Annotated in this window: 52 protein-coding genes, 2 tRNA genes and 2 pseudogenes; 38 read left to right on the top strand and 18 right to left on the bottom strand. The window is 30.4% G+C overall.

Annotated features, from left to right (window positions below; translation table 11 throughout):
* Positions 1-215 precede the first annotated feature (215 nt).
* Together AJN69_RS00300 and AJN69_RS00295 are read right to left on the bottom strand one after the other, a co-directional pair.
* Positions 216-291, bottom strand: a tRNA-Met gene (locus tag AJN69_RS00300).
* Positions 292-324: 33 nt separating this feature from the next.
* A tRNA-Gln gene (locus tag AJN69_RS00295) sits at positions 325-399 on the bottom strand.
* Between the two features lie 93 nt (positions 400-492).
* Here AJN69_RS00295 and AJN69_RS00290 point away from each other — a divergent pair.
* From AJN69_RS00290 to lpxD, 5 genes are read left to right on the top strand one after another with little or no spacing between them, the layout of a single operon-like run.
* The gene (locus tag AJN69_RS00290) at positions 493-1,512 is read left to right on the top strand and encodes a bifunctional 3,4-dihydroxy-2-butanone 4-phosphate synthase/GTP cyclohydrolase II (protein WP_070248256.1); all 1,020 of its coding nucleotides are present in this window, start codon (positions 493-495) and stop codon (positions 1,510-1,512) included.
* A gap of 11 nt (positions 1,513-1,523) precedes the next feature.
* Positions 1,524-1,967, top strand: a complete 444-nt coding sequence (locus AJN69_RS00285) for a GatB/YqeY domain-containing protein (RefSeq protein ID WP_002852081.1) — start codon at positions 1,524-1,526, stop codon at positions 1,965-1,967.
* A gap of 17 nt (positions 1,968-1,984) precedes the next feature.
* Positions 1,985-3,685, top strand: coding sequence for an acetolactate synthase large subunit (locus tag AJN69_RS00280; protein ID WP_070248254.1), 1,701 nt, complete (start codon positions 1,985-1,987; stop codon positions 3,683-3,685).
* Positions 3,682-4,146 (top strand): acetolactate synthase small subunit, encoded by a 465-nt coding sequence (ilvN, locus tag AJN69_RS00275; protein ID WP_002852211.1) that lies wholly within the window; start codon positions 3,682-3,684, stop codon positions 4,144-4,146. The genes AJN69_RS00280 and ilvN overlap by 4 nt, the downstream gene beginning before the upstream one ends.
* Complete coding sequence (lpxD, locus tag AJN69_RS00270; protein ID WP_053872440.1) at positions 4,143-5,108, top strand: UDP-3-O-(3-hydroxymyristoyl)glucosamine N-acyltransferase; 966 nt, start codon at positions 4,143-4,145, stop codon at positions 5,106-5,108. The genes ilvN and lpxD overlap by 4 nt, the downstream gene beginning before the upstream one ends.
* Here lpxD and queA read toward each other — a convergent pair.
* The 4 genes and pseudogenes from queA to hemW all read right to left on the bottom strand — a co-directional run bounded on the left by queA (position 5,097) and on the right by hemW (position 8,389).
* Positions 5,097-6,125 (bottom strand): tRNA preQ1(34) S-adenosylmethionine ribosyltransferase-isomerase QueA, encoded by a 1,029-nt coding sequence (gene queA / locus AJN69_RS00265; protein ID WP_070248252.1) that lies wholly within the window; start codon positions 6,123-6,125, stop codon positions 5,097-5,099. The genes lpxD and queA overlap by 12 nt on opposite strands.
* Positions 6,118-6,855, bottom strand: coding sequence for a twin-arginine translocase subunit TatC (tatC, locus tag AJN69_RS00260; protein WP_070248250.1), 738 nt, complete (start codon positions 6,853-6,855; stop codon positions 6,118-6,120). The genes queA and tatC overlap by 8 nt, the downstream gene beginning before the upstream one ends.
* Positions 6,848-7,263 (bottom strand): annotated as a pseudogene (gene tatB / locus AJN69_RS00255) (Sec-independent protein translocase protein TatB). Before tatB ends, tatC begins: the two are co-directional and overlap by 8 nt.
* 58 nt (positions 7,264-7,321) lie before the next feature.
* Positions 7,322-8,389, bottom strand: coding sequence for a radical SAM family heme chaperone HemW (gene hemW / locus AJN69_RS00250; protein WP_070248248.1), 1,068 nt, complete (start codon positions 8,387-8,389; stop codon positions 7,322-7,324).
* 101 nt (positions 8,390-8,490) lie between these two features.
* Between hemW and AJN69_RS00245 the strand changes: the two genes are divergently transcribed.
* The 10 genes from AJN69_RS00245 to cmoA are packed head-to-tail and all read left to right on the top strand — an operon-like array spanning position 8,491 to position 17,655.
* The gene (locus AJN69_RS00245; protein ID WP_044794063.1) at positions 8,491-8,961 is read left to right on the top strand and encodes an RNA pyrophosphohydrolase; all 471 of its coding nucleotides are present in this window, start codon (positions 8,491-8,493) and stop codon (positions 8,959-8,961) included.
* 1 nt (position 8,962) lies between these two features.
* Positions 8,963-10,165, top strand: coding sequence for an aspartate kinase (locus AJN69_RS00240; protein ID WP_002854935.1), 1,203 nt, complete (start codon positions 8,963-8,965; stop codon positions 10,163-10,165).
* Positions 10,166-10,702 (top strand): HobA family DNA replication regulator, encoded by a 537-nt coding sequence (locus AJN69_RS00235; RefSeq protein WP_002861289.1) that lies wholly within the window; start codon positions 10,166-10,168, stop codon positions 10,700-10,702.
* 5 nt (positions 10,703-10,707) lie between these two features.
* Entirely contained in the window at positions 10,708-11,307 is a 600-nt protein-coding gene (locus AJN69_RS00230) for a DNA polymerase III subunit delta' (protein WP_070252506.1), read from the top strand.
* A gap of 1 nt (position 11,308) precedes the next feature.
* Entirely contained in the window at positions 11,309-12,451 is a 1,143-nt protein-coding gene (gene folP, locus AJN69_RS00225) for a dihydropteroate synthase (RefSeq protein WP_070243473.1), read from the top strand.
* Entirely contained in the window at positions 12,452-14,395 is a 1,944-nt protein-coding gene (gene ligA / locus AJN69_RS00220) for an NAD-dependent DNA ligase LigA (RefSeq protein WP_070287736.1), read from the top strand. It begins immediately after the preceding gene.
* A complete protein-coding gene (locus tag AJN69_RS00215; protein ID WP_079264392.1) occupies positions 14,376-15,380 on the top strand; it encodes a hypothetical protein in 1,005 nt (334 codons plus the stop codon). The genes ligA and AJN69_RS00215 overlap by 20 nt, the downstream gene beginning before the upstream one ends.
* Positions 15,377-16,138 carry a TlyA family RNA methyltransferase gene (locus AJN69_RS00210; protein ID WP_002880301.1) on the top strand — a complete coding sequence of 254 codons (762 nt, stop codon included), beginning with the start codon at positions 15,377-15,379 and terminating at the stop codon, positions 16,136-16,138. The genes AJN69_RS00215 and AJN69_RS00210 overlap by 4 nt, the downstream gene beginning before the upstream one ends.
* Entirely contained in the window at positions 16,104-16,958 is an 855-nt protein-coding gene (locus tag AJN69_RS00205) for a bifunctional riboflavin kinase/FAD synthetase (protein WP_070233256.1), read from the top strand. The genes AJN69_RS00210 and AJN69_RS00205 overlap by 35 nt, the downstream gene beginning before the upstream one ends.
* A complete protein-coding gene (gene cmoA, locus AJN69_RS00200) occupies positions 16,945-17,655 on the top strand; it encodes a carboxy-S-adenosyl-L-methionine synthase CmoA (RefSeq protein WP_072225838.1) in 711 nt (236 codons plus the stop codon). Before AJN69_RS00205 ends, cmoA begins: the two co-directional genes overlap by 14 nt.
* Here the strand turns inward: cmoA and AJN69_RS00195 are convergent.
* The 5 genes from AJN69_RS00195 to nth are packed head-to-tail and all read right to left on the bottom strand — an operon-like array spanning position 17,645 to position 20,272.
* Positions 17,645-17,866, bottom strand: coding sequence for an EexN family lipoprotein (locus tag AJN69_RS00195; RefSeq protein WP_072225837.1), 222 nt, complete (start codon positions 17,864-17,866; stop codon positions 17,645-17,647). The two genes, cmoA and AJN69_RS00195, sit on opposite strands and share 11 nt — an antisense overlap.
* Positions 17,857-18,297: an EexN family lipoprotein gene (locus AJN69_RS00190; RefSeq protein WP_070248223.1), complete on the bottom strand. Its 441-nt coding sequence runs from the start codon at positions 18,295-18,297 to the stop codon at positions 17,857-17,859. Before AJN69_RS00190 ends, AJN69_RS00195 begins: the two co-directional genes overlap by 10 nt.
* 58 nt (positions 18,298-18,355) lie before the next feature.
* Positions 18,356-18,988: a trimeric intracellular cation channel family protein gene (locus tag AJN69_RS00185; protein ID WP_002861298.1), complete on the bottom strand. Its 633-nt coding sequence runs from the start codon at positions 18,986-18,988 to the stop codon at positions 18,356-18,358.
* Between the two features lie 10 nt (positions 18,989-18,998).
* The gene (locus AJN69_RS00180; RefSeq protein ID WP_044780003.1) at positions 18,999-19,649 is read right to left on the bottom strand and encodes a DNA/RNA non-specific endonuclease; all 651 of its coding nucleotides are present in this window, start codon (positions 19,647-19,649) and stop codon (positions 18,999-19,001) included.
* Positions 19,646-20,272: an endonuclease III gene (gene nth, locus AJN69_RS00175; protein WP_044779333.1), complete on the bottom strand. Its 627-nt coding sequence runs from the start codon at positions 20,270-20,272 to the stop codon at positions 19,646-19,648. Before nth ends, AJN69_RS00180 begins: the two co-directional genes overlap by 4 nt.
* Positions 20,273-20,352: 80 nt before the next feature.
* Here nth and peb4 point away from each other — a divergent pair, with 80 nt between their 5' ends.
* From peb4 to AJN69_RS00150, 5 genes are all read left to right on the top strand, one after another.
* Positions 20,353-21,174, top strand: coding sequence for a peptidylprolyl isomerase PEB4 (gene peb4, locus AJN69_RS00170; RefSeq protein ID WP_002931939.1), 822 nt, complete (start codon positions 20,353-20,355; stop codon positions 21,172-21,174).
* Positions 21,174-22,238 (top strand): class II fructose-bisphosphate aldolase, encoded by a 1,065-nt coding sequence (gene fbaA, locus AJN69_RS00165; RefSeq protein ID WP_002931943.1) that lies wholly within the window; start codon positions 21,174-21,176, stop codon positions 22,236-22,238. The genes peb4 and fbaA overlap by 1 nt, the downstream gene beginning before the upstream one ends.
* Positions 22,239-22,332: 94 nt before the next feature.
* Complete coding sequence (locus tag AJN69_RS00160) at positions 22,333-23,775, top strand: MotA/TolQ/ExbB proton channel family protein (protein ID WP_070209851.1); 1,443 nt, start codon at positions 22,333-22,335, stop codon at positions 23,773-23,775.
* Complete coding sequence (locus AJN69_RS00155) at positions 23,772-24,725, top strand: OmpA family protein (RefSeq protein WP_070274087.1); 954 nt, start codon at positions 23,772-23,774, stop codon at positions 24,723-24,725. Before AJN69_RS00160 ends, AJN69_RS00155 begins: the two co-directional genes overlap by 4 nt.
* Complete coding sequence (locus tag AJN69_RS00150; protein WP_070282680.1) at positions 24,712-25,587, top strand: 1-aminocyclopropane-1-carboxylate deaminase/D-cysteine desulfhydrase; 876 nt, start codon at positions 24,712-24,714, stop codon at positions 25,585-25,587. Before AJN69_RS00155 ends, AJN69_RS00150 begins: the two co-directional genes overlap by 14 nt.
* On the opposite strand, the gene AJN69_RS00145 is transcribed toward AJN69_RS00150, so the two are convergent.
* From AJN69_RS00145 to AJN69_RS00135, 3 genes and pseudogenes are all read right to left on the bottom strand, one after another.
* Positions 25,579-26,922 carry a sodium-dependent transporter gene (locus AJN69_RS00145; RefSeq protein WP_070287739.1) on the bottom strand — a complete coding sequence of 448 codons (1,344 nt, stop codon included), beginning with the start codon at positions 26,920-26,922 and terminating at the stop codon, positions 25,579-25,581. The genes AJN69_RS00150 and AJN69_RS00145 overlap by 9 nt on opposite strands.
* Positions 26,923-26,971: 49 nt before the next feature.
* A pseudogene (locus AJN69_RS00140) lies at positions 26,972-27,624 on the bottom strand (MOSC domain-containing protein).
* Positions 27,621-29,324, bottom strand: a complete 1,704-nt coding sequence (locus AJN69_RS00135) for a protein-disulfide reductase DsbD (protein WP_070209854.1) — start codon at positions 29,322-29,324, stop codon at positions 27,621-27,623. The pseudogene AJN69_RS00140 and the gene AJN69_RS00135 overlap by 4 nt, the downstream one beginning before the upstream one ends.
* A 93-nt stretch (positions 29,325-29,417) precedes the next feature.
* Here AJN69_RS00135 and ppk2 point away from each other — a divergent pair, with 93 nt between their 5' ends.
* From ppk2 to AJN69_RS00110, 5 genes are all read left to right on the top strand, one after another.
* Complete coding sequence (gene ppk2 / locus AJN69_RS00130; RefSeq protein ID WP_053872584.1) at positions 29,418-30,299, top strand: polyphosphate kinase 2; 882 nt, start codon at positions 29,418-29,420, stop codon at positions 30,297-30,299.
* Positions 30,300-30,307: 8 nt separating this feature from the next.
* Entirely contained in the window at positions 30,308-31,498 is a 1,191-nt protein-coding gene (locus tag AJN69_RS00125; protein WP_070287741.1) for a M20 family metallopeptidase, read from the top strand.
* Between the two features lie 78 nt (positions 31,499-31,576).
* Positions 31,577-32,749, top strand: a complete 1,173-nt coding sequence (locus tag AJN69_RS00120; RefSeq protein ID WP_070287744.1) for an efflux RND transporter periplasmic adaptor subunit — start codon at positions 31,577-31,579, stop codon at positions 32,747-32,749.
* Entirely contained in the window at positions 32,749-34,674 is a 1,926-nt protein-coding gene (locus tag AJN69_RS00115; protein WP_002859966.1) for an ABC transporter permease, read from the top strand. Before AJN69_RS00120 ends, AJN69_RS00115 begins: the two co-directional genes overlap by 1 nt.
* A gap of 1 nt (position 34,675) precedes the next feature.
* Positions 34,676-36,046 carry a TolC family protein gene (locus tag AJN69_RS00110; RefSeq protein WP_070209857.1) on the top strand — a complete coding sequence of 457 codons (1,371 nt, stop codon included), beginning with the start codon at positions 34,676-34,678 and terminating at the stop codon, positions 36,044-36,046.
* A 2-nt stretch (positions 36,047-36,048) separates the two neighbouring features.
* On the opposite strand, the gene AJN69_RS00105 is transcribed toward AJN69_RS00110, so the two are convergent.
* Genes AJN69_RS00105 through ctf form a run of 4 tightly spaced genes read right to left on the bottom strand, consistent with a single transcriptional unit; the run spans position 36,049 to position 40,147 of the window.
* A complete protein-coding gene (locus AJN69_RS00105; RefSeq protein WP_070209858.1) occupies positions 36,049-37,227 on the bottom strand; it encodes an SGNH/GDSL hydrolase family protein in 1,179 nt (392 codons plus the stop codon).
* On the bottom strand, positions 37,214-38,224 hold the full coding sequence (locus AJN69_RS00100; RefSeq protein ID WP_044780017.1) for a DUF459 domain-containing protein: 1,011 nt from the start codon (positions 38,222-38,224) through the stop codon (positions 37,214-37,216). Before AJN69_RS00100 ends, AJN69_RS00105 begins: the two co-directional genes overlap by 14 nt.
* Complete coding sequence (locus AJN69_RS00095) at positions 38,225-39,601, bottom strand: MBOAT family protein (protein ID WP_044780018.1); 1,377 nt, start codon at positions 39,599-39,601, stop codon at positions 38,225-38,227.
* A gap of 42 nt (positions 39,602-39,643) precedes the next feature.
* On the bottom strand, positions 39,644-40,147 hold the full coding sequence (ctf, locus tag AJN69_RS00090) for a non-heme ferritin (protein WP_002852256.1): 504 nt from the start codon (positions 40,145-40,147) through the stop codon (positions 39,644-39,646).
* 180 nt (positions 40,148-40,327) lie between these two features.
* Between ctf and AJN69_RS00085 the strand changes: the two genes are divergently transcribed.
* The 13 genes from AJN69_RS00085 to hypA all read left to right on the top strand — a co-directional run bounded on the left by AJN69_RS00085 (position 40,328) and on the right by hypA (position 53,311).
* Positions 40,328-41,323: a substrate-binding domain-containing protein gene (locus AJN69_RS00085; protein ID WP_070274095.1), complete on the top strand. Its 996-nt coding sequence runs from the start codon at positions 40,328-40,330 to the stop codon at positions 41,321-41,323.
* Positions 41,324-41,332: 9 nt separating this feature from the next.
* Positions 41,333-42,247, top strand: coding sequence for a phosphate ABC transporter permease subunit PstC (gene pstC / locus AJN69_RS00080; RefSeq protein ID WP_053872560.1), 915 nt, complete (start codon positions 41,333-41,335; stop codon positions 42,245-42,247).
* Positions 42,244-43,332, top strand: coding sequence for a phosphate ABC transporter permease PstA (gene pstA / locus AJN69_RS00075; RefSeq protein WP_070209861.1), 1,089 nt, complete (start codon positions 42,244-42,246; stop codon positions 43,330-43,332). The genes pstC and pstA overlap by 4 nt, the downstream gene beginning before the upstream one ends.
* Positions 43,329-44,069, top strand: coding sequence for a phosphate ABC transporter ATP-binding protein PstB (pstB, locus tag AJN69_RS00070; protein ID WP_002776307.1), 741 nt, complete (start codon positions 43,329-43,331; stop codon positions 44,067-44,069). The genes pstA and pstB overlap by 4 nt, the downstream gene beginning before the upstream one ends.
* Positions 44,070-44,147: 78 nt before the next feature.
* Complete coding sequence (locus tag AJN69_RS00065) at positions 44,148-45,464, top strand: MATE family efflux transporter (RefSeq protein WP_070287747.1); 1,317 nt, start codon at positions 44,148-44,150, stop codon at positions 45,462-45,464.
* Positions 45,440-46,087: a M48 family metallopeptidase gene (locus AJN69_RS00060; RefSeq protein ID WP_044779311.1), complete on the top strand. Its 648-nt coding sequence runs from the start codon at positions 45,440-45,442 to the stop codon at positions 46,085-46,087. The genes AJN69_RS00065 and AJN69_RS00060 overlap by 25 nt, the downstream gene beginning before the upstream one ends.
* A 41-nt stretch (positions 46,088-46,128) precedes the next feature.
* Positions 46,129-47,649: a hypothetical protein gene (locus tag AJN69_RS00055; RefSeq protein ID WP_070287749.1), complete on the top strand. Its 1,521-nt coding sequence runs from the start codon at positions 46,129-46,131 to the stop codon at positions 47,647-47,649.
* Positions 47,630-49,819, top strand: coding sequence for a carbamoyltransferase HypF (hypF, locus tag AJN69_RS00050; protein ID WP_070287751.1), 2,190 nt, complete (start codon positions 47,630-47,632; stop codon positions 49,817-49,819). The genes AJN69_RS00055 and hypF overlap by 20 nt, the downstream gene beginning before the upstream one ends.
* Before the next feature lie 77 nt (positions 49,820-49,896).
* Positions 49,897-50,640 carry a hydrogenase nickel incorporation protein HypB gene (gene hypB, locus AJN69_RS00045; RefSeq protein ID WP_070274098.1) on the top strand — a complete coding sequence of 248 codons (744 nt, stop codon included), beginning with the start codon at positions 49,897-49,899 and terminating at the stop codon, positions 50,638-50,640.
* A complete protein-coding gene (locus AJN69_RS00040) occupies positions 50,640-50,921 on the top strand; it encodes a HypC/HybG/HupF family hydrogenase formation chaperone (protein WP_002776342.1) in 282 nt (93 codons plus the stop codon). Before hypB ends, AJN69_RS00040 begins: the two co-directional genes overlap by 1 nt.
* Complete coding sequence (gene hypD / locus AJN69_RS00035) at positions 50,905-51,996, top strand: hydrogenase formation protein HypD (RefSeq protein ID WP_070280567.1); 1,092 nt, start codon at positions 50,905-50,907, stop codon at positions 51,994-51,996. The genes AJN69_RS00040 and hypD overlap by 17 nt, the downstream gene beginning before the upstream one ends.
* Positions 51,993-52,967, top strand: coding sequence for a hydrogenase expression/formation protein HypE (gene hypE, locus AJN69_RS00030; RefSeq protein WP_044779306.1), 975 nt, complete (start codon positions 51,993-51,995; stop codon positions 52,965-52,967). The genes hypD and hypE overlap by 4 nt, the downstream gene beginning before the upstream one ends.
* Positions 52,967-53,311, top strand: a complete 345-nt coding sequence (hypA, locus tag AJN69_RS00025) for a hydrogenase maturation nickel metallochaperone HypA (protein ID WP_070239688.1) — start codon at positions 52,967-52,969, stop codon at positions 53,309-53,311. Before hypE ends, hypA begins: the two co-directional genes overlap by 1 nt.
* The last annotated feature ends 380 nt before the right edge of the window (positions 53,312-53,691 follow it).

Genomic DNA, 53,691 nt, shown 5'->3' with positions numbered 1-53,691 from the left:
AGTTTAATTAGTTTTTACTCTCCTACTTGTTAAAAATTTCATCCTAATAATTTTAAAATTATTGGGATGGATGTTTTTAAGGTTGTTAAACTCTTTTTAGATTGCAATCATTCTTTTAAAGTATTTTAAAAACTCAGCTAAGATTAACAATAAATCATTTTAAATCATTTTAAGACGATTAAAAAGAAGTGAAGAGGATTGAAGATTAATACATTTGGTTGCGAAGGGGAGATTTGAACTCCCGACCTTCGGGTTATGAGCCCGACGAGCTAACCACTGCTCTACTTCGCGGCATATAAGATATTTGAAATATAAAATAAGAAGTGGATGGGGTAAAGGGATTCGAACCCCTGAATGACAGGACCAAAACCTGTTGCCTTACCGCTTGGCGATACCCCAATAAATATTTTTTTAAAAATGTGATTATAATGAATTTTAATTTATTTGTCAAGCAATTTAAGTTATAATTTTAAAAATTTTAAGGAAATAAAGATGAAATTTGTTAGCATAGAACAAGCGATTAAGGATTTGCAAGCAGGAAAAATGCTTGTTATGGTAGATGCAGAAGATAGAGAAAATGAAGGTGATTTAATCTTTCCTGCGCAATTTAGCACCCAAGAAAAAGTAAATTTCATGATAAAAGAAGCTCGTGGTGTGGTTTGTGTAGCCTTAGATGAAGCTTTAGCAAAAAAATTTGAACTTCCTTTAATGGTTCCTAAAAATACTTCAAACCACGAAACTGCTTTTACTATAACCGTAGATGCAAAAGATGCTACAACGGGAGTTAGCGCCTATGAAAGAAATATGACTATACAAATTTTTGCCGATGATAATGCTAAAGCGAGTGATTTTGTAAGACCAGGGCATATCAATCCTTTAATCGCAAAAAAAGGTGGGGTTTTAGAACGCACAGGTCATACAGAAGGCACGGTTGATCTTTGTAAATTAGCAGGATTAAAAGGTGCTTGTGTGATTTGTGAAATTGTAAAAGATAATGGAGATATGGCAAGAAGAGAAGATCTAGAAATTTTTTGCCAAAAACATGATTTAAATATGATAGCCGTAAGCGATCTTATAGAATATCGCCTAAAACATGAAAGCCTTATTAAGCTTGAAGAAAAAAGTCAAAGTGTTTTAGCAGGTTTTAAAGCAGAAAAATTTATCTTTAGCGATCATAATCAAACCCAACACATAGCTTTTTGCTTTAAAGATATCAAAAAATGCGAAAATGTTAAATTTCATATCAGTGGTAGTGATTTTGAGCTTTTAACTTCAGATAAATTTTCAAAACTTTTAGAGCAAATCAAATTTCTTAGTGAAAATGGTGGCGTTATAGTTTTCATGCAAGGAGAAAAATCCAGTACTACTCAATACAAAAACTATGGTATAGGAGCACAGATTTTAAGATATTTTGGTATAGAAGAAATTAAACTTTTATCTCAAAGTTGTGATAAAGACTATATAGGCTTAGAAGGTTTTGGTTTAAATCTTAAAGCTTGTAATTTTAACTAAAAAGGAAAAAAATGACTTTAAAAGAACAAATTTTAAACGATATCAAAGAGGCAATGAAACAAAAAGATGATTTTAAAAGAGATAGTTTAAGAACTCTAAATGCAGCTTTTAAGCAAATAGAAGTGGATGAAAGAATAGAATTAGATAATGAAAGAATTTATAAAATCATTGCAAGTGAAATCAAAAAACGCAAAGACGCAATCGAACTTTATCTTAAGGCAAATCGTGAAGATTTAGCACAAAAAGAACAAAATGAAATAAGTCTTTTTGAAATTTATCTGCCTAAACAACTAAGTGATGAGGAGTTAACTTTAGCCTTAAAACAACTTATAGAAGAATTGGGCGTAAGTTCACTAAAAGAACAAGGTTTGGTGATGAAAGAAGCTAAAATAAAATTAGGTGCGAGTGTTGATGGTAAAAGACTTAATTTAGCACTTAAAGAGCTTTTACAATAATTTTTTGGAGTGTTATTATGAAAGAGTTAAGCGGTTCAGCAATGATTTGCGAGGCTTTAAAAGAAGAAAATGTTAAAATTGTTTTTGGCTATCCTGGAGGCGCTGCGCTTAATATTTATGATGAAATTTACAATCAAAAGTATTTTAAACATATTTTAGTGCGTCATGAACAAGCGGCTTTGCATGCTGCTGATGCTTACGCAAGAATGAGCGGAGAAGTTGGCGTGGCTATAGTTACAAGCGGACCAGGTTTTACAAATACTATTACAGGCCTAGCTACGGCTTATAGTGATTCTATCCCTTTAATATTGATTTCAGGGCAGGTGGCAAATTCTCTTATTGGCACAGATGCTTTTCAAGAAATTGATGCAGTAGGTATTTCAAGACCTTGTGTGAAGCATAATTATTTAGTTACTTGTATAGAAGAATTTCCACGCATTTTAAAAGAGGCTTTTTATATAGCAAGGAGTGGTAGACCTGGGCCTGTGCATATAGATGTGCCAAAAGATGTAAGTGCAACTTTGGGACTTTGGGAATATCCTAAAGAAATTTCTATGAAAACTTATAAGCCTGTTTATAAGGGTAACTCAAAGCAAATTAAAAAATTTGCAGAGCTTTTAAAAGAAGCAAAAAGACCTTTATTTTACTTGGGTGGAGGTTGTATCAGTTCTAATGCAAGTGAGCAAATCAGAGAGCTTGTAAAATTTACAAAAATTCCAGCAGTTGAAACCTTGATGGCGCTTGGAACTTTAAGAAGTGATGATGTTTTTAATCTCAAAATGGCAGGCATGCATGGAAGCTATGCTGCTAATATGGCTTTAAGTGAGTGTGATTTGCTTGTGAGTGTAGGAGCGAGATTTGATGATAGGATTACAGGAAAAACAAGTGAATTTGCCAAACATGCGACTATAGTTCATGTTGATATTGATCCTAGTTCTATTTCAAAGATTATCAATGCGCATTATCCTATAGTAGGAGATATTAAAGAAGTTCTTAAAGAGCTTTTAGAAGAGCTTAAAAAGGAAAATTTCAACACAACTTTTAAAGAATGGCACGAAACTTTAAAGCGTTATAATGAACTTTATCCGCTTTCTTATGAAGATAGCAATGAGATTTTAAAACCGCAATGGGTGATTGAAGAATGTGCGAAAATGGCTCCAGATGCAAGGATTATTACCGATGTGGGTCAGCATCAAATGTGGGTAGCGCAGTTTTATCCTTTTAATTATCCAAGACAGCTTGCAACAAGTGGAGGACAAGGAACTATGGGATATTCTTTACCTGCTGCTTTGGGTGCAAAGCTTGCTGTGGATGAAGAAGTGGTGATTAATTTCGTAGGTGATGGATCGGTTTTAATGAATATCCAAGAGCTTATGACTGCTCATGAGTATGGTATAAAAACTATAAATATTATTTTAAATAATGCCTTTTTAGGTATGGTAAGACAATGGCAAAGTATGTTTTATAAAGAGCATTTTTCACAAACAGATTTAAGCACTCAGCCTGATTTTATCAAAATTGCTCAAGGTTTTGGTTGCGAAGGTTATGAAATTTCAAACAAAGAAGAATTCATTCAAGCTTTTAGCCAAGCTTTAAAAAGCGATAAAACCTCTCTTTTAAATGTAAAAATTGATCGCTTTGAAGATGTTTTACCTATGGTGCCTGCAGGAGGTGCGATTTATAATATGATTTTACCAAAGGCAAAGGATAGACAATGAGAAGGGTTTTATCGGTAATTGTTTTAAATGAGCATGGGGTTTTATCTCGTATAGTAGGACTTTTTTCAGGAAGAGGTTATAATATTGACTCGCTTACAGTAGCACCTTTGGAAAATAAAGAATTTTCGCGTATTAATATAGTTACTTCAGGAAATGAAAGAACTTTTGAGCAGATAGTCAAACAACTTCATAAGCTTATTCCTACTTATAAAGTGATAGAAAGTGAAGAATTTATTGACAAAGAAATGGCTTTGGTGAAAATTCCTTTAAATGAAAATTTAGGTGGACTTGATGCCGTTTTGAAAGCTTATAATGGTACTATTGCAAATAGTAATGAGAATTTTTTGTTTTTAATGGTTGCTGATGATGCAAATCGCATTGATAATTTTTTAAAAACAATTAAAAAATACAATCCTAGTGATATAGTTCGCAGTGGATCTGTTTTGATGGAGATTAAATGAAATTAAGTGAAATAGCAGAATTTTTAAGCTTAGAGTATAAAGGTGAGGATATAGAAATCAGTGCTTTAAATTCTTTATTGAAAGCAAATTTTACAGAGCTTACTTATTGTGATGGTGAGAAAAATACTAAAGATATACCTCACACAGGAGCTGCTGCTATTTTAGTATCTAAAGAATATGAAAATTTAGTACCTAAGGACACTAAAGCTTTGATTACTCAAAATCCACATTTGAATTTTGCTTTTTTAAGCAAGCTTTTTGCTAAGCCTTTGATAAGCACAGCTAAAGAAAAAGTGCAAAATATCGCAAAAAGCGCAAGAATTATGCCTAATGTCTATATAGGTGATAATGTAAATATAGGTGAAAATGTAATCATTATGGCAGGAGCTTATATAGGCGATAATGTCAGCATTGGCGATGAGAGTATTATCCATCCTAATGTAGTGATTTATAATGACACTAAAATTGGTAAAAAATGTCATTTGCTTGCTAATTGTGTAATAGGAAGCGATGGTTTTGGTTATGCGCACAATAAAAACGGCGAACATTATAAAATTTATCATAATGGCAATGTGATTTTAGAAGATTTTGTAGAAGTGGGGGCTTGTACAACTATAGATAGAGCAGTTTTTGATAGTACTATTATCAAAGCAGGTACTAAGGTAGACAATCTAGTTCAAATCGGACATAATTGCAATATAGGTCAAAATTGTATCATTGTAGCACAAACTGGAATTTCAGGTTCAAGTGAGTTAGGACGCAATGTTATTATGGGTGGTCAAAGCGCAACGAGTGGACATTTAAAAATAGGCGATTTTAGTACTATAGCTGCAAGAGGCGGTGTGAGTAAAAATTTAGAAGGTGGGCGCGTTTATGGTGGTTTTCCTATCATGCTTCAAAAAGATTGGCTAAAACTTCAAGCTAAAATAGCAATAAATTTTAAAGAAAAATCACAAGATTAACATCGCATCGCCATAAGAGTAAAAGCGATATTTTTCTTTTATGGCAAGTTCATAAAGTTTTAAACACTGTTCTCTACCGATAAAAGCTGAAACTAGCATGATAAGAGTAGATTTTGGTAAATGAAAATTGGTCAAAAGATGATTTTGTCTTATAGGTGGATTTTGCGGGTGTAAAAAAAGATCGCAAAAACCATTTTTTGTTTTAGTTCTTGCATAATATTCTATAGTTCTTGTTACCGTTGTTCCTACGCCTAAAATAGCTTGTTTTGAATCTATAATTTCACATGCTTGCTGCGGAATATTAAAAAATTCGCTATGCATTTTATGCTCTTGTATATTTTCACATTCCACGCTTTTAAAGGTTCCAGCTCCTACATGTAAAGTTAAATGATAAATTTCGTGTTTTTTTCTTAAATTTTCAAGCATAGTCTCACTAAAATGTAAACTTGCAGTTGGAGCAGCTACCGCGCCTAAATTTTTTGCAAAGATACTTTGATAATCTTTCAAATCACTTTTTTCATCCTCCCTTTTAATATAAGGAGGCAAGGGTATATGTCCTATCTTGTCAAGCAGGTTGTAAAGATTTGAGGTGTCTAAGGTTTTATCATTTTGAAAAAATTGAACTTTTCGAAGACCATCATCTAAAAGTTTTACAACGCGCGCTTTTAAATCCTCTTTAAAATATAAGATTTCATCTTTTTTAACACGCCCTTTAATTTGAGCTAGAAAAAGTGGATTGTGAGAATTTAAAAAAGGTTGATGTAAGAAAAGCTCTATTTTTCCTCCGCTTGCTTTATTGCCATAAATTCTTGCTTTAATAACTTTAGTATCATTGAAAAAAATCGCGCAGTTGGGTAAAAAGTCTTGTAAATTTTTAAAAGTAGTGTGAAAAATTTCTTTGTTTTTGCGATCAAAAACCAAAAGCCTAGCATCTTCTTTCGGATTTGCAGGATAGTTAGCTATGAGTTCATTAGCTAGAGTGTAATCATAGCTTGAAAGAAGTAAGTCTTTATTCATCACTTTCTTTATCTTTTGGGGCAGGATTTACCTTTTGAACAATTAAAATAGAAAGTCCATAAAGTCCACAAAGTGGTCCTGCCATTAAAAATTGAGATAAAACATCAGGTGGAGTCATAAAGGCTGAAAAAACAAAAATAACTAAAACAGCTATGCGAAAATGGCGTTTTAAAAAACTATCATCTATAAGCCCGATTTTAGCAAAGAAAAAGGCAATTACAGGCATTTCAAAAGCTAAGCCAAAAGCCACAACAACTTTTGTAAAAAAATCTACATAAGTTCCTATGGTAATCACAGGATTAAAATCTTCATTTAAACCAAAATTAATCAAAAATTTAAAAGCCAAAGGCACTACAACAAAATAACAAAAACAAGCCCCTAAGGCGAACATAATGCTTGCAAAACTAACAAAAGGCACCACAAGGCGTTTTTCATTATCGTAAAGTCCCGGAGCTACAAATTTCCAAAATTGCCAAAAAATTACAGGTAAAGAAAAGATAAAGGCTGCAAAAAAACTAACTTTCATTGCAGTAAATAAGGCTTCTTGTACTTCAATTACATTCACATGTTTGGCTACTTCGGGCAAAACAGCTATAAGTGGAGCTTTTAGAATATCTAAGATATAGCTTCGTAGAGCAAAACATACAATAAACATAACTACAATGCAAGCAACGCTTATAAAAAGGCGTTTTCTAAGTTCTACTAAATGAGGTCTTAATTCTTCAAACATTTATTTTTCCGTTTTATCTTGTGTTTCTAATTTGCTAAGATTTGGTTTTTCTTCTGTATTTAAATTTTGTCCGCTAAGGTTATTTTTTGTGTTATCATCTCTGCTATCAAAGGTTAAATCCACCTTTGTTTTATCTAAAATATCTCTTTTAAGGTCATCAAATTCTTCAAAACTGAGTTTTTTGCGTATGTTTTCATTAGTGCTTGAAAATTCATCTTTGTATTTCTTAGCTTCTTCTTTTAAGTCATTGATGCGTATTTCTTTTTCTATGCTTGATTTTGCATCATCTATGTTGCGTTTTACAGCTTTTAGAATTTTTGCTATTTGTACTATAGCTTCTGGAAGTTTATCAGGCCCTAAGACTAAAATCGCTACAACTAAAATAACTATAATTTCACCAAAACTCATTAATCATTACTCTTTGATTTGATATTTTAAATAAATATTTTACTTAAAAAACTTAAATTTAAGATGAGAGATATAAAGCAAGTTCGTCGCTAATGAGAAAATTAGGATTAAAATATCTTTTATTTTTGTAAAAAAGTTTTTTTTCTTTTAATAATATATTTATTTTGTCTTTTTGCCATTGATTGAGTTTTGTTTCATCAATCCCTACTATACTTCTAAGTCCTAAAAATAGGTGTTCTAAATTCAAGTCTTTAAAACTTAGCTGCTCTATAGATCTAAAAGTGGGATTTTCTATGTAATTTTTTAAATTTTTTGCTGTATAAAAACGCTTGTTTTCATAAAATCCTACCGCACTTAATCCACAAGCTAGGTAGTTTTTTCCTTGCCAATAAGCAAGATTATGTTTGCAAATTTGGGCTTTGGTTTTTGAAAAATTACTGATTTCATATTGAAAAAAGTCAAGTTCTAGGAGTTGTTTGATGAAAAATTTCATTAAATTAGGAGCATTTTTTTTAAAGTGTTCTTTTTTGGCAAAGGCTGTGTTTGATTCTATGGTTAAATTATAAGCACTAAGGTGTGTGATTAAAGCCTTGATTTGTTTTAAGTATAAGAGTTCAAATTCAAGCATTTTTTTATTGTCTAATTTTGTATCATAAATAAGATCTAAATTGATATTTTTAAAACCTATTTTATTTGCGTTTTCTAATGCTTTGATAATCATTTCTTGATTATGAATTCTTCCAAGAAAGTGAAGTTTTTTAGGATGAAAACTTTGAGCTCCAAAAGAAATGCGATTAACTCCTAGATTTTTCATATTTTTAAGCCAATTTAATGTTGCTGAGTTGGGATTAGCTTCGCATGAAATTTCTACATTTTTATCTAGTAAAGGATATAAAATTTTAAAAATATCTTCATAATTATACGCATCAACACAACTTGGTGTTCCTCCGCCTATGAATAAGGTTTTAATTTGATTTGATTGAATGTTAAATTGTTTTAATTGAAAAATAATATCTTCTTTTAAAGCCTTAAAATAGGCTTTTTCATAATCATTTTTTTTCAAACTTGTAAAAGCACAATAATTACATTTGCTTTCACAAAATGGAATATGGATATAAAAATGCATAAAAACCCTAAAATATTTTATTAAATTTTTTTAATGTATTTTAATAAAAATTTGATTTGATTTAGGTTAAAATTATTTCCTTTAAATTAAGGAAAAATATTGTGGAAAACGAGAAAAATTATAGACCAAATGTTGCAGCTGTTATTTTGTCAAGTTCTTATCCTTTTGAGTGTAAGATTTTTATAGCTAGAAGAAGTGATATGGATAATATTTGGCAATTTCCACAAGGAGGTATTGATAAAGGTGAAAGTGTCAAAAACGCTTTATTTAGAGAACTAAAAGAAGAAATAGGCACCGATGAGGTTGAAATCATTGCTGAGTATCCAGAATGGTTGAGTTATGATTTTCCAAGTAAAATTGTTAAAAAAATGTATCCTTATGATGGACAGATTCAAAAATATTTTTTAGTGCGTTTAAAGCACAGTGCTACAATCAATATCAATACCAAGCATCCTGAATTTGATGATTATCAATTTGTGAGTGTTAAACAAATTTTTGAAATGATTAATCATTTCAAAAAAAATATTTATGTTAAAGTGATCAAATATTTTGAAGAGAAAGGTTATATCTAAAATGCTTATAGTTCAAAAATATGGTGGAACAAGCGTTGGAACACTTGAGCGTATCGAAGCAGTAGCCAATAGGGTTATTCAGAGTGCGCAACAGGGTAATCAACTTGTTGTTGTAGTATCTGCAATGAGTGGGGTGACAAATACTCTTATCGAGCAAGCTGAATATTTTAGTAAAACTCCTAATGGTAAAGATATGGATATGCTTTTAAGTAGCGGAGAGCGTGTAACAAGCGCTTTACTTTCTATTGCTTTAAATGAAAAGGGTTATCCTGCTATATCATTTTCTGGGAGAAAAGCAGGAATTATTACAGATAGTGTTTTTACAAAGGCAAGAATTCATCATATTGATACAAAAGCGATAAAATCAGAACTTCAAAATGGTAAAATAGTCGTTATAGCGGGTTTTCAAGGTGTAGATGAGGAAGGTAATGTAACTACTTTAGGGCGTGGCGGAAGCGATTTAAGTGCTGTGGCAGTAGCAGGTGCCTTAAATGCGGATTTGTGTGAAATTTATACCGATGTTGATGGGGTTTATACAACAGATCCAAGAATTGAACCAAAGGCAAAGAAATTAGATAAAATTTCTTATGAAGAAATGCTTGAACTTGCAAGTTTGGGTGCAAAAGTTTTGCAAAATCGCTCTGTAGAGCTTGCAAAAAAATTAAATGTTAACTTAGTAACTAGAAGTAGTTTTAACAATAACGAAGGAACAATGATAACAAAGGAAGATGGAATGGAACAAGCTTTAGTAAGTGGTATTGCTTTGGATAAAAATCAAGCAAGAGTGACTTTAAGAAATGTAGAAGATAAGCCTGGAATCGCAGCTGAAATTTTTTCTGTTTTAGCAAATGAAAATATTAATGTAGATATGATTATACAAAATGTTGGAGTTGATGGCGCTACAAATTTGGGTTTTACGGTTCCTCAAAATGAACTTGAATTAGCCAAAAATGCTATGCAAAAAATTTTAAGCTCAAAAACAACTATAGAAAGTGATAGTGCTGTAGTAAAAGTTTCTATAGTCGGCGTAGGCATGAAATCACATTCAGGAGTGGCAAGTAAAGCTTTTAAAGCTTTAGCTGATGAGGGGATTAATATCGGTATGATTTCTACTAGCGAAATTAAAATTTCGATGATAGTTCATGAAAAATACGGAGAACTTGCAGTTAGAGCACTACATGAGTGCTATGGACTTGATAAATAAATGAGTGATTTTTTAAGTTTTACTCTTGAAAATATCCGCAATGGCGGAGCTTTTATGGCATGGTTGGAGTCGCGTCGTTTAGAATGGGCTCCTTTGATGGCTGCAAGACTTAAATATCTTTTAGAAGGACGCACTTTTGTCTTAATGTGCGATGAACAAAGATCTTGGTATGAAGAGTATTTTTTAAAAAATATAAATTCAAAAGCCGCTCGTCCTATGCTTCCTTTTGTGTCGTTAAATTCTTTATGCAAGAAGAAAGTACAAAGTTCAGAAGATATAGCTTTACTTAATGACTTGCTTGACATTTCTTTTCCTAATGGTTATGTGTATTTTTATATAGGAAGTGCTTCTGATAATAAATCTTTAATCGCTAAATCAAGAGATGATAGTTTATTGTGGCTTTTTGATGAGCAGTTACAAGATAGTTTTTATTTAAATTCTAAAGATAAAGACTTGGATATCAAGCTTATTAGTTTATATCAACTTTTTGATGTAAGTTTGGATGCAATATTATTTTCCAAGGTGCAATTAGGATAAATATTTTGTTTATTAGTAAGATTATTATCAGTGAAGATTTTTTAGGTATTAAAGAAGAAATGATTAATAATTTTGGTATTAAAAAATTAAGATTTTTTATGCCACAAAATGAATTTTTACTTGATGATGCAAGAGCAGTTGAAAAAGAAAGCTATATCGCAGAAACTGAAGAAAAAATTATTGTTTTAATGGCGGATTCTTATAGGATAGAAGCACAAAATTTTTTACTTAAACTTCTTGAAGAACCTCCAAAAAATATTAAATTTCTTATCGTGGTACCTTCTAAAAATTTACTTTTGCCTACTATAAAATCACGTCTTATTTGTGAAAAAAGAAAAGTTGAAAAGGAAGTTAAAAAACTTGATTTGGATCTTAAAAGAATGGATTTAAGAATGCTTTTTGATTTTTTGCAAAAAAATGAAAATTTGGATAAAAATGAACTTATGGATCAAATTGCATTACTTGCTAAAGAATGTGTGAAATATAAAGATTTTAACGCTGAAGAATTAGAGTTTTTTTATGAAAGCTATGAGCTTGCAAGATTAAATTCTAAAAGTGGGGTGCTTTTGGCTACTCTTTTGCTAAATTACTATACAAAGAAATAAAATGAAATTTTTTAAAATCAATCCAAATACCGATTTTAATTTACTTTGCTCTTTTATAAACCCTCATAAAATGGGGCAAAAGATTATGAGTAAAAAAACAAAAATTCATTTTATTTTTATCAAAGATATTTCTACTCCTGCAGCAAATATTTTAAAACAAGATGCCTTAAGAGTAGGAGCTGAGCTCATTACCCATAAAGAAATAATTACCGCAAAAATCACTCATTCAAATGCACTTTTAATGGCAAGTAAAGAACAAATTCAAAAACTTATTGCTAAAGAAAAACTTCAAGATTTTGGACTTAAAAATTTGGCTCTTTTTTTGCAAAAAGATTTTTTAAAAACAAAAAAAGCTGAGCTTATGGCAGTGATTAATGTTAATGAAGACAGTTTTAATGCAAAAAGTCGTGTGAGTGAAGAAGACTTTGAAAAAAGGCTTAATGACTTTCTTGCTTTAAGGCCTGAGTATATCGATATAGGTGCGGTTAGTTCAAGACCTGGGAGTGAGTATTGTGGCAAGGAAGAGGAATTTAAAAGACTAAAAAAAGTACTTGACTTAATTTATGAGAAAAATTATCACGAAAAAGCGATTTTTAGTTTAGATAGTTTTGATGAATATTGTCTAGAATATGCTTTAAATAAGGGTTTTAAACTTATAAATGATATTACAAGTTTAAGAAATCTTAATCTAGCCAAACTTGCAAGTAAATATGAGGCAAAATATTGCTTAATGCACATGCAAAACAATCCAAATAACATGCAAGATAATCCTTTTTATGAAGATTTACTCGATGAGATGACTTTGTTTTTTAAAGAAAAACTTGAACTTTTAGAAAGTTTTGGAGTAAAAGAAAGTATTTTAGATGTAGGTATTGGTTTTGGAAAGAGTGCGGAGCATAATATGATTTTAATCAAACACTTAGAACATTTTTTGCAATTTAATAAACCTTTACTTATAGGTGCGAGTCGCAAAAGTGTGATTAATGCGTATTTTCAAAGCGAGATTAAAGATCGTTTAGCAGGAACTTTGTATTTGCATTTAAAGGCTTTTGAAAATGGTGCTAGTATTATAAGAGTGCATGATTTATACGAGCACAAACAACTTTTTGCTTTAGCACAGGCAATGGACAATATAGGAGTTTAGATGAAAAAAGAAGAGTATTTAGAAAAAGTTGCTTTAGCAAATTTGTGGATGAGGGCATATTATGAAAAAGATGAACCCTTGGCTAGCGATGAAGAATACGATGCTTTAATCAGAGAATTAAGAGTTTTTGAAGAACAAAATAAAGATGAAATTTCAAAAGACTCTCCAACGCAAAAAATAGCTCCTACTATACAAAGCGAGTTTAAAAAAATAGCTCATTTAAAGCGTATGTGGTCGATGGAAGATGTGTTTGATGAGAGTGAGCTTAGGGCTTGGGCAAAACGCACAAAATGTGAAAAAAACTTTTTTATAGAGCCTAAATTTGACGGAGCGAGTTTAAATTTACTTTATGAAAATGGTAAATTAGTAAGCGGTGCCACTAGAGGTGATGGCGAAGTGGGCGAGGATATAACACTTAATGTTTTTGAGATAGAAAATATACCTAAAAATATAGCCTATAAAGAAAGGATAGAAATTCGTGGAGAAGTGGTGATTTTAAAAGATGATTTTGAGAAAATCAACGAAAAAAGAGCTCTTTTAAATCAAAGTTTATTTGCTAATCCACGCAATGCTGCAAGCGGGAGTTTAAGGCAGCTTGATACAAGCATCACTAAAGAAAGAAATTTGAAATTTTATCCTTGGGGAGTAGGGGAAAATACCTTAAATTTTACTAAACACAGCGAGGTGATGCAATTTATCAGAGAGCTTGGTTTTTTAAAGGATGATTTTGTAAGACTTTGCGCTAATTTAGATGAGGTTTTAAAAGCTTATGATGAGCTTTTAGCTTTAAGAGAAAAAAAGCCTATGATGATGGATGGAATGGTGGTAAGAGTTGATGATCTTGCGCTTTGTGAAGAATTAGGCTATACGGTAAAATTTCCAAAATTTATGGCAGCTTTTAAATTTCCTGCACTTGAAAAAACCACGCGTTTAATAGGCGTAAATTTACAAGTGGGAAGAAGTGGAGTGATCACTCCTGTGGCGGTTTTAGAACCTGTAAATTTAGATGGGGTTGTAGTAAAATCAGCCACACTTCATAATTTTGATGAAATTGCAAGACTTGATGTTAAAATCAATGATTTTGTAAGCGTGATAAGAAGTGGCGATGTTATCCCTAAAATTACTAAGGTTTTTAAAGAGCGTAGAGAAGGTTTAGAGATGGAAATTTTACGCCCTAAACTTTGTCCTACTTGCCAAAGTGAGCTTTTAGATGAAGGAACTTTAATAAAATGTCAAAATATAGATTGTGAGGATAGACTTGTAAATTCTATCATTCATTTTGTTTCTAAAAAATGTCTTAATATCGACGGACTTGGAGAAAATATAGTAGAACTTTTATATAAACACAAAAAAATCACTACACTTGAGAGTATTTTTCATTTAAAATTTAGTGATTTTGAAGGTTTGGAAGGCTTTAAAGAAAAGAAAATCAACAATCTTTTAAATGCTATAGAACAAGCAAGAGAATGTGAGCTTTTTCGTTTTATCACAGCTTTAGGGATAGATCATATTGGCGAGGTTGCGGCTAAAAAATTAAGCTTAAGTTTTGGTAAAGAGTGGCACAAGCAAAGCTTTGAAGCTTATGCCAATTTAGAAGGTTTTGGGGAGCAAATGGCTTTAAGTCTTTGCGAATTTACGCGTGTTAATCATACAAGAATTGATGAGTTTTACAGGCTTTTAAATTTAAAAATAGAAAAACTTGAAATTAAAAGCGATAGTGTGATTTTTGGTAAAACTTTTGTGATTACAGGAACTCTTTCACGACCAAGAGATGAGTTTAAGGCTTTAATAGAAAAGCTTGGAGGTAAGGTAAGTGGTTCGGTTTCTAAAAAGACTGACTATGTGCTTTTTGGAGAAGAGGCAGGTTCTAAGCTGAGTAAGGCTAAAGAGCTTGAAGTAAAATGTATAGATGAAAGTGCTTTTAATGAACTTGTTAAAGAATAGTTCTTATATTTTAACACTTTTAAGCCTTTTTGGATTTTTGCTAACTTGGCAAAGGAGTGCTTTTTCTCTGTTTTTTTTAATTCCTATTTTCTTAACACTTTTTTGGGAATTCTTTTTATTTTTAAAGCTTAGAAAAAATATTATAAAAGAAGCTACTTTGATTAAGGGAAGTTTGTTTTATCGTATTAGTATGGGGGATTTTTATCTTTATATTTTTAGTTTTTTCTTGGCGATTTTTGGACTTGTTTCTTTATTTTTAAATTTTTTAAATCTTGAAAAAATTGATTTAGTTTTTATATTTATAATTTTGCCTTTATTGATGATATTTTTAAAAAAAGAATTGCATTTGCAATTTGTAAATAATGCTTATAATGATTTTAGAATAGTTGTTATCGCTAGTTTTTTTACCGCTTTATTTTATGCATTTTATGGGCTTTTTTTTACTTACAATGAGCTTTTAAATTTAGAACTTTTTTCTAGGAAAATCATTGCTTATAAGAGTGCTTCTTTTGTTTATTTTGATTTTTTATCTGAATTTTTGTATTTTGTTTCAAATTTAAAACTTTTTATTTTTTCTCATTTTGGATATTTGAGCTTTAGAGCTTTAAATTTTATTTTTGATTTTTTTAATTTTTTTATGTTTTGCTCTCTTTTGGCTTTTGTTTTTAATTTTGTTTTGAAAATAAACATAAAAATAATTGTTTTATTTTTATGTTTTATCATGGTTTTAGGAAGTTATTTTTTAAAAGAGCAAAGAAATAATGCCTTAAAATCTGAACAAGAACAAATACTTTTATGGATGAATAATTTTAATTTTTTAAAAGATAATAACTTAAGTTTAATTCAAAAAGAAAAAGATCTTTTTGAAAAAGATCTTAAAGATCTTAGAGAAATTTTTAAAAAAAATGCTTTTGAAATAGGAATTTGGTGGTTTTCTAAAGAAAAAGAAGACTTGGAAAAAAGAATAAATGAGAGTTTAAAATGAGATTTGATTTTTTTGTTTCAAAGCGTTTAAATATCAGTAGAAATAAAGCTTTAGAGCTTATAGAAAATGAAGAGATTTTACTTAATGGTAAAAGTTTTAAAGCTTCTTTTGATGTGAAAAATTTTTTAGAAAATTTAAAAAAAACGCAAGATTTAAATCTTGAAGATATACTTTTAGCCAATGAGTTAAAATTGGATCTTTTAAGTGAAATTTATGTTTCAAGAGCAGCTTTGAAATTAAAAAATTTTTTAGAAGAAAATGATATTGAAATAAAACATAAAAATTGTCTTGATATAGGATCTAGCACGGGCGGTTTTGTGCAAATTTTACTTGAAAATCAGGCTTTAAAAATCACTACTCTTGATGTGGGTAGTAATCAACTCCATCCAAGTTTAAGAGCAAATGAAATAATTATCTTGCATGAAAATACAGATCTTAGAGCCTTTAAAAGTGAAGAAAAATTTGAACTTGTTACTTGTGATGTGAGTTTTATTTCTCTTATTAATTTACTTTATTATATCGATAATTTAGCTTTAAAGGAAATTATTTTACTTTTTAAACCTCAGTTTGAAGTGGGAAAAAATATCAAAAGAGATAAAAAAGGTGTTTTAAAAGATGACAAGGCAATCTTAAAGGCAAGAATGGATTTTGAAAAAGCATGTGCTAAGTTAGGTTGGCTTTTAAAAAATACGCAAAAATCAAGCATTAAAGGAAAGGAAGGTAATGTTGAATATTTTTACTACTATATCAAAAATTAATATTACTTCTTTAGCTATAGGTTGTTTTGATGGTATACATTTAGGGCATCTAAAACTTGTAAAATGTTTAGATGAGAATGGGGCTTTGTTGGTTATTAATAAATTTAAGGGTCAATTTCTTTGTTCAAATCGTCAAAAAGAAGAAATTTCAGGAAAAAAAGTTATAGAAGTGGATTTTGAAAGTATAAAATCTTTAGATGGTAAAGATTTTTTAAGCTTTTTGAAAAAAGAATTTATCAATTTGAAATTTATAGTAGTGGGATATGATTTTTCTTTCGGGAAAAATAGGGCTTATAGTGCTAAAGATATTGAGTCTTTAAGTGGGATAAAAACTATAATAGTTGATGAATTTAGTATAGGCGGAGTAGGTGTTCATGCAAGTTTAATTAAGGATTTTTTATCAAAAGCAAATTTACAAAAAGCAAAAGAATTTTTAGGAAGAGATTATAGTATTAAAGGAAAGTTGATTAAAGGACAAGGTTTGGGCTCTAAAGAACTTTTTGCGACTATAAATTTAGATTGTAAAGGCTATTTTTTGCCTCAAAATGGTGTTTATGCTACTTTGTTAAAAAGCCAAAAAAATATTTATAAAAGTGTGAGTTTTTTAGGTGTAAGATCAAGCGATGAAAATTTTGCCATAGAAAGTCATATTTTAGAGGAATTGGGTGAAAATTTCACACAAGGGGAGTTTTTCGAACTTGAGTTTATATCTTTTCTAAGAGAGAATCAGAAATTTCAAGATCTAAAAAAACTTAAAAATCAAATTGCCAAAGACATAGAACAAGCTAGAGAATTATTAAGGAAAAATGATGAAAGATGAACTTTTTAAACAAAGCCCTAAAAAACAATTTGAATTTGATAAAAGCGTGGCTAGTGTTTTTGATGATATGATTAATCGTTCTGTACCATTTTATAGGGAAAATTTAGAACTTTGTGCTAATTTATTGGCTAAAATTTTACTTGCAAATGCAAGTATTTGTGATTTGGGCTGTTCAAGTGCTAATTTTTTGATTTTGTTGGCAAATCTAAGAAAGGATTTTAAACTTTTTGGCGTGGATAATTCTGCTTCTATGCTTGAAGTTGCAAAGTCAAAAACTAAAGCTTATGGACTTGATATAAGTTTTTTTGAAGCTAATTTATGCGAATTTGATTTTTTTACTTGCGATGTTTTTGTGGCAAATTATACCATGCAGTTTATTCGTCCTCCTAAAAGACAGGAATTGCTTGATAAAATTTATAAAAATTTAAATCCTAAAGGCATTTTGATTATGAGTGAAAAAATCCTTTATGAAGATGCTTTTTTGTCTAAAAATATCATAGAACTTTATGCAGACTACAAAGAAAAACAAGGCTATTCTAAATTTGAAATTGCAGCTAAAAGAGAAGCCTTAGAAAATGTTTTAATTCCTTATAGTCAAAAAGAAAATTTAAACATGCTAGAAAAGGCAGGTTTTAAGAAAATAGAAAGTATTTTTAAATGGGCAAATTTTGAAACTTTTATAGCTTTTAAGGATTAGAGATATTTTCATTTTCCCATTCATCTTTTGGAAAACCTACCTTATACGCATTAACACAATCTTGACTGATGATAGCTTTGTGCCTGCATTCTAAACTTCTTTTTTTTGCTTCTTCAGGGTGATTTTGATAATATTCTACACTTTTGGTTTGTTCGCATGCTGCAAAAAATATACCAATAAGGCTTAAAAAAAGAGTTATTTTCATGGTAATTTTTCCTGTGTTATATTAATATCATCACTAAAGATAGAACTTTGATGGTTTTCTGTTGTTTTGGAAGGATAAATTTCAGAAGGTGTTTCTGCTATGGGCGGCATTATAATACTTTCATTATTTTCTGAACTTTGGTTAATATCTTTTGTGATTTTTTCTTTTTTTAAATCATTTTGTTTTAAAGCTTCTAATATCTGATTATCAGATTTTTTTGGTGTGTTTGGACTGTATTTACTCTCTTCATTTGTTGGCTTAATACCAATTTCTAATGCATTAATACAATCTTCGCTAAGAGTTCCGCTTTCTTTGCATTCTTTTGCTTTTTCTTTTGCTTCGCTAGGATGATTTTTGTAGTAATTTTCTGTTTTGCTATCGCAAGCTGTTATATTAATAATTATTAAAATTGTAAGTAAAATACTTAGTCTTTGCATTTATCAATCTCCTAAAAATTTTTAGCATCTTAGCAAACTTGTATAAAGCAACGATAAATTATTTTTCTTCATTATAAGAAAAAATAGGTAAAGACCATTGATATTTGATAGCTAAAAGCCTTGCAATAACTCCTATAAAAAGAGTTAAAAGTGTGCAAACTAGAGCATTAAGCTCAAGCCACATTATTAGAGAATAATAGATTGCTCCTGCAATTATGGCAATTCCTGCATAAATTTCTTTTTGAAATACCAAAGGGATTCTCATACATAAAATATCTCTTAAAATTCCACCAAAAACACCCGTAATTACAGCAGCAGCAACGGCTATGATAAACCCATGATTTTGATCTATGGCTATTTGAGCTCCAAGTATGCTAAAAACAACAAGTCCTATAGCATCAAGAGTTAGAAATAAAGTTTCAAGTTTGGTTACTACACGTGGAATTTTTGTGGCTATAAGGGCGCAAAAACAGATTAAAATAATATATTCAGGATGTTTAACCCAAGTTAAAGGATAATGTCCTAAAAGCACATCTCGTATGCTTCCACCTCCAATTGCTGTTACGAGAGCAATAAAAATAACTCCAAAAAGGTCCATTTTATGGCGTCCTGCAGCTAAAGCCCCTGTCATTCCTTCTGCGGAAATACCTATGATATAAAGAGTGGTTATTGTAAGAGCATTTATCTCCATAATTTATACCTTAAAATTTATCACAATTTATTTGATACTGTTTAATATTTTCATCATTTACTTCGTGGTTTGGTACTTGATAGCATTCTTTAAATTTCGGAGTTTTAATAATTTTTACATAAAAACTTGGTATAGCAATACGGTTTTTAATGTATTGTGGTTCTTTATCGTAAAGTACTAAATTTAAAACTTCAATACTTTGAAATTTTAAAGCCAAATTTCTTTCTCTTTGTTCGATTTCATTCCAAATTATATTATTTATTTGCGCATTTTGTGGGGTAATATTACTCATTAAAAATACTGAATTTTGGGCAGCTTTACTAAAGCTAAAAGAAGCATTGGGTGCAGTGTGTCCTCGCGTGTAGCCGCTGTTTTTATAATCACTCCAAGTAGTGCGGTATTTTTTAGGAATATTTGTATCATCTTCAAAGCGAGGGCGTTTTTTAATTTGTTTATTTTTTAAATTTGAAGCTTCTACTTTATAAGCAACGGCTTTTGTACCTTTGAGTTTATAATCATAGCAATTTAGATAAAAAAACTTATCTAAGATTTGCGAGCAATTTATGTTGTTAAAATAAGAAGAAAAAACAGCACTAGGCTCGTAAGATTCTAAGGCGAAAATATTAAGAAATATAGCGAGTAAAAAGATGAAAATTTTCATTTAAGTTCCTTATCTTTACTTTTGCAAAGATGATTTAAAAAACATTCTTTACATAAAGGTTTTTTAGCTTTACAAGTGTAGCGTCCAAAAAGAACCATGGCTTGATGAAGATAGTTAAGATTATCTTTAAATATGCGTGTTAAATCTTCTTCTGTAGCTTCTGGAGTTTTTGCTTTGCTAAGTCCTAAGCGGTGAGAAACTCTAAAAACATGAGTATCTACAGCCATGAAATTTGCTCCACACCATTCTATTAAAACCACATGGGCGGTTTTTTGTCCCACGCCTGCTAAGGATTTTAATTTCTCTTCTTCAAGGGGAATTTCTCCGTCAAAATTTTCACAAACTGATTTTGCCATTTTTATAAGATTTTGTGCTTTATTATTAAAAAATGAACAAGTTTGTATGTAGGTTTTAAGGCTTGATAAATTTGCATTTGCAAGAGATTTGATATCAGGATAAGCTTTAAAAAGATCAGGAGTGATGAGATTAACTCTTTTATCAGTGCATTGGGCTGAAAGCATCACACAGACTAATAGTTCGTATAAATTTGAAAATTTAAGTTCTGTTACAGGTTTCTCAAAATGTTTTAAAAAAAGCTCTTTGATTTCTAAATTTCTTTTCATTTTTTAATTTTAGTTAATTAGCTTTAAACCAAGTTTAGATATAATCGATTTTATATACATTTTATTAAAAAGGAAACCCAATGAAAAAAATTTCTTTAGTTGCAGCAGCTTTGATTGCAGGTGTAGCTTTAAATGTAAATGCAGCTACAGTAGCCACTGTTAATGGCAAGAGCATTAGTGATACAGAAGTAAGTGAATTTTTTGCCCCTATGCTTAGAGGACAGGATTTTAAAACTTTGCCAGATAATCAAAAAAAAGCTCTTATTCAGCAGTATATTATGCAAGACTTAATTTTGCAAGATGCTAAAAAACAAAATTTAGAAAAAGATCCTTTATACACAAAAGAACTTGATCGTGCAAAAGATGCAATACTTGTTAATGTTTATCAAGAGAAAATTTTAAATACAATTAAAATTGATGCGGCTAAAGTTAAAGCTTTTTATGATCAAAATAAAGACAAATACGTAAAACCTGCGAGAGTGCAAGCAAAACATATCTTAGTAGCGACAGAAAAAGAAGCTAAGGATATTATTAACGAACTTAAAGGTTTAAAAGGTAAAGAACTAGATGCTAAATTTAGTGAGCTTGCTAAAGAGAAATCAATTGATCCAGGTTCAAAAAACCAAGGTGGTGAGCTTGGTTGGTTTGATCAATCAACTATGGTAAAGCCTTTTACAGATGCTGCTTTTGCACTTAAAAATGGTACTATTACTACAACTCCAATAAAAACGAATTTTGGCTATCATGTAATCTTAAAAGAAAATTCGCAGGCTAAAGGTCAAATCAAATTTGATGAAGTAAAACAAGGTATTGAAAACGGACTTAAATTTGAAGAATTTAAAAAAGTTATCAATCAAAAAGGCCAAGATCTTTTAAATAGTGCTAAAGTGGAATATAAATAATGGGTGTTTTAGACATTGTAAAAGCAGGGGTGATTAGCGGAGATGAGCTTAATAAAGTTTATGACTATGCTAAAGCAGAGGGTTTTGCTATCCCTGCTGTTAATGTTGTAGGAACTGATTCTATTAATGCAGTTTTAGAATCTGCAAAAAAAGTTAACTCTCCAGTTATTATCCAGTTTTCAAATGGTGGGGCAAAATTTTATGCAGGGAAAAATTGTCCTAATGGAGAAGTTTTAGGTGCAATTAGTGGGGCTAAACATGTACATTTACTTGCTAAAGCTTATGGTGTACCTGTGATTTTACACACTGATCATGCCGCAAGAAAACTTTTACCTTGGATTGATGGGCTTATTGAGGCAAATGCACAATATAAAAAAACCCATGGACAAGCTTTATTTAGTTCCCATATGCTTGATCTTAGCGAAGAAAGTTTAGAAGAAAATCTTAACACTTGTGAAGTCTATCTTCAAAAACTTGATGCTTTAGGTGTCGCACTTGAAATAGAACTAGGTTGTACAGGTGGCGAAGAAGATGGAGTGGATAATACAGGTATTGATAATTCTAAGCTTTATACCCAACCAGAAGATGTAGCACTTGCATATGAAAGACTTGGAAAAATTAGTGATAAATTTTCAATTGCAGCAAGCTTTGGAAATGTACATGGAGTTTACAAACCAGGAAATGTTAGCTTACAACCTGAAATTTTAAAAAATTCGCAAAAATTTGTCAAAGATAAATTTGCTTTAAAAAATGATAAGCCTATAAATTTTGTATTTCATGGTGGTAGCGGTAGCGAGCTAAAAGATATTAAAAATGCAGTAAGTTATGGCGTAATTAAGATGAATATTGACACAGATACCCAGTGGGCTTTTTGGGATGGGGTACGTGAATATGAACTTAAAAATAGGGCTTATTTGCAAGGACAAATTGGAAATCCAGAAGGTGATGACAAGCCAAATAAAAAATACTATGATCCGCGTGTTTGGTTAAGGAGTGGTGAAGAAAGCATGATAAAGCGTCTTGAAGTCGCTTTTGAAGATTTAAACTGTATAAACAAAAACTAAGCATTTTAAAGGCTTAGTTTTATTTTGTTTTAAAAATTTTTATCAAATTAAGTAGCAATCTTTAAAATAAAATTTTTATTGAGGTATTGGTTTCATGGAGATTAAATCAGATGAAATTTCAGAACTTGTTTTGCCTGAAGGCAAAGATGCAAGAGGTTCTTTGGTTTATTTTAAAATTATTTTTATTCCAGCTTTTCTTTATATTTTGATTTTATTAGGTTATTTTAATGTAATTGACTTTAAGGTTGAATTACATACGGTTATTATGACAGGTGTGATTTTTTTTACAGCATTGATTTTTGCTAGACATAGTGCTGAGTATGCGTATAGTATTTTTGAGCAACAAAAAGATGAATTTAAACAGGCTTTAAAAAGACATATTATGAGGCATTTTCTTGCCATAGGGAAAGACACGAAATCAAATGCCAATTTTGATGACTTTGCTTATACATATATTAAAGGTGCAAGAAATGAGAATTTTGCTAGTATAGGTTCGGCAATTTTTCCAATGATGGGAATTTTAGGAACTTTTATCAGCATAGCTTTTTCAATGCCAAATTTTAGTTCTAGTGATACAGCCGCTTTAGAACAAGAAATTGCAGATTTGTTAAGTGGAGTAGGAACTGCTTTTTATGTTTCAATTTATGGAATTTTTCTTGCATTATGGTGGATGTTTTTTGAAAAATATGGTAAAAGTAAAATAGATCGTTTACTAAATCGTCAAAAAAACGCTACAAGTGGATTTTTTTGGACAAAAGAAGAGCTTGATCAAAGATATTTAACTGAGAGTTTGCAACATTTTGAAAAAATTGGAGCAATTTTTAAACAAGTTAGCAATGATGATTTTTTTGCAGAGCTTGATCATGCTATTGATAGAAAATTTGGCATTTTTCAAGATATGCTAAATGTAGAAGAAAAAGCTATTAGATTAAGTAGTGAACACATCAAACAAACCATGGGTGAGCTTAGTAAAGCACAAAGAGATCAACGCGATCTTGGAAAGCTTTATAGTGAAATGTTAAATGGCATAGGTTTGCTCAATCAAAATTTGAAAGAAATCAATACAAGAATGTCAGAACAATATAATCGCTTGCTCGATATCAGTAGTGATAAAATTCATCATCTTGATAAGACGCTAAGTGCATTCGATGAAAAAGTAGAGCGTTTTGGCAAAAATTTTGAACTTTATGAAAAAGCAATGTTGGAAAGTCAAGAAAAGGTTTTTGAGGGATTTAAAGCAAGCTTGTTTGAAGGTATGCATAAATTTAAGGAAGTATATGAAGAAGAAAAAAGTATCGATGCTAAAATCAAAATGATGGATGAGCTTAAAAAAGAAATGAAAGCACTTGATGAAGAAACAAGTCAAATGATGAGTAAGCTTTCTGGGGATGGAAATCAAAATAAAGAAAATGAAACCAAACAAATAGAAGATTTTTCAGAGTCTAAGACTGAAGAAAATCAAGATGAAATTCAAGCAGAAATATCTAAGCAAGAAAGCAATGATGAGTTAAAAAATGAAGATAAAGAAAATAAATGAAAAATGAGTCAAAAGAAGATAGCAATTTTTGGATAGCTTATGCTGATTTAATGGCAGGATTGCTGTTTGTTTTTATTTTGCTAATAGGTGCTATTGTTGTAAAATATGTTTTAACTCAAAGTGATTTAAAAGAAATTAAAGACAATCTCAATAAACAAGAGGCACGCTTAGAGGAGAGCAAAGAAGAGCTTAGAAATAAAGAAGCTATAGTGTTTAAACTAAGTTCTGATTTAAACAATGCTTCTAGTGCTTTAAATCTTGCTAATTCTCAAAAAGCAGAATTAGAGGCTAATATTACAAATTACAAGCAGTTAAGTAAAGATTTGAACTCAACTTTAGATAATAAAGATAAGCAAATTTTGATTTTACTAGGTCAATTAGAGAAAAAAGATGAAGAGCTTAAAAATTTACAAGAAGATTTTCAAAAAGCTAAAGAAAAGGTGCAAAATCTTAGTTTGATTCGTGAAAATTTAAGCAAGGAATTACAAAGCAAACTTGATAATAATATCACTATAGATGAAAAGACAGGATCTATTGCTTTGCCTGCTGAAGTACTTTTTGATAAAGATTCTTATGTGTTAAAAAATGAGGCAAAGGCAAGTTTGAGAAAAATCTTAAGCGAATATTTTGATGCTATTCTTGAAGATCCAAAAATTTCTTCTAACATTGAAAATATCATTATTGAAGGACATACTGATAGTGATGGGTCTTATATTTATAATTTAGATTTGTCGCAAAAAAGAGCTTATGAGGTGATGAATTTTATCTATACTTTTTATAAGAGTGATAAGCTTCAAAAGCTTTTAATGGCAAGTGGACGTTCTTTTTCAGATCCTGTGTTTATTAACGGAGTTGAAGATAAGGATAAGAGTCGTCGCATAGAGATAAAATTTAGCATTAAAAATGATAATGCTTTAAAAGATGTAGAAAAATTCTTTGAATTTCATTAAAACAATTAGTCCTATACAAAAAATCAATTTTAACGGATTTGAATTTTATATTAAAAGAGATGATTTATTAGGAGAAATTAATGGAAATAAAGCTAGGAAACTTGCTTTTTATATCCATCAAAGATATCCGAAAAATCAATCTTTTATAAGTTATGGAGGAAGCCAAAGTAATGCTTTGGCGGCATTAAGTATTTTTGCTAAACAAAGATCATATAAGCTTGTTTTTGCTTGTGAAAAAATTTCTACTTTTCTTAAGAATAATCCTTGTGGAAACTATGCTTTAGCTTTAGAAAATGGTGTTAATTTTGTAGAAAATATCCATTCTTTATCCTTAAAGCAATTTGCCTTGTCTTTGTGTAAAAAAGATGATATTTTTATAGAACAAGGTATAGCTAATTTAGAAGCTCAATATGGCTATATGGAGCTTGCTCAAGAAATTCAAATGCAAAGTCAAAGTTTAAAGCTTGATTTTGATATTTTTTTACCTTCGGGTACAGGCACTTCGGCAGCCTTTTTGGCAAAGTATTCTAAATTTAAAGTATTTACTTGCGCTTGTGTAGGTGATATTAAATATCTTAAAAAACAAATTTTAACATTAGATCCAAGCTATGATTTTTCAAATTTAGAAATTTTAACAAGTGATAAAAAATATCACTTTGCTAAGCCGTATAAAGAATTTTATGAGCTTTATATGGATTTAAAGTTAAAGTGCAATATAGAATTTGATTTGTTGTATGATATTTTAGGATTAAGTATAGCATTAAAACAAGAGTGGAAAAAACCATTGCTTTATATACATCAAGGTGGAATTTTAGGAAATTCCGCTATGTTAGAGAGATATAAATTTAAAAAATTAGTTTAAAATTCCATAGATAAAAATGATTAAAATAATCAAAGGTACTATATATTTTACATAATAAAACCAAACTCCAAACCATGGACTTTTAAGTGTATTGTTATTGCTAAGTTCTTTTAGACTTTCTTGTTTGCCTAAAATCCAACCTACATAAATGCAACAAAAAAATGCAGTTAAAACAAACAAAATATTTCCACTAATGAAATCAAAACTATCAAAAATGTTTTTTCCTTTGATGATAACAATATCACGCCAAGGCCCATAAGTTAGAATACAAGGAAGATTGCCAAGTATGAAGATAAACCCTAGAGTTAGGTTAATAGAAAGATTTTTAGAATATTTAAATTTTTCTTCTAATACGCTAATAATAACTTGATAAATTGGTAAGCTTGTGGTTAAGGCTGCAATCAAGAGTAAGACAAAAAATAAAATACACACAATGGTACCAAAATGGATATGAGAAAATGCTATAGGTAAAGTTTCAAAAACCAAAGAAGGTCCGCTATCTGGAGCAAGTCCTGCTGAGAAAAGTGCTGGAAAAATCATAAAACCAGCCAAAACAGCTATGATAGTATTTAAAACCCCTGTATAAATAGCGGTTTTTGCCATATTTTCATTTTTATTAAGATGAGATGAAAGTGTTATCATCACCCCAAAACCTAGGGATAAAGCAAAAAAGACTTGCCCTAAAACATCGATTAAAAGTTTTGGTGATAAAATTTTACTAAAATCAGGTTCAAGATAAAATTTAACTCCAGCTATAGCTCCATCAAGGGTTAAATTGCGTCCCACAACAATAATAAGACAGATAAATAATAAAGGCATTAAAAATTTGACGGATTTTTCTATACCATCTATAATGCCTCTTTTTAAAATAATATAATTAATAATTACAAAAACAGTGGTAAAAATACCGACCCCCAAAGGATTGAAGGCTATCTTGTCGTTAAAAAACTGATGAGTAAATTCTTTGCTTACTACATTGGCAAGGCTAAAATTCCCTAGGGTTAATTCCCAAATATAAACTAAAACCCATCCTCCAAGTACCATGTAGTAAGCCATTATGCCAAAGCTTCCTAAAAGTCCCATATATCCAATACTTTGCCATTTTTGTTTAAAAGCATCTATGCTATTTATCATCGCTTTTCTGCCTATGACATTTTCAACTAAAATAACAGGAATGCCTATGATAATCATGGCTATACAAAAAACTAATACATAAGCACCGCCACCATTTTCTCCTGCAAGATAGGGAAAACGCCAAGTTGCTCCAAATCCTATGGTTGCTCCAGCAACTGTTAGAATATAAGTTAGTGTGCTACTCCATGTTTGTCTTTGCATGATTATCCTTTCAAAAAAAATTATTTTACCTAAAAATAACTTTAAAAACTTATAAGCTATCCATATAGCTTATATCGTAAGTATTTTTTAAGCGTTTGTGTATCGTTTCGTGCCAATTTTGAGATATGAGAGAGTTTAATTTTTCTAATTTATCTAATAAATTCGGATTTTGCTTAAGAATTTGATGCGGGGAGTAAAAAAGTTGATTGAGTTCAAATACACTAAGTGAAGTAGAATTTTTTCTAAAATTTTAATGTTTTCATGCTTTCGTATTTGTCCAACTTGTAAAACTTTATAATACCATCCACTCAAGCCCGTTTTAAAAATTTCATGTGTAAAATTTGGATTATTGTGAATTTTAGAAATTTTTACACAAGGTTTTCTAGGTTCGCTTACTTGCAGTATTGCATTTGAAATTTGATGTATATCACCTAGCAAACATTTTGTTCGCAAAGCCCATCGATGCTCAAATTTTCACCCATTGAGCCAAAATTTAACTTAATCTTTCGCATATAGGATAGTTTTGACAAGAGTTGGCAAAAATAGCCTTATGGTAGCCTCCATGATGAATTTTATCAGCTATTCGATCATCTAAAATGCCTAGAAATCAATTTGTTTTTTTAGGTAAATATCTTTAATAAATGCACTTTGGAAATTTTTATAGTTTTTAATTTTCCCTATTTGTAAACCTTGAATTTTCATGGTTCTAGTTTTTTTAATAAATCATCAGCACTGATAAAACCCGTGATTTTTAATTTTTCTTTTCCATTTTCAAAGAAAATTAAAACAGGTGGGCCAAAAACATTAAATTCTTTCATGGTTTTAATTTGTTCATTATTATTTTCGCTTACATCAACTTTGATAAGTTTGTAATTTTGCATTTTTTGTATGATTCTTTCATCGCTAAAGGTTAATTCATCTAAAAGTTTGCAATTTTCACACCAAGATGCAGTAAAATCAAGCATTATGGGCTTTGTATTTGTTTGTATTTCTTGCTTTAATTGTTCAAAATTGTTGATATAATCATAGCTTAAAGCAGGTTTTGAGGCAGATATAGTATTGAAATTTAAAGGATTTAAGAAATTTTTAGCCCCAAAAAGTCCCCCTAGGAAAATACTTAGAGAATAAGCTAAAATAAGAATTAAAATACTTTTTTTAATTTTAGAAATTATTGTAAAACTTTTTTCAAAAATTCCCATAAAAACACTAAAAAATACACCTAAAATTCCATAAGCAATTAAAATGTAATTTTCTTCAATAATTCTAGAAAGTATCCAAATAGCCATAGCCAACATAACAAAAGCAAAGAAAATTTTTACTTTTTCCATCCAAAAACTAGGTTTAATAAAACCTAATCCTAAGCCTATGAAAAGCAAAGGTATACCCATGCCAAAACTCATGATAAAAAGCGCACTACCACCTAATAAAGCATTGCCTGTATTGGCTATATAAATTAAAGCACCTGCTAAAGGGGCTGCTACGCAAGGACCTACTATTAAAGCAGATAAAAATCCCATAATAGCTATACCTACAACTCCCTTTCCTTTTTCGCTTTTTTTATGTATAAAGGTTTGAAATCTTAATGGTAATTCGAAACGAAAAGCTCCAAACATAGCAAAAGCAAAAGCTATGAAAATTAGAGCAAAAAGAATTAAAATAATAGGTTTTTGTAAAATTCCTTGAATACTTGCTCCTAGAAAACTTGCTATAACTCCAGCAATAGCGTAGGCTAAAGACATGAAAAAAACATAGATAAAAGAGAGAAAAAAACTATGTTTTTTTGAAAATTTAGCATTACTTTTTGCTATGATAAGAGAAGATAAAATCGGAATCATAGGTAAAATACAAGGTGTTAAGGAGAGTAAAAGTCCATAGCCAAAAAAACTTAGTAAAATCCAAAAAAAGTTATCTGTTGCTAAAAAATTTGCTATAGAGCTTTCTTCAGATTCAATTTTAGTTTTTTTATCTGTTTTTTGAGCTTTATAAGGTTTTGAAATTTCAAAAGTATCTTTTTTAGAAATGAGATCAAAGTACCAAGTTTGAGGATTATAACACAAGCCTTGTTCAGAACAACCTTGAAATTCGAGTTTGATTAAATTTGTAGTATTTTTTGCAAAGTGCTCTAGTAGTAAATTTGGCAAAGCTAAATTTAATTTTTGATAATAAACATTTTCATTGCCTCTTGTAGAGCTTTGAGGTAGATTAATCAAAGAACTTATATCTTTTTCATTTATATATAATTTAAGTTTATTAGAATAAAGATAAATATCTTTTCCAAGTTCAATATCAATTGAGATAGAACTATTATAAGAGTTTGATTTTACATTAAAAGCTTCATTTAAAGACAATATAGAAGCAAAACATAAGCAAAAACTTAATAAAATAATACCAAAAATACGCATAAATTTCCTAAAAACTTATTTTTCCTTTATCTTTAGCTTCAATTATAATTTATTATGATAAATTTACTTTAAATACTTTATAAAGGTTTGAAAATGCAAGAAAATAATTCTTCAAAAACACAAGGGGCTGTTAAAAAGAATGAAATTTATATTTCTGTTAAAAGAAAGAAAAGTACAATAGAATATGAAAAAGATTTAAAGAATTTGCAAATTGAGCTTTTGAAATTTCAAAATCATGTTAAAGCCAAGGGTTTAAAGGTTCTTATACTTATAGAAGGACGCGATGCAGCTGGAAAAGGTGGGGCGATTAAACGTTTGATTGAGCATTTAAACCCGCGTGGTTGCCGCGTTGTGGCTCTTGAAAAACCTAGTGATGTGGAAAAAACACAGTGGTATTTTCAGCGTTATATAGCACATTTGCCCTCGGCCGGTGAGATTGTGATTTTTGACAGATCTTGGTATAATCGTGCAGGAGTAGAACCGGTTATGGGTTTTTGTACACCGCAACAACATAAAGATTTTTTAAGAGAAGTGTCTTTGTTTGAAAATATGATTTCAAATAGTGATATTATTTTTTTTAAATTTTATTTTTCAGTATCAAAAGACGAGCAAAAAAAACGTTTTGAAAAACGCCGAAGTGATCCACTTAAACAATATAAATTATCTCCTGTAGATCAAAAATCACAAGAATTATGGGATAAATATACTTTAGCTAAATACTCTATGCTTTTAGCATCTAATACTCCAACTTGTCCTTGGACTATTATTTCTTCAGATGATAAGAAAAAAGCAAGATTAAATTTATTGCGTTTTATACTTTCTAAGGTAGAATATCCAAATAAAAAAACTGGAGATTTTTCCAAAATTGATGCAAAATTAGTGCGTAGTGGAGAAGAAGAAATACGAAAAATGGAGGCGAATTTGGAAAAACTTGACAGTAAAAAAGCAGATGAGAAAATAAAAGATTTAGATTAAGGAAAAGAATGCATAAGCTGGTTGAAAATTTAGCACTAAAGTACTATGATAAAGTAGTTGATTTAAGACATCAAATTCATATGCATCCTGAGCTTGAATTTGAAGAAGAAAATACAGCTCATTTAGTGTGTAAAATTTTAGATGAGTTTGGCATTAAATATCAAAAAAATATTGCAAAAACAGGAATTTTAGCTATTATAGAAGGAAAAAAGAAGAGTCAGAAAAAACCAAAATGCGTTCTTTTAAGAGCGGATATGGATGCTTTGCCTGTACAAGAAAAAACTAATCTAAGTTATGCTTCAAAAATTGATGGTAAGATGCACGCATGTGGACATGATGGACATACAGCAGGACTTTTGGGAGCTGCTTTGATATTAAATGAGCTCAAAGATGAATTTTGTGGCACGATTAAGTTTATGTTTCAGCCCGCAGAAGAGGGAAGCGGTGGAGCTAAACCTATGATAGAATCAGGTGTATTGGAAAATCCTTATGTTGATGCGGTTTTTGGTTGTCATTTATGGGGGCCTTTGCTTGAAAATACTGCTCAAATTGTAAGTGGCGAAATGATGGCTGGAACGGATATTTTTGATTTGGAATTTATTGGCAGAGGAGGGCATGGAGCTCATCCGCATACTTGTATAGATCCTATAATTATGGCAACGCAATTTGTAAATAATATACAAAGTGTTGTTTCTAGGCGTTTAGCCCCTTATGAAGCAGGGGTGATTACCGTAGGTCAAATTTGTGCAGGAACTACTTATAATGTTATTCCTGCAAATGCTTATTTAAAAGGAACTGTGCGCTTTTTAAATGATAAAACACAAGATATTTTAAAAAGTTCTCTAGAAGAAGTAGCTGCTGCTACAGCAAAATCTAATGGCGGAGATTATAAGCTTAAATATACTAAAGAATTTCCTCCATTGATTAATGATGAAAAGGCTGCTTTGATAGCAAGAAAAGCTTTTGCAAAGGTCTTAGGAGAAGAAAATATTATTATTTCTTCTAAGCCTGACATGGGGGCTGAAGATTTTGCTTTTTTAACACGAGAAAGAATGGGAGCTTATGTATTTGTTGGAATTTCAAAGGATTTAAATCATCCAGCTTTACATCATAGTTCTACTTTTTGTTGGGATGATAAAAATTTAAAAGTCTTAATGCAAGGTGATGTGATGATGGCTTTAGAATTTTTAAATTTATAAAATGGAATTAAAAATTCACAAAAAATTCACAAAAAATGAGTAAAATTTAATCTTGATTTTTCTTTAGGATTTGTTATTATGAAAAAGAAGATTGTTTTAATCATTTTAATTGCAATACTTGGAAGTGTTGGGGCTTATTTTATTTTTTTTAATAATGATGAAAAAATCAGCTATTTAACTCAAAAAATACAAAAAAAAGATATATCTCAAACCATAGAGGCAGTAGGAAAGGTATATGCCAAAGATCAAGTCGATGTGGGTGCTCAAGTTAGCGGACAAATTATAAAACTTTATGTCGATGTGGGAACTCATGTAAAGCAAGGTGATTTGATCGCTCAAATTGACAAAGATAAACAACAAAACGATTTAGATATTACAAAAGCTCAGCTTGAAAGCGCTAAGGCTAATTTAGAGAGTAAAAAAGTTGCTCTTGAGATTGCGAGTAAGCAATATCAAAGAGAGCAAAAACTTTATGCAGCTAAAGCAAGTTCTCTTGAAAATTTAGAAACTCAAAAAAATAATTATTATACTTTAAAAGCTAATGTTGCAGAGCTTAATGCTCAAGTAGTTCAGCTTGAAATCACTCTTAAAAATGCACAAAAAGATTTAGGTTATACAACCATTACTGCTCCTATGGATGGTGTTGTGATTAATGTAGCTGTAGATGAAGGACAAACAGTTAATGCTAATCAAAACACTCCTACTATAGTCCGTATAGCTAATTTAGACGAAATGGAAGTAAGAATGGAAATAGCAGAGGCTGATGTGAGTAAGATAAAAGTAGGAACAGAGCTTGATTTTTCTTTGCTTAATGATCCTCAAAAAACTTATCATGCTAAGATTGCAAGTATAGATCCAGCTGATACTGAAGTGAGTGATTCTAGTACAAGCTCAAGCTCATCAAGTTCGAGTTCTTCAAGCTCAAGCTCATCAAATGCTATTTATTATTACGCAAAATTTTATGTAGCCAATAAAGATGATTTTTTGCGTATTGGTATGAGTATACAAAATGAAATTGTCGTAGCAAGTGCAAAGGCTGTTTTAGCAGTGCCAACTTATGCAATTAAAAGCGATCCAAAAGGCTATTATGTTGAAATTTTGGAAAATCAAAAAGCTGTTAAAAAATATGTCAAACTTGGCATTAAAGATTCTATCAATACTCAAATTTTAGAAGGTGTAAATGAAGATGAAGAATTGATAGTAAGCTCAAGTGCTGATGGCTTAGCCACTAAAATGAAGTTGAGATTTTAATGATTTTTCTTAAAAATATTTGCAAGAATATAGGTGAAAATGCCATTTTAAAAAATGTAAGTTTAAGTATAGAAAAAGGTGAATTTGTTGCTATTATAGGACAAAGTGGAAGTGGTAAAACTTCACTTTTGAATATCATAGGAACATTAGATACGCCAAGTAGCGGAACTTATGTTTTTGATGAGTATGAAGTCACTAAACTTAATAACGATGAAAAAGCAAGATTAAGGCGTGAAAAAATAGGCTTTATATTTCAAAGATATAATCTTTTAAGCTTGCTTAGTGCTAAAGAAAATGTTTCTTTACCTGCAGTTTATGCGGGAAAAAATTTACAAGAAAGAAGTCAAAATGCTAAAAAACTCTTAAATGATTTAGAATTAGCTCACAAGTTAGATTCTAAGCCAAACGAATTAAGCGGAGGGCAGCAACAACGCGTTTCTATAGCAAGAGCTTTAATCAATGGCGGAGAGCTTATTTTGGCTGATGAACCAACGGGAGCTTTGGATAGTAAAAGCGGTATTATGGTGCTTGAAATTTTACAAAAACTTAACACACAAGGTCATACTATAGTCTTAGTAACTCACGATCCAAAAATTGCAGCACAAGCTAAAAGGGTTATAGAGATTAAAGATGGAGAAATTTTAAGCGATACTAAAAAGGAAAAAGCTCAAGAAAAACTTATTTTAAAAACAATGCCCAAAGAGAAAAAAACACTTACTTTGCTTAAAAATCAAGCCTTTGAATGTTTTAAGATAGCTTATTCTTCCATACTTGCACACAAACTTCGTTCTATTTTAACTATGCTTGGAATCATCATAGGTATTGCTTCTGTAGTTTGTGTTGTAGCTTTAGGATTAGGCTCTCAAGCTAAAGTGCTTGAGTCTATTGCAAGACTTGGGACAAATACTATTGAAATTCGCCCTGGAAAAGGATTTGGGGATTTGCGTTCGGGTAAAACAAGGCTTAATTTTAGTGATTTAGAAACATTAAGATCTTTAGAATATTTAGAAGCAGTTGATGCTCATTCAAATACTTCAGGAGTGGCAACTTATACCAATATTTCTTTAAGCGCAAGAGCTGAAGGAGTAGGGGTAAATAATTTTGCTATAGAAGGTTTAAGGATAGATGCGGGAAGAATTTTAAATAATGATGATGTAAAAAATAGTACCAATGTTGCTGTATTGGATTTTAATGCTAAAAAAAATCTTTTTCCTGATGAAAAAAGTGAAAATATTTTAGGTCGTGTGGTGCTTTTTAATTCTCAACCTTTTAAGATTATAGGAGTTTTGCAAAAAGATACAGACAAGCCTATAGAAGATAATGTAGTACGTCTTTATATACCCTATACAACACTGATGAATAAGCTTACAGGAGATAGAAATTTGCGTGAAATCATAGTTAAGGTTAAAGATGATGTGAGTTCAACTTTGGCTGAAAATGCTATTATAAGAATTTTAGAAATTAAACGCGGACAAAAGGATTTTTTTACTTTTAATTCTGACACCTTTAAGCAAGCTATTACAGCAAATAAACGCACTACAACGATACTTACAGCTTGTGTGGCTGTGATTGCTTTGATTGTTGGGGGTATAGGAGTGATGAATATCATGCTTGTTTCTGTAAGTGAAAGAACAAGAGAAATAGGCATACGCATGGCTATAGGGGCTAGAAGAGAAGATATTATGATGCAGTTTTTAATCGAAGCGGTTATGATTTGTACTATAGGGGCGATTTTAGGTGTGATTTTATCGATTTTTGTTATTTTTGCTTTTAATACTTTAAGTACTGATTTTCCTATGATTTTAAATGCCTATTCTGTGCTTTTGGGACTTTTAAGTTCTATGTTTATCGGTGTGGTTTTTGGTTTTTTCCCTGCAAGAAATGCAGCAAATTTAAATCCTATTAGTGCATTATCAAAGGAATAAAGTGAAAATAATACTTAGCATTTTTTTAGCATTTTTCTTGAGCGCTTGTGGTGCAAAACTTAGCTTGCCTAAAGAAGTTGATTTAACTCAAGAACAAATGAAAGATTTAAATCTCACTTATGATTGGTATAGATCTTATGATAATGCAAAATTAAATGAATTTCTAAATTTTGTTTTATTAAATAATAGTGATATTAATATTGCTAGAAAAACTTTGCTTTCAGCTTTGGCTAGAGCCGATTTGATTGATTATGATTTATATCCGACTTTAAGTGGAAATTTGGGTTTTGGTGCGGATAAAGATTTAAATTCAGGCAAACAAAGTAAAAATTTCAATAATTCTTTAAATTTAAGCTATGAGCTTGATATTTATGGCAAATTAAGAGATAGCGCAAGTGCGAGTGAATTTAGTGCGAAAGCAAGTGCTTATGATCTTGAAAATTTAAAAATAAGCATGATCAATACAGCTTTAAATAATGTGTTTGAGCTGGCTTATTTTAACGATGTAGATAAATTGCTTCGAGTCTATCTTTCAAATTTAGAACAAATGAAAGAGCTTTATAGCTATAAATACAAACTTGGAAAAATAGAAGAATTAGATCTTTTAAACATAGAACAAAGCTTATTAAGAGCTAAACAAAATTTATTAAGCAATGATAAAAATCGTAATTTACTCATAAAAAATTTACAAGATTTATTGGCAAAGCAAGAAGGTTTTGCCTATATAGAGTATTTTAAAACTTTATCTTTAAATGATTTTAAAACCTTAAGTCCTGATTTTAACATACCTTTAAAAGCCTTAGCATACCGTGCAGATGTGAGGTCTAAACTTAATAGCTTAAAATCAGCTTTTAAGGATTATTCTTCCATGCAAAAATCTATTTTGCCTAGCATTTCTTTAGGTGGAGCATTAAGCGGAAGTGATAAAAAAATCGATGATAGTTTTAAATTTGAAATTTTAAGTGGCAATGTTAAGATTTCTTTGCCTTTCTTAGATTATGGTAGGGTAAAGCAAAATATCAAAATTTCACAATTTACTTATGAGCAACTTTTAATTTCTTATGAACAGGCTTTGCAAAGTGCGATGAACGAATTTGCATTGAATTATAAAGATTATCAAAGCGACACCTTGCTTTTGCAAAATTTGCAAAATATTAACATTAAACAAGAACTTATCGCTAAGGCGTATTATGAAAAATATATTTTAGGAAAAAGTGAATTAAAAGATTATTTGGATGCAAATAATACTTTAAATTCTACCCAGCAAGAATTTTTAAGAGCTAGATTTAATCTTTTAAAAACCATTAATTCTTACTATCAAATCATAGCTTTAAGTTTCAATGATGAAAACTTAGAATTTCCTAAGTATTAAATTTAATAATCGATGATATTTTTTAAATCCTCGAGTAACTTTTTAGCCATCAGCTCATAGCCTTTTATAGTAAGATGTACATCATTGAGCGAAAGCTTTTGTTCTATCCATTTGTTTTTTCCCCCACTATCTTGCATAAACTGATACATATCAAAGATAAGAGTTTTTTCTTCTTTAGCAACTTCATATAATGCTTTGCGTATGGTAAAAAAATCAGGAGCAAGCTTATAGTTTTTACCCTGTTTTTGAACTACGGTTGGTGGAGAGATTAGCATGATAACAGCGTTTTTATTGTAAGTTTTTAAAATGCTAATCCATTTTTTTAAATTATTTTTGAATTTTTCTTTTTCAAACCCTTTAAAGAGTGCATCATTAGAACCATAGGCGAGAATAATCAAATCGTTGTGTAAAAGTTCTAGTTCTTTTTTTACAACTGCTTGATTCCAAGAGAGCCATAAATCACTTTTGGCACCATTGATTGCAATGGTATCTAAGAAAATATTATTATCTTTATTTGTGATGAAATATCCTCCTAGCTCAGCATCCTTTTGTAAGGCTGAAATTTGCAAAGGAAGATCAAGTTCTAGTTCTTTATAAGACCATTTGTTAATTTGTGTAGTTCTTAACTCATAGCTTTGGTTTTTTGCATCTTTGATGCTAAAAGCATTGGTATTTTGCTTGGTTTTAAATAAAAATCCTATCTTGAATTTTTTTTTATCTAAGGTTGTATCAAGGTTGATTTTTGCACCTTTGATTTTTGCTTTGGCTATTATCCCACCTAGTGGAAAATTATGTCCAGCATTAGTAGGATTTCTTGAGTTTAAAATTTCAAAGTTTTTATAAGAATAAACAAGATTAAGATTTTGTTGATATTTGGGCTGTAAAGGATAGGCAAAACCTATAGAGTTAGAGCGGATTAAATATCCTCTTATGACACGCGGAAAGAAATCAGCCGCCATATGAGAATCTCCATAAATTCTAATTCCTATGTTTTGATTTTTTTCTAATTTTTTTTCTAGATTTTTAAGATCTTTTTTTGATACATAATTTGCTAAAGCAGGGTGATTTTTGTTTTGATTGAGTATGGAATCTATTGTGTCATTTGTATTTAAATTTTGTGCATAAGAGCTAGTAAAAATAATAAAAAACAATAAGATAATTTTAAATTTATTTGCTAGCATTTTCTTCCTTAAGTTTTATGTGTTCTAATAAAAGTTTAGACATTTCTCTTGCACCACTTGGGGTAAAGTGAATCCCATCATCTGTTCTTACTTTTATACTTCTATTGTTTTCATCTTTTATATAAGCTGAGTATTCATCATTGACACTAAAAAATAGTTTAGTGTTGATAAAAATTTCTTTATTTTTAAGAATTTCATTGCTGTAAATTTTATTGAGCACTTGTATTTTTTTGTTCAAATCTTCTTTTTTTACAGGAGGGATTTCAAACCAAAAAACTTTGGCTTTATGTTTTTTAGCGATTTTAATGATTTCATCTACACGATTTGTATAAATATCTATCCAAGAAGGGGAGCCAAAACGATGGTAATTTCCTCCTTTTTTAATATCCCAAGGATCATTAGCACCAAGAAGAACAACAAGATATTTAATATTTGAGTTTTTAACAAAAGCTTCATTGGTTGCTTTTGACCAGTTAAAATAGGATTTATAAGAAAGGCCTGTATTTTGTTTACTAAGATCGGTTACCTTAAGATTTAAATTTCTTAAATCTCTATTTAAGGCTATTGCAACACCTTGCATTAAAGAATCTCCGATAAATAAAAACTCATCTCCATTTTGTAGCTCTAATTTGGTATTGTCGATAAAACTAATATTTGCATCTTGGATTAAGGTTAGATTTGTTTCTTTATGAGAAGTGTTTTCATCATTTTCTAAAGTGTTTAAAACTTTATCTATTTTACTTAAGTTTTCATCTGTTGATTTACTTTCTTGATTTGTATCTTCTTCATTGGTTTGAGGCAAGGGTTCGTTGCTTAAAATTGCACGAATTTGTTCTAATTTAATTTTGAAGCCATTGGCTTCTTTTAAAAGATCATTATGAGGATAGAATGCAAAATGATATTTTTGTTCTATATAAGAGCTAATGCTCTGATTCATAACTACAACAACCAAGCCAAGTACTATAATCAAAATGAAGAAAAATCTAACTGCACTCATCTAAAAACTCGAATAAATAAAATCAGGAATTCCATCTGGCATAAAAGCAAAAACCAAAAGTAAAATAAAAGCTATGATAAAAGGTTTTAGTAAAAATGGAGTAAGGTTTAAAATCTTAATGCAATATTCTTTAAAATTAATAAATAAAGGATAGATCATAAAAAGAACCCCAAAAGCAACCAACATGTAAATATCATTATAGGATGGAATTTGGAAGAAATTATAATAACAAGCTTTAAAATATTCTATTGCATCTTCTAGATTTTTGCTATAATAAAAGAAAATCCAAGTAAAACATACAAATTGAAAGGTTAAAAATCTTCCTAAAGCTGGAATTTTTTGTAAACTAAATTTGCTTAAAGCTAGCAAATGTATAAAAACTATGCCAATGCCATGCAATAAACCCCAAACAATAAAAGCAAGTGTATTGCCATGCCATATACCTGAAAGTATAAAAGCGATGAGTATATTAACTATAGTGCGTGGCATTCCTTTTCTATTGCCCCCTAAAGGTATATAGATATAATCTCTTATAAAGGTTGAAAGACTGATATGCCATCTAGCCCAAAAATCTTTTAGATTTTTTGCAAGATAAGGCATGTTAAAGTTAGGTGGAAGGGTAAAACCTAACATTAAAGCAAAAGCACAAACTAAATCAACATATCCGCTAAAATCGCAGTATATTTGAATCGCATAGGCGTAAATTGCGCTTAAAAGTTGTATGAAATTATAAGATTGTGGAAAGTCTAAAATACTTTTAGCATAAATTCCAAGGTAATTGGCTATTAAAACTTTTTTAACTATACCAAAAACAAGCAAGATGATGATTAAATTTGCATGTTTAAATTCGCGTTTTTGATAGGCTTGTTCAAAGAAAAAAGAACTTCGCATAATAGGCCCTGAAAGTAGTGTTGGAAAAAATGATAAGAAGGTTGCTAAATTTAAAAAGCTTTCTAAACGGCGTTTTTGGTAAACTTCTACAAGATAAGTGATAGAAGTAAAGGTATAAAAACTAATTCCTATTGGAAATACTAAATCAATATTTAAAAATTCTAAACCGAAAAAATCTAATATCTCATCAATACTTCCTTTGATGCTAGGAAAGTATTTAAAAAAACATAAATTTAAAACAATAAAAGCCATACAAGTAGCGAAAATATAACGCTTGCGACGCACAAAAATAAGCAAGGCAAAATAGTGTATAAAAAAGGTGTATATAAATAAAACCAAGGCGAAATAAGGATTGATTAAAATATAAATAATATAAGAGAAAATTAAAATTAAAATATTTTGTATTTTGTAATCATTTTTAAAAGTCCAATAAATAGCAAAAAAAGCTATCATTAAGATACTAAATTCTAAAGAAAAATAAGTCATACCTTCAATCCAAAGCGAGATTTGCCCATAGTAGGGCAAAGATTATTTTTTTCTGCTTAATGCAATATTTTTGATGTATTGATCAGCTAAATAAAGTCCATTTCCGTGTTCTCCGATTAATTTAATCTTGTCAACTATACCACGGAAAAGTGCTTCTTCTTCGTGTTGTTCGCTTACATACCATTGTAAGAAATTAAAAGTAGAATAGTCTTTATGTGTTAGCATGTGTTCAACTAAAGTATTGATTGATTTTGTGATAAATTGCTCATGTTCATAGGTTTTTTCAAAAACATCAAGCAAGGATTTGAAATTTTGTTCAGGCTGTTTTACTTCTTGAAGCTCTACATGAGAATCTGTTTCATTAAGATAAGTGATAAGCTTTTTGGCATGATCGCTTTCTTCGCTTGCATGTGCAAACAAGAAGGCTCCAGCTCCATCAAGACTGTTTTCATAGCACCAAGAGCTCATACTAAGATATAAGTTCGCTGCATACATTTCTTTGTTTATTTGTTCATTGAGTAATTTTACAACTTCTTTAGAAAGCATTCTTATCTCCTTATTAAAATTTAAAATGTTTTATAATGATATATTATTTTTTTAAAAACAAGCTAAATTTTTTGATAGTTAAAAATTATATTTAAGAAAAATGCAAAATAAAAAATGTTTCCAAAATGTTTCCAAGTTTTTTTAAACTTCCATTACTTTTTTTAAAGTTAAGGAGAAAAAATGAAAAAAATTCTATCTTTAAGTGTGGCAAGTTTTGCGCTTTGTGGTGCTTTAAATGCAGCAGATTTAAAAATCGCAGGTTCATCGACTGTGTATCCTTTTACTTCTTTTGTAGCTGAAGAATACGCTTCGATTAAAAATACAAAAACTCCTATAGTAGAGAGCTTGGGAACAGGGGGTGGATTTAAGGTATTTTGCGAAGGAACTACTGATATTTCTAATGCTTCAAGACCTATGAAATTAAGTGAATTTGAAACTTGCAAAAAAGCAGGAGTAACTGATATAGTAGGGATTATGATAGGTTATGATGGTATAGTTTTAGCTCAAAATAAAACCAATGCTCCATTAAATATCACAAAAAAAGAACTTTTCTTAGCATTGGCAAAAGAAATTCCACAAAATGGAAAACTTATACCAAATCCTTATACAAACTGGAATCAAATCAATAAAAATTTACCAAATCGTAAAATTAGTGTTTATGGTCCACCATCAAGTTCAGGAACAAGAGATACTATAGAAGAGCTTGTTATGAGTGATGTGTCTAAAAAAATTCCTGAGTATAAAGGCGAGTATAAAACTTTGCGTCAAGATGGTGCTTATATCCCAAGCGGTGAAAATGATAATCTAATCGTTTCAAAACTTACTATTGATAAAGATGCTTTTGGAATTTTTGGTTATAGCTTTTTAGTGAGCAACTCAGATAAAATCAATGTCGCTACTATCGATGGTGTTACACCAAGTGAAGAAAATATTGCAGATGAAAAATACGAACTTGCAAGAAGCTTGTTTATTTATATCAATGCTAAGAAAAATCCAAAAGAAGCCTTTGATTTTGCAAAAATTTACATGAGTGATGATTTGGCAAAAAGTGGCGGAGAACTTGAAAAAATAGGACTTGTTCCTTTAAGCGATGATAAATTAAAAGCTTCTCAAAAACATATAGAAGATAGAAAAATTTTAAATGATGAGCTTGTAAAAGCTGGAAAAGTTTTTTAAGGAAAAACTTTGCTAAAAGAAAAAATAATCAAATTTGCACTTTTTTTATGTGCTTTTGTAAGCGTGATAGTAAGCTTTGCTATCATGCTTACAATTTTAATTGAAGCTTTAAAATTCTTTCAAAAAGAAAGTGTTGCTACCTTTTTATTCTCAAGTCAGTGGGCAGCTGATGCAGCTTTTATGAATGCAGATGGCACGAGCAAACAAGGTGTTTTTGGAGCGCTATCGCTTTTTTGGGGAACTTTTTATATTTCATTGATTGCTATGCTAACGGCTTTACCTTTAGGGGTTATGTGTGCTATATATTTAGGTGTTTTTGCTGGCAAAAAATCTAAAAATTACTTAAAACCTATTTTAGAAATCATTGCAGGGATTCCTACTGTTGTTTTTGGATTTTTTGCAGCTATAGTCGTAGCGCCTTTTATAGTGTGGTTTTTTTCTTTATTTGGCATACAAGCAAGTTTTCAAAGTGCTTTAGGCGCAGGTTTTATCATGGGGATCATGATAGTGCCTATAGTGGCTTCGTTATCTCAAGATTGCATTGAAGCAGTAAGCGAGAAAAGGATTAATGGCGCTTATGCTTTAGGTATGACAAAAAAAGAAGTGGTTTTTGCTGTGATTTTACCTGAGGCTATTCCTGGTATAGTTGCAGCTTGTCTTTTAGGACTTTCAAGAGCCTTAGGCGAAACTATGATAGTGGTAATGGCAGCTTCTTTGCGTCCAAATTTAACGATGAATTTTTTAGAAGATATGACAACAGTAACGGTAAAAATCGTAGAAGCTTTAAGCGGAGATCAAGCTTTTGATAGTTCTTTAGCTTTGAGTGCTTTTTCTTTAGGTTTGGTGCTTTTTATCATCACTTTAATCATCAATATGTTTAGCGTTTATCTCATCAATCGCTTTCACAAAAGGAAAAATTTATGAAAAAACTTTTTAAAAAAAGACAAAAAGCTTCAAAGTCTTTTAAAAGACTTTGTAAAATGGGGCTTTATATTAATTTAATTTTTCTTTGTATCTTTTTAGGAAGTGTGGGTTATCTTGGAATTGGAGCTTTTAAGCAAACTTATATTTTTGTAGAGGCTAATAGAAATTCTCCTGTTTATGATCTTTTATCTCGTGCTGAGCAAAGAAAAATAAGAACAGGGCAAATCACTGAAAAAACTTGGCTTTTGGCAAATTCAGAAGTGGATCAATATATGAAGCAAAAATATAATCGCCTTAGTGAAAAACAAAGAACTTTAGTCGATGATCTTGTGCAAAAAGGCGATATAGAGCTTAAATTTAATAGCAATTTCTTTTTAAATGGGGACTCAAAATCTCCTGAAAATTCAGGAATTTTATCTTCAGTTGTAGGGACTTTGCTTGTTATGCTTGTTTGTATGGTTGTGAGTGTTCCTATAGGCGTTGCAGCAGCAATTTATTTAGAAGAATTTGCACCGCAAAATTTATTTACACATTTTATAGAAGTGTGTATTAACAACCTTGCAAGTATTCCAAGTATCTTGTTTGGACTTTTAGGACTTGGAGTGTTTATCAATCTTTTTGGAATGCCTCGATCAAGTGCTTTAGTGGGTGGGCTTACTTTGGCGATCATGAGTTTACCTATTATCATTGTTTCAACCAAAGCGGCTTTAAAAAGTGTGGACATTAACATGAAAAATGCTGCTTATGCCTTAGGTATGACAAAGGTTCAAATGGTAAAAGGTATTATGTTGCCTTTGGCTATGCCTATGATTTTAACAGGTTCTATTTTGACTTTAGCTGGGGCTATAGGCGAGACTGCACCTTTGATGATTATCGGTATGATAGCATTTATCCCTGATGTAGCTAGTTCGATTTTTGATCCAACTAGCGTTTTGCCTGCTCAAATTTACTCATGGTCAGCTATGCCAGAGCGTGCATTTTTAGAAAGAACAGCAGCGGGTATTATTGTGCTTTTAGGACTTTTAGTCGTGTTAAATCTTAGTGCGATATTATTAAGAAAATATTTTCAAGGAAAATTAAAGTGATAGCAAAAACAACAAATTTAAATTTATTTTATGGAAAAAAACAAGCTTTATTTGATATCAATATGCAAATAGAACAAAACAAAATTACCGCACTCATCGGTGCTTCAGGATGCGGTAAATCCACTTTTTTGCGTTGTTTTAACAGAATGAATGATAAAATCGCAAAAATCGATGGTTTGGTAGAAATTGAAGGAAAAGATGTTAAAAATCAAGATGTAGTAGCTTTGCGTAAAAATGTAGGCATGGTTTTTCAACAACCTAATGTTTTTGTAAAAAGCATTTATGAAAATATCTCTTATGCACCAAAACTTCATGGTATGATTAAAAATAAAGATGAAGAAGAAGCTTTGGTGGTGGATTGTTTGCAAAAAGTAGGACTTTTTGAAGAGGTTAAAGATAAATTAAAGCAAAATGCTCTAGCTCTTTCAGGCGGACAACAACAACGCCTTTGTATCGCAAGAGCTTTAGCAATAAAACCTAAGCTCTTGCTTTTAGATGAGCCAACTTCCGCACTTGATCCTATTAGCTCAGGTGTTATAGAAGAGCTTTTAAAAGAATTAAGTCATAATCTTTCTATGATTATGGTAACGCATAACATGCAACAAGGCAAACGCGTGGCTGATTATACTGCATTTTTTCACCTTGGAGAGCTTATAGAATTTGGTGAAAGTAAAGAATTTTTTGAAAATCCAAAACAAGAAAAAACCAAGGCTTATCTAAGCGGTGCTTTTGGATAATAAAGCCGCTTTTTAGCGGTTTTTTATTTTAAGAAAAATTTGTTAAAATTTGCCTTTTATCTTTGTAAGGCATTAATTATGGCAAAAAAACAACTCTCTTTAACAAGGCTTAGTTTTCCTATATTTTGGGACTTGCTTTCTAAGTATTTAACCGTGATTATCAATACCGCTATGGTGTCGCATTATTCTAATTTTCTTGTCGGTGCTATGGGGGCTGGAAATCAAATTTTAGATCTTTTTATCACTATTTTTTCATTTTTAAGTGTGGGTTGTAGTGTGGTGATAGCTCAGGCTATTGGTGCAAAAGATCATGTTTTAGCAAGAAAAGTGATTCATCAAAGTTTGTTTTTAAATGCACTTTTAGGCTTTGTGTGTGGCGCGCTTATTTTATGGCATGGGAAGTATTTGCTTTATCTTTTAAAAATCCCACAAGAATTGCTCAAAGATAGTGAAATTTACTTGCATATGCTTGCAATTTGTTTGTTTTTTGATGCCATAGGAATTGTTTTAGCTGCTATTGTAAGGGTTTATAATATGGCTTATTGGGTCATGCTTATAGGCTTTTTGATGGATATAGTGGTGATTTGTGGAAATTATTATGTTTTGCATCATACAAAATCAGAACTTTTTGGAGTGGGGCTTAGTAATATTTTTGCTCGTATTGTTGCTATAGTGGCTTTACTTGTGATACTTTTTTATAAACTTAAAATTCATCTTAAAATCAAAGAAATGATAAAACTTGAAAAAGAGGTATTAAAAAAGGTTTTAAATATAGGTGGATTTTCAGCAGGGGAAAATCTTTTGTGGATAGTCCAATACACTATAGCTTTTGCTTTTGTAGCAAGCTTAGGCGAAGCAAGTTTGAGTGTGCAAACGATTTATTTTCAAATTTCAATGCTTATCATGCTTATAGGACAAGCTACAAGCATAGCTAATGAAATCATAGTAGGTAAATTAGTCGGTGCTAGATATGAAAATATAGCTTATAAGCATGCTTGGCGTGCTTTGTATTTTAGCGTGATAGCGAGTGCTTTAGTGGCACTTTTAAATTATCTTTGTCAAGATTTTACTATGCAAATTTTAGGGCTTAAAGAAGAGTTAAAAAATTTAATGATACCTTTATTTGCTCTTTCAATCTTTCTTGAAATTTCACGAACTTTCAATATAGTCATGGTTAATTCCTTGCGTGCAAGTGGTGATGCCAAGTTTCCATTTTTTAGCGGACTTATTTTTATGATGGGAGTATCTTTGCCTGTGGGTTATGTGCTTTGTTTTCATTTTAATCTTGGAATTTTAGGGGTTTGGATAGGATTTTGTGCGGATGAGTTTTTGCGTGGAATGGTAAATTCATACAGATGGAAAAGTAAAAAATGGCAAGGCAAAGCTCTAGTTTAAAATCATTTATTTATAAAGATGAGTGTTATTTTTATTCTAAAAAACGCATAAAAACTTTAAGATTAAGGCTAAATGAAAGGGGTGAATTTGTTCTTAGCATTCCTTATTTTTGCACTTTTAAAAGTGTTTATGAGTTTTTAGATAAATCAAGTTCTTGGATAAATGAGGCAAAAAAAAGATTTGAAAAAAAAGTTTTAAAAGATGATGAATTAATCTTTTTAGCTAAAAAATATAAAATTATTTTTGATGAAAATGTCAAAAAAACTTATTTTGATAAAGATAAAATTCTTTGTCAAAATAAAGCAAAATTAGATTTATTTTTAAGAGAAAATGCCAAAAAGATTTTTACTTTTTATCTTAAAAAATGGAGTCAAAAAACAGGTTTATTTTATACGCATTTAAGCATTAAAAATATGAAAACGCGTTGGGGTTCATGTAATCATAATAAAGCTTATATTAATTTAAATTTAAAACTCATTCAAAAGAGTTTAAAGGCTATTGAATATGTGATTTTGCATGAAATCAGCCACTTAAAATTCCCCAATCACAGCAAAGAATTTTACTCTTTTATGGAGCATTTTATGAGCGATTTTAGACAAAGAGAGAAAGAATTTTTAAGTTAAAAATGTTATATTTATAGTTTATTTTTCAAAAAAGGCATAATATGACTTTGGATTTTGATTTTATTTATAATGCGGATAATGATATTTTTGAATATTTATTGTGTTTTTATGCGAAAAATTATAACTACACCCTTAGTAAAGAAGAAAATACCTATCATTTTTCTATTGATGCAGATGAAGAAAATTTAAAGACTTTTTGTGATTCTTTAAATTTCATGAGTCATAGTGTTTTTTTGAAAAAATTTGATGTAAAAGTGGGGCAGGATTTTAGTCTTTGTATGCCAGAAGATAAAGAATTTTCAAAATTTTCTTATATTACTCATTTAAATTCTAATGCTTATCAAGAAAAAAAACTTTTAAACAAAAATGAATGGGGCGTGTTTTGTGAGTGTGAATTTTCAAGCAATTTATCAGAATTTGAAAAAATCAATGAAGAAAATTTCAATACTTTTTTAAATCTTGCCTTTGATTTGTTAAGTCAAGAAAAAAAGATTTATTTAAAAGATAAAAATGGCGTTTATGAATTTTCTTTGTTTAAGAACGAATTTATAGGAGATTTTTTACTTCCTTGTGATATTAAGGCTATAAATTCAGTTTTTGTTTGTTCAAATGAAAATTTAAAACTTCTTGCAAGTTTAGAAAAACCTTTGATGAAGCTAAGACTTAATGCCATGTTTAGAAAAAATCACAATCTTGATTTTAATGATTTTAAAATCAGACTTGCTAGAGATTTGTTTTGCTTTGCTTTAGGTTTAAAACTTTTTGAAAATGAATATAAATTTTTAAGCGTAAAAAAAATAGAAGAATACCAAAAAGATTTTTATATCAGTGCTTTAGATGAGCAAGTGGTGGTTTTGGAAGGCTTTGAATTTATCAATGCTAAGGCAAGAGAGCTTATTTTTTCTAAAGAAGATAAAAATATGGCAAGAATTTCTTATCTTGTAAGCCGTTATAAAGAAAAAGCTTTTATTTTAGAGCTTAGCAAAGATGATGAAGATATTTTGCTTATTAACAAAGAGCTTAATTTGCTTAAACTTTCTTTACCAAAGCACAGCAAAGAACTTTATGAAGAGATTAAAAAAGATGAAATTGGTGCAAGGCTTTTAGAAAATTTTAGCAAGGAATTTCCTCTTTTAGATGAAAATTTTGAGCTTCAAAACAATTTTTATTCCTTGCTTGGCTTGGTAGGTAGAGTGCTAAATTTGGGTAAAAATTTACAAGAGAGTGCTAGTGAGCTTTTAAAAATTGCTGATGAGTCAAAAATGCCTCGCGGAGTAAAGATTGATTATCGCTTGAAAGAAGATAAAAGTTTTGATTATACAAGAACCTTAAGATCTACTATGAGTTTTATGTTAGCAGGTGTGGATAGTGCTAATATCGCTTATGGAGCGGTTGAGAGTTTGGCTTATTTCTTGCGTGATACTTATGATGAATTAAGAGAGAAAAAGCAAAGTGATTTAGCACTTATAAGTGGATCTTTGTTTGAACATAAATCTTTACTTAAAAATACTTTAAAACATCTTAAAAATTGTCAGTTAAGCGATGTGCCGTTTAGGATATAAGATCAAAATTTCAGGTCTAGTTCAAGGGGTGGGTTTTCGCCCTTTAGTTTATGAACTAGCTTTGAAATCAAAGCTTTTTGGAGAGGTAAGAAATGATGGTTTTGGGGTAGAAATCATCCTTGCTTGTACTCAAAAAGAATGTGAAAATTTCATAGAAAATTTAAAAAATCATCTCCCACCTTTAGCAAGAATAGACAAGCTTATAATTACGCAAATTTCTATTTCAAACTATGAAAATTTTAACATCACTCCTTCTTTAAAGAATGCAAAAAGCACACCTATGTTAAGTGATTTTGCGCTTTGTAAGGAATGTAAAAAAGAATTTTTTGATGAAAAAAATCCACGCTTTTTATATCCCTTTATCACTTGCACACATTGTGGGCCACGCTTTAGTATTATAAAAAGTCTTCCTTATGATAGGATTAATACTTCCATGCAAGAATTATTGATGTGTGAGTTTTGCAAAAGCGAATACGAAGATCCTAAAAATAGGCGTTTTCATGCCCAGCCTATTAGTTGTCCTAAGTGTAAAATCAATGTTTTTCTTAAAAATCCAAAGGGTGAAATTTTAGCCAAAGATCAAGAAGCTTTTATGCAAAGTTCGAAGTTTTTAAAGGAAGGTAAAATTTTAGCCATAAAAGGCATGGGCGGTTTTCATCTCATGTGCGATGCTTTTAATGAAGAAGTTTTAAAAACTCTAAGACTTAGAAAAAATCGCCCCAAAAAACCCTTTGCTTTGATGTGTAAAGATTTACAAAGTGCTAAAGAACTTGCCTTTATAGATGAAAAAGAAGAAGCTTTGCTTGGCGGGGTTTTAGCTCCTATTGTGATTTTAAAGGCAAAAAAAGCCTTTTCTTTAATCGCACCTGATGTTGATAAAATCGGTATTATGCTAGCTTATACGCCTTTACATCTTTTGCTTTTTGAGTATTTTAAAGGAAGTCTTGTGGCAACAAGTGCGAATTTAAGCGGAGAAAGTATCATTAAAGATGAGTTTAATTTGTGTCAAAAACTTGATAAAGTTTTTGATTTTTATTTGGATTATGATAGAGAAATTATCAACGCAAGTGATGATAGCATAGCTCAAGTGGTAAATGGTAAAACTATGTTTTTGCGTACTTCAAGGGGTTTAAATCCTTTTTATTTGGAAAGAAATTTTAATAAAAAAGGCACTTTTTTAGCTTTGGGCGCGGAGCTTAAAAATGAATTTGTGATTTTTTATGAAAATAAACTTTTAATTTCTCCTTATATAGGGGATTTGAAAAGTCTTGATGTGCATGAGAGATTTTTTAAACTTTTAGAATTTTTTAAACAAAATTATGATTTGAAATTTGATGCGATTTTGTGCGATAAACACCCGCATTTTAGCTATGCAAAAGAATTTGAAGAAAGGATTAAAATTTCTCATCATTATGCGCATTTTTGTGCGGCTTATTTTGAATACGAAGAAAATTTTGCAAAAGATGAAAAGGCTTTAGCTTTTATTTGTGATGGAACAGGTTATGGTGAAGATGGCAAAATTTGGGGTGGAGAAGTTTTTGTAGGAAATTTAAAAGAATATGAAAGAATTGCACATTTTGAAAATTTCACTCTTATAAATAGTGATATTAAAAATATACAAAATTTGGCTCTAGGTCTTATTTTTCATTATGATTTAGAAGATAAGGCTAAGGAGTTTTTAGCAAAAATTCCAAAAATTAAACTTGAAAATCTTAAAAAAATTTATTCACATTCTAACTTACAAACAAGTTCCTTAGGACGCATTATCGATGCTTTTGGAAGTATTGTTTTTAACTTAGAAAAAAGCTCTTATGAGGCTCAAGTTGGCTTGATGTGTGAAGCTTTTTATGATAAAAATCTTGATTTTTCTTATAAGCTTTTTGTAGAAAAAGGGCAGGTTAATTTTAAAAATTTAATCCTAGGGGCTTTGCAAGATGAAAAAACTAAGGCAATTACAGGTATGTTTAATGCTTTGGCAAATTTTATCATAGATTTTAGCAAAGATTATGATTTAAAAGTGCTTTTAAGTGGAGGAGTTTTTCAAAACAAAACCTTACTTGAAATTTTAAAAGCTAAAAATTTTGATTTTTTTGTACCTTTAAAATACCCTTGCAATGATAGCTCCATAGCTTTAGGGCAAATGGTACATTTTTTAAATTTAGAAAAATAAAGCAAATATTCTAAAAACTCATAATTTTTTAATGCTTTTAAGGTTAAAATGAAACAAAAAATATAAAAGGAAAGAAAATGTGTAAAGATTGCGGCTGTTCTATAAATTCAAGCCATACGCACGATCATCATCACGATCACCACCATGAAAATCCAAGCTTAAAAGAGAGTAAAACCATAGAAGTGATTTCTAAAATTTTAAGCAAAAACGACGAAGAAGCTAAGCACAATAGAGCGCATTTTAATGAAGCTAACACGCTTTGTATCAATTTAATGAGTTCTCCAGGTAGTGGAAAAACCACGCTTTTAGAAAGTACGATCAAGGCTTTGAAAAATGAGCTTAAAATCGCTGTGATTGAAGGGGATTTAGAAACCAATAATGACGCTCTAAGGGTAAAAAATGCCGGAGCTTTGGCATATCAAATCACTACAGGGCAAAGCTGCCATTTGGATGCTTTTATGGTGCATGAGGCTTTGCATCATTTGGCAATTGATGATGTGGATTTGCTTTTTATAGAAAATGTTGGAAATTTAGTTTGTCCTGCAAGCTATGATTTAGGAGAGCATTTAAATGTGGTTTTGCTTTCGGTAACCGAAGGAAGTGATAAACCGCAAAAATATCCTGTGATATTCAAAAAGGCTGATATAGTTTTAATCACAAAGGCAGATTTGGCTCATCATTTTGATTTTGATGTTAAAGAGGCGACTAGGTTGATTAAAGAATTAAATCCTAGAGCAGATATTATCACTCTTGATGCAAAAAATGGCACCAATATGGAGCTTTGGTATAAGGTGCTTAAACTTAAAAAGGAGCTTTTTTAATGTGTTTATCCATACCTTCTGAAATTTTAGAAATCGATGAGTTAAACAATGCTTTAGTGCAAACTTTAGGTGTGAAAAGAAAAGTTAATTTGGATTTGATTGATGAGCCTTTAAAACAAGGCGATTATGTCTTAATCCATGTAGGCGTTGCTATGGAAAAAATCGACAAAGAAGCTGCACTAGAAAGCATTAAAACCTATCAAGAAATAGTAGAAAAAATGAATAGCGGAGAGATAAAAAGCGATGAGGGAGATTTGGGTTTAAATGAATTTCATCGATGAATTTAGAGATAAAGAAAGTATTTTAGCTTTAAAAAAACTCATAGAACAAGAACTTAAAAATCCTATTAACATCATGGAAATTTGCGGTGGGCATACGCATAGTATTATGAAATATGCCCTGCCTTCTATTTTGCCAAAGGAAATTAACTTCATCCATGGGCCAGGATGTCCTGTTTGTGTTATGCCAAGAGTTCGCATTGATACAGCCATTAAACTAGCCTCTATGAAAGATACGATTTTTTGTACTTTAGGAGATCTTTTAAGAGTGCCTGGAAGTGAAATTTCTTTACTGGATTTAAGAGCTAAAGGGGCTGATGTTAGAGCACTTTATTCTCCGCTTGAGGTTTTAGAAATCGCTAAGCAAAATTTAAATAAAAATATCATCTTTTTTGCTATAGGCTTTGAAACCACTACGCCTATGAGTGCTTTACTTCTTCAAAAGGTTATAGAAGAGAAAATAAATAATGTCTTTTTTCATATCAATCATATCACAGTTCCAGCACCTATAGAAGCGATTATGAATGATGAAAATGTAAAAATCAATGCTTTTTTAGGCCCTTCTCATGTGAGTGTGATTACAGGTTATGGTATTTATGAGCCTTTAGCAGCAAAGTTTAAAACCCCTATAGCAGTGAGTGGTTTTGAGCCAGTTGATATTTTAGAGAGTGTGTTAAATATTATAAAACAAAGCAATGAAGGCACTTTTAAAGTGTACAATCAATACAAAAGAGCCGTAAGTAAAGAAGGCAATGTTAAAGCGCAAAATTTGGTAAAAAAATACTTTAGAGTGTGTGATTTTGAATTTCGTGGCTTAGGACTTATTAAAGATGGAGGTTTGGAGCTAAAAGAAGAATTTAGCGCCTATGATGCAAGTAAAAAATTTGATTGTGCGGTGCAAAGTAAAAATGAAAGCAAAGCCTGTATTTGCGGACAAATTTTAAGAGGTTTGGCCAAGCCTTATGATTGTAAAGTTTTTGGTAAGGCTTGCACGCCAAGAAGTCCTATAGGAAGTTGCATGGTTTCTGGTGAGGGTGCTTGTGCGGCGTATTATAAATACTCAAAGGTGAATGTATGAAAAATATTTCCTTAGCTCACGGAGGTGGTGGAGAAGAGATGAATGAGCTTTTAACTAAGCTTTTTAAGATCTTTGATAATGAAATTTTAAACGCAAATAATGATGCGGCGATTTTAGGAAATTTGGCTTTAAGCACGGATTCTTTTGTTTTAAGTCCGATTTTTTTAGATGAAGAGGTTAATATAGGCAAACTTTGTGTTTGTGGTTCTATTAACGATGTTTTGATGGTAGGTGCTAAGCCAAAATATCTAAGCTTAGGACTTATCTTAGAAGAAGGTTTTGAGCTAGAAAAACTAGAACGCATTTTAAAAAGCATTAAAGAAGAATGTGAAAAATGTGGAGTCATGTTAGTTTGTGGCGATACTAAAGTCGTTCCTAAGGGTAAAGCAGATGAAATTTATATCAACACTACGGCCCTAGGTGAAATTATTTCTAAAAAAGAAAGTAAAAATATCAAAGCAGGGCTTAGCATACTTCTTTCAGGTGATATAGGAAGGCATGGAGCTAGTGTTTTAATCAAAAGAAATGAGCTAGAAGCCGATATTAAAAGCGATTGCAAGGCTTTAGATAAAGAGGTTTTAGAGCTTTTAGAAAATGATATAAAGGTTGTAGCTATGAGAGATGCTACTCGCGGGGGGCTTAGTGCGGTTTTAAATGAGTGGGCAAAACAAAGCGGAAATGATCTTTTAATCTTTGAAGAAAAAATCATCGTTCAAGATGAGGTTTTAGGACTTTGTGAGCTTTTTGGTTATGAAGCTTATGAGCTTGCAAATGAAGGCACTTTCATACTTTGCGTGGAAAAAGAAGATGAATTAAAAGCCTTAGAAATTCTAAAAAAATACAATGTAAATGCGAGTATTATAGGAGAAGTTTTAGAAGAGAAAAAAGCACGCGTGATTTTACAAAACGCTTATGGGGCAAAACGCTTTTTAGAAAGCCCTAAAGGCGAACTTTTACCAAGAATTTGCTAATGCACGAATTAAGTATAGTTGAATCTTTAATCGAACTTTGCGAAGAAAATGCCTTAAACAATAAGGCTTGTAATGTGCAAGAAATTTATGTAAAAATCGGACGTTTAAGCGGTATAGAAGTGGATCTTTTTAAGCGTTGTTTTGAAACTTTTAAAGAAAACTCAAATATTTGCAAAAATGCTAAACTTTTTATAGAGCTTGCTCCGCTTGAAATTTTATGCTTAAAATGCGATCAAATAAGCATTTTAGAAGAAAATGTTTTTAAGTGTCCTAAATGTGAAAGTATAGAATATAAAATCACACAAGGTGAGGACTTGCATCTTATGCGACTTGTGATGAAATAATACATTGTGATACTTGGTTAAGTATAGCTAATTTATAGATAAAATATCTAAAAAATATAAAATCAAAAATTTTAAATTTTATCTAGAATATAAAAACTAAAGATGATAATTTTAAATAAAATTTATAAACACCACAAAAATATTTACAACATTTCATACAAATTTACTCTCATTAAATCAATTTTTTATATAAAATAAAATTTAAATTTAAACTATATAGTTTTATAATAATTAGTATTTAATTATACTTTAAGTTTAAATATTTTATTATTCCGCTATTTTATTTTTATATTTTATATTATTATTAAAAAATAAAAAATATGAAATTAATTTCAAAATAAATCATTTTAAATAAGGAAGGAGAAAAATATTTGAGTAAA

The organism is Campylobacter sp. BCW_4338, from assembly GCF_001763255.1.
Classification (GTDB): Bacteria; Campylobacterota; Campylobacteria; order Campylobacterales; family Campylobacteraceae; genus Campylobacter_D; species Campylobacter_D jejuni.
This window is presented reverse-complemented; position numbering and strand designations above follow the sequence as displayed.

Bases quoted from the DNA above. Each gene is read 5' to 3' on its own strand.
- queA (WP_070248252.1), bottom strand. From the start codon at position 6,125: ATGAATAAAGACTTACTTCTTTCAAGCTATGATTACACTCTAGCTAAT.
- ligA (WP_070287736.1), top strand. From the start codon at position 12,452: ATGAAAAAAGAAGAGTATTTAGAAAAAGTTGCTTTAGCAAATTTGTGG.
- AJN69_RS00115 (WP_002859966.1), top strand. From the start codon at position 32,749: ATGATTTTTCTTAAAAATATTTGCAAGAATATAGGTGAAAATGCCATT.
- nth (WP_044779333.1), bottom strand. From the start codon at position 20,272: ATGAAAAGAAATTTAGAAATCAAAGAGCTTTTTTTAAAACATTTTGAG.
- AJN69_RS00085 (WP_070274095.1), top strand. From the start codon at position 40,328: ATGAAAAAAATTCTATCTTTAAGTGTGGCAAGTTTTGCGCTTTGTGGT.
- AJN69_RS00060 (WP_044779311.1), top strand. From the start codon at position 45,440: ATGGCAAGGCAAAGCTCTAGTTTAAAATCATTTATTTATAAAGATGAG.
- hypA (WP_070239688.1), top strand. From the start codon at position 52,967: ATGCACGAATTAAGTATAGTTGAATCTTTAATCGAACTTTGCGAAGAA.
- AJN69_RS00120 (WP_070287744.1), top strand. From the start codon at position 31,577: ATGAAAAAGAAGATTGTTTTAATCATTTTAATTGCAATACTTGGAAGT.
- AJN69_RS00040 (WP_002776342.1), top strand. From the start codon at position 50,640: ATGTGTTTATCCATACCTTCTGAAATTTTAGAAATCGATGAGTTAAAC.
- AJN69_RS00285 (WP_002852081.1), top strand. From the start codon at position 1,524: ATGACTTTAAAAGAACAAATTTTAAACGATATCAAAGAGGCAATGAAA.
- tatC (WP_070248250.1), bottom strand. From the start codon at position 6,855: ATGTTTGAAGAATTAAGACCTCATTTAGTAGAACTTAGAAAACGCCTT.
- AJN69_RS00190 (WP_070248223.1), bottom strand. From the start codon at position 18,297: ATGCAAAGACTAAGTATTTTACTTACAATTTTAATAATTATTAATATA.
- hypD (WP_070280567.1), top strand. From the start codon at position 50,905: ATGAATTTCATCGATGAATTTAGAGATAAAGAAAGTATTTTAGCTTTA.
- AJN69_RS00100 (WP_044780017.1), bottom strand. From the start codon at position 38,224: ATGAGTGCAGTTAGATTTTTCTTCATTTTGATTATAGTACTTGGCTTG.
- hypB (WP_070274098.1), top strand. From the start codon at position 49,897: ATGTGTAAAGATTGCGGCTGTTCTATAAATTCAAGCCATACGCACGAT.
- hemW (WP_070248248.1), bottom strand. From the start codon at position 8,389: ATGCATTTTTATATCCATATTCCATTTTGTGAAAGCAAATGTAATTAT.
- AJN69_RS00240 (WP_002854935.1), top strand. From the start codon at position 8,963: ATGCTTATAGTTCAAAAATATGGTGGAACAAGCGTTGGAACACTTGAG.
- AJN69_RS00280 (WP_070248254.1), top strand. From the start codon at position 1,985: ATGAAAGAGTTAAGCGGTTCAGCAATGATTTGCGAGGCTTTAAAAGAA.
- hypF (WP_070287751.1), top strand. From the start codon at position 47,630: ATGTGCCGTTTAGGATATAAGATCAAAATTTCAGGTCTAGTTCAAGGG.
- AJN69_RS00290 (WP_070248256.1), top strand. From the start codon at position 493: ATGAAATTTGTTAGCATAGAACAAGCGATTAAGGATTTGCAAGCAGGA.
- AJN69_RS00105 (WP_070209858.1), bottom strand. From the start codon at position 37,227: ATGCTAGCAAATAAATTTAAAATTATCTTATTGTTTTTTATTATTTTT.
- folP (WP_070243473.1), top strand. From the start codon at position 11,309: ATGAAATTTTTTAAAATCAATCCAAATACCGATTTTAATTTACTTTGC.
- peb4 (WP_002931939.1), top strand. From the start codon at position 20,353: ATGAAAAAAATTTCTTTAGTTGCAGCAGCTTTGATTGCAGGTGTAGCT.
- AJN69_RS00215 (WP_079264392.1), top strand. From the start codon at position 14,376: ATGAACTTGTTAAAGAATAGTTCTTATATTTTAACACTTTTAAGCCTT.
- AJN69_RS00125 (WP_070287741.1), top strand. From the start codon at position 30,308: ATGCATAAGCTGGTTGAAAATTTAGCACTAAAGTACTATGATAAAGTA.
- pstA (WP_070209861.1), top strand. From the start codon at position 42,244: ATGAAAAAACTTTTTAAAAAAAGACAAAAAGCTTCAAAGTCTTTTAAA.
- ppk2 (WP_053872584.1), top strand. From the start codon at position 29,418: ATGCAAGAAAATAATTCTTCAAAAACACAAGGGGCTGTTAAAAAGAAT.
- ilvN (WP_002852211.1), top strand. From the start codon at position 3,682: ATGAGAAGGGTTTTATCGGTAATTGTTTTAAATGAGCATGGGGTTTTA.
- AJN69_RS00210 (WP_002880301.1), top strand. From the start codon at position 15,377: ATGAGATTTGATTTTTTTGTTTCAAAGCGTTTAAATATCAGTAGAAAT.
- AJN69_RS00185 (WP_002861298.1), bottom strand. From the start codon at position 18,988: ATGGAGATAAATGCTCTTACAATAACCACTCTTTATATCATAGGTATT.
- cmoA (WP_072225838.1), top strand. From the start codon at position 16,945: ATGATGAAAGATGAACTTTTTAAACAAAGCCCTAAAAAACAATTTGAA.
- AJN69_RS00145 (WP_070287739.1), bottom strand. From the start codon at position 26,922: ATGCAAAGACAAACATGGAGTAGCACACTAACTTATATTCTAACAGTT.
- lpxD (WP_053872440.1), top strand. From the start codon at position 4,143: ATGAAATTAAGTGAAATAGCAGAATTTTTAAGCTTAGAGTATAAAGGT.
- AJN69_RS00055 (WP_070287749.1), top strand. From the start codon at position 46,129: ATGACTTTGGATTTTGATTTTATTTATAATGCGGATAATGATATTTTT.
- ctf (WP_002852256.1), bottom strand. From the start codon at position 40,147: ATGCTTTCTAAAGAAGTTGTAAAATTACTCAATGAACAAATAAACAAA.
- fbaA (WP_002931943.1), top strand. From the start codon at position 21,174: ATGGGTGTTTTAGACATTGTAAAAGCAGGGGTGATTAGCGGAGATGAG.
- AJN69_RS00135 (WP_070209854.1), bottom strand. From the start codon at position 29,324: ATGCGTATTTTTGGTATTATTTTATTAAGTTTTTGCTTATGTTTTGCT.
- AJN69_RS00065 (WP_070287747.1), top strand. From the start codon at position 44,148: ATGGCAAAAAAACAACTCTCTTTAACAAGGCTTAGTTTTCCTATATTT.
- AJN69_RS00235 (WP_002861289.1), top strand. From the start codon at position 10,166: ATGAGTGATTTTTTAAGTTTTACTCTTGAAAATATCCGCAATGGCGGA.
- AJN69_RS00095 (WP_044780018.1), bottom strand. From the start codon at position 39,601: ATGACTTATTTTTCTTTAGAATTTAGTATCTTAATGATAGCTTTTTTT.
- hypE (WP_044779306.1), top strand. From the start codon at position 51,993: ATGAAAAATATTTCCTTAGCTCACGGAGGTGGTGGAGAAGAGATGAAT.
- AJN69_RS00205 (WP_070233256.1), top strand. From the start codon at position 16,104: ATGTTGAATATTTTTACTACTATATCAAAAATTAATATTACTTCTTTA.
- AJN69_RS00155 (WP_070274087.1), top strand. From the start codon at position 23,772: ATGAAAAATGAGTCAAAAGAAGATAGCAATTTTTGGATAGCTTATGCT.
- AJN69_RS00180 (WP_044780003.1), bottom strand. From the start codon at position 19,649: ATGAAAATTTTCATCTTTTTACTCGCTATATTTCTTAATATTTTCGCC.
- AJN69_RS00160 (WP_070209851.1), top strand. From the start codon at position 22,333: ATGGAGATTAAATCAGATGAAATTTCAGAACTTGTTTTGCCTGAAGGC.